Source organism: Halobacillus sp. KGW1, assembly GCF_001592845.1.
In the GTDB taxonomy this organism is placed as follows: domain Bacteria; phylum Bacillota; class Bacilli; order Bacillales; family Halobacillaceae; genus Halobacillus.
Genome location: NZ_LSOC01000003.1, coordinates 509,203 through 566,873, shown reverse-complemented (window position 1 = coordinate 566,873; position 57,671 = coordinate 509,203). Strand labels below are relative to the sequence as shown.

At 44.6% G+C, this 57,671-nt stretch carries 63 protein-coding genes, 1 pseudogene and 1 riboswitch (2 of these 65 only partly in view); of the genes and pseudogenes, 43 read left to right on the top strand and 21 right to left on the bottom strand.

Annotation, left to right across the window (positions count from 1 at the left end):
• Positions 1-1,325 carry the 5' portion of a tetratricopeptide repeat protein gene (locus AXG56_RS19600; protein ID WP_062514771.1) on the bottom strand. Its footprint begins 496 nt before the window's first position, so the window shows 1,325 of its 1,821 coding nt (coding positions 1-1,325); its start codon is at positions 1,323-1,325; the stop codon falls past the left edge of the window.
• A 298-nt stretch (positions 1,326-1,623) separates the two neighbouring features.
• Between AXG56_RS19600 and AXG56_RS11860 the strand changes: the two genes are divergently transcribed.
• From AXG56_RS11860 to AXG56_RS11790, 15 genes are all read left to right on the top strand, one after another.
• The gene (locus AXG56_RS11860) at positions 1,624-2,382 is read left to right on the top strand and encodes a YveK family protein (protein WP_062514769.1); all 759 of its coding nucleotides are present in this window, start codon (positions 1,624-1,626) and stop codon (positions 2,380-2,382) included.
• Entirely contained in the window at positions 2,372-3,067 is a 696-nt protein-coding gene (locus tag AXG56_RS11855; protein WP_062514767.1) for a CpsD/CapB family tyrosine-protein kinase, read from the top strand. Before AXG56_RS11860 ends, AXG56_RS11855 begins: the two co-directional genes overlap by 11 nt.
• 149 nt (positions 3,068-3,216) lie before the next feature.
• A complete protein-coding gene (locus AXG56_RS11850) occupies positions 3,217-3,984 on the top strand; it encodes a tyrosine-protein phosphatase (RefSeq protein ID WP_062514765.1) in 768 nt (255 codons plus the stop codon).
• 263 nt (positions 3,985-4,247) lie between these two features.
• The gene (locus tag AXG56_RS11845) at positions 4,248-6,077 is read left to right on the top strand and encodes a nucleoside-diphosphate sugar epimerase/dehydratase (protein WP_062515256.1); all 1,830 of its coding nucleotides are present in this window, start codon (positions 4,248-4,250) and stop codon (positions 6,075-6,077) included.
• 12 nt (positions 6,078-6,089) lie between these two features.
• Positions 6,090-6,968: a UTP--glucose-1-phosphate uridylyltransferase GalU gene (gene galU / locus AXG56_RS11840; protein WP_062514763.1), complete on the top strand. Its 879-nt coding sequence runs from the start codon at positions 6,090-6,092 to the stop codon at positions 6,966-6,968.
• 55 nt (positions 6,969-7,023) lie between these two features.
• The gene (locus tag AXG56_RS11835; protein WP_062514761.1) at positions 7,024-8,250 is read left to right on the top strand and encodes a DegT/DnrJ/EryC1/StrS aminotransferase family protein; all 1,227 of its coding nucleotides are present in this window, start codon (positions 7,024-7,026) and stop codon (positions 8,248-8,250) included.
• A gap of 18 nt (positions 8,251-8,268) precedes the next feature.
• The gene (locus AXG56_RS11830) at positions 8,269-8,880 is read left to right on the top strand and encodes a sugar transferase (RefSeq protein WP_062514759.1); all 612 of its coding nucleotides are present in this window, start codon (positions 8,269-8,271) and stop codon (positions 8,878-8,880) included.
• Positions 8,877-10,091 carry an ATP-grasp domain-containing protein gene (locus tag AXG56_RS11825; protein WP_062514758.1) on the top strand — a complete coding sequence of 405 codons (1,215 nt, stop codon included), beginning with the start codon at positions 8,877-8,879 and terminating at the stop codon, positions 10,089-10,091. The genes AXG56_RS11830 and AXG56_RS11825 overlap by 4 nt, the downstream gene beginning before the upstream one ends.
• A complete protein-coding gene (locus AXG56_RS11820) occupies positions 10,084-11,283 on the top strand; it encodes an ATP-grasp domain-containing protein (RefSeq protein ID WP_062514757.1) in 1,200 nt (399 codons plus the stop codon). Before AXG56_RS11825 ends, AXG56_RS11820 begins: the two co-directional genes overlap by 8 nt.
• 23 nt (positions 11,284-11,306) lie before the next feature.
• A complete protein-coding gene (locus tag AXG56_RS11815; RefSeq protein WP_062514756.1) occupies positions 11,307-12,452 on the top strand; it encodes a glycosyltransferase family 4 protein in 1,146 nt (381 codons plus the stop codon).
• A 5-nt stretch (positions 12,453-12,457) separates the two neighbouring features.
• Positions 12,458-13,627: a glycosyltransferase gene (locus AXG56_RS11810; RefSeq protein WP_062514755.1), complete on the top strand. Its 1,170-nt coding sequence runs from the start codon at positions 12,458-12,460 to the stop codon at positions 13,625-13,627.
• 58 nt (positions 13,628-13,685) lie between these two features.
• Entirely contained in the window at positions 13,686-15,005 is a 1,320-nt protein-coding gene (locus AXG56_RS11805; protein ID WP_062514754.1) for an O-antigen polymerase, read from the top strand.
• The gene (locus AXG56_RS11800; protein WP_201029313.1) at positions 15,005-15,928 is read left to right on the top strand and encodes an ATP-grasp fold amidoligase family protein; all 924 of its coding nucleotides are present in this window, start codon (positions 15,005-15,007) and stop codon (positions 15,926-15,928) included. Before AXG56_RS11805 ends, AXG56_RS11800 begins: the two co-directional genes overlap by 1 nt.
• 54 nt (positions 15,929-15,982) lie before the next feature.
• Entirely contained in the window at positions 15,983-17,281 is a 1,299-nt protein-coding gene (locus AXG56_RS11795; protein WP_062514753.1) for a lipopolysaccharide biosynthesis protein, read from the top strand.
• Positions 17,282-17,325: 44 nt separating this feature from the next.
• Positions 17,326-18,492, top strand: coding sequence for a nucleotide sugar dehydrogenase (locus tag AXG56_RS11790; RefSeq protein WP_062514752.1), 1,167 nt, complete (start codon positions 17,326-17,328; stop codon positions 18,490-18,492).
• Between the two features lie 130 nt (positions 18,493-18,622).
• On the opposite strand, the gene AXG56_RS11785 is transcribed toward AXG56_RS11790, so the two are convergent.
• From AXG56_RS11785 to AXG56_RS11775, 3 genes are all read right to left on the bottom strand, one after another.
• Positions 18,623-18,823: a hypothetical protein gene (locus AXG56_RS11785; protein WP_062514750.1), complete on the bottom strand. Its 201-nt coding sequence runs from the start codon at positions 18,821-18,823 to the stop codon at positions 18,623-18,625.
• A gap of 81 nt (positions 18,824-18,904) precedes the next feature.
• The gene (locus AXG56_RS11780) at positions 18,905-19,156 is read right to left on the bottom strand and encodes a helix-turn-helix domain-containing protein (protein WP_062514748.1); all 252 of its coding nucleotides are present in this window, start codon (positions 19,154-19,156) and stop codon (positions 18,905-18,907) included.
• A gap of 108 nt (positions 19,157-19,264) precedes the next feature.
• Positions 19,265-19,882 (bottom strand): TetR/AcrR family transcriptional regulator, encoded by a 618-nt coding sequence (locus AXG56_RS11775; protein WP_062514745.1) that lies wholly within the window; start codon positions 19,880-19,882, stop codon positions 19,265-19,267.
• 174 nt (positions 19,883-20,056) lie between these two features.
• Here AXG56_RS11775 and AXG56_RS11770 point away from each other — a divergent pair, with 174 nt between their 5' ends.
• The 3 genes from AXG56_RS11770 to AXG56_RS11760 all read left to right on the top strand — a co-directional run bounded on the left by AXG56_RS11770 (position 20,057) and on the right by AXG56_RS11760 (position 22,586).
• On the top strand, positions 20,057-20,791 hold the full coding sequence (locus tag AXG56_RS11770) for an SDR family NAD(P)-dependent oxidoreductase (RefSeq protein ID WP_062514744.1): 735 nt from the start codon (positions 20,057-20,059) through the stop codon (positions 20,789-20,791).
• 140 nt (positions 20,792-20,931) lie between these two features.
• On the top strand, positions 20,932-21,978 hold the full coding sequence (locus AXG56_RS11765) for a lactonase family protein (RefSeq protein WP_062514742.1): 1,047 nt from the start codon (positions 20,932-20,934) through the stop codon (positions 21,976-21,978).
• 137 nt (positions 21,979-22,115) lie between these two features.
• Positions 22,116-22,586 (top strand): hypothetical protein, encoded by a 471-nt coding sequence (locus AXG56_RS11760; protein WP_062514739.1) that lies wholly within the window; start codon positions 22,116-22,118, stop codon positions 22,584-22,586.
• 40 nt (positions 22,587-22,626) lie between these two features.
• Here the strand turns inward: AXG56_RS11760 and AXG56_RS11755 are convergent, their stop codons facing one another.
• Positions 22,627-23,316: a hypothetical protein gene (locus tag AXG56_RS11755; protein WP_062514737.1), complete on the bottom strand. Its 690-nt coding sequence runs from the start codon at positions 23,314-23,316 to the stop codon at positions 22,627-22,629.
• Between the two features lie 38 nt (positions 23,317-23,354).
• Positions 23,355-23,951: a hypothetical protein gene (locus AXG56_RS11750; RefSeq protein WP_062514735.1), complete on the bottom strand. Its 597-nt coding sequence runs from the start codon at positions 23,949-23,951 to the stop codon at positions 23,355-23,357.
• A 459-nt stretch (positions 23,952-24,410) separates the two neighbouring features.
• On the opposite strand from AXG56_RS11750, the gene AXG56_RS11745 reads away from it, so the two are divergent.
• Positions 24,411-25,433 carry a hypothetical protein gene (locus tag AXG56_RS11745; protein ID WP_062514733.1) on the top strand — a complete coding sequence of 341 codons (1,023 nt, stop codon included), beginning with the start codon at positions 24,411-24,413 and terminating at the stop codon, positions 25,431-25,433.
• 373 nt (positions 25,434-25,806) lie between these two features.
• Here AXG56_RS11745 and AXG56_RS11740 read toward each other — a convergent pair whose 3' ends face one another.
• Together AXG56_RS11740 and AXG56_RS19520 are read right to left on the bottom strand one after the other, a co-directional pair.
• Entirely contained in the window at positions 25,807-26,688 is an 882-nt protein-coding gene (locus AXG56_RS11740; protein ID WP_062514731.1) for a hypothetical protein, read from the bottom strand.
• A gap of 139 nt (positions 26,689-26,827) precedes the next feature.
• Positions 26,828-27,004, bottom strand: coding sequence for a hypothetical protein (locus AXG56_RS19520; protein ID WP_161484925.1), 177 nt, complete (start codon positions 27,002-27,004; stop codon positions 26,828-26,830).
• A gap of 396 nt (positions 27,005-27,400) precedes the next feature.
• Here AXG56_RS19520 and AXG56_RS11735 point away from each other — a divergent pair, with 396 nt between their 5' ends.
• From AXG56_RS11735 to sda, 6 genes are all read left to right on the top strand, one after another.
• Positions 27,401-27,946: a DnaD domain-containing protein gene (locus AXG56_RS11735; RefSeq protein ID WP_161484924.1), complete on the top strand. Its 546-nt coding sequence runs from the start codon at positions 27,401-27,403 to the stop codon at positions 27,944-27,946.
• Positions 27,943-28,269, top strand: coding sequence for a hypothetical protein (locus AXG56_RS11730; protein WP_008636877.1), 327 nt, complete (start codon positions 27,943-27,945; stop codon positions 28,267-28,269). The genes AXG56_RS11735 and AXG56_RS11730 overlap by 4 nt, the downstream gene beginning before the upstream one ends.
• The gene (dnaB, locus tag AXG56_RS11725; protein WP_235601499.1) at positions 28,179-29,540 is read left to right on the top strand and encodes a replicative DNA helicase; all 1,362 of its coding nucleotides are present in this window, start codon (positions 28,179-28,181) and stop codon (positions 29,538-29,540) included. Before AXG56_RS11730 ends, dnaB begins: the two co-directional genes overlap by 91 nt.
• Positions 29,541-29,785: 245 nt before the next feature.
• Positions 29,786-31,012 carry a flagellin gene (locus tag AXG56_RS11720; RefSeq protein ID WP_062514727.1) on the top strand — a complete coding sequence of 409 codons (1,227 nt, stop codon included), beginning with the start codon at positions 29,786-29,788 and terminating at the stop codon, positions 31,010-31,012.
• Positions 31,013-31,682: 670 nt separating this feature from the next.
• The gene (locus tag AXG56_RS19515) at positions 31,683-31,853 is read left to right on the top strand and encodes a hypothetical protein (protein ID WP_161484923.1); all 171 of its coding nucleotides are present in this window, start codon (positions 31,683-31,685) and stop codon (positions 31,851-31,853) included.
• A gap of 183 nt (positions 31,854-32,036) precedes the next feature.
• Positions 32,037-32,246: a sporulation histidine kinase inhibitor Sda gene (gene sda, locus AXG56_RS11715; RefSeq protein ID WP_062514725.1), complete on the top strand. Its 210-nt coding sequence runs from the start codon at positions 32,037-32,039 to the stop codon at positions 32,244-32,246.
• Between the two features lie 47 nt (positions 32,247-32,293).
• On the opposite strand, the gene AXG56_RS19510 is transcribed toward sda, so the two are convergent.
• The gene (locus AXG56_RS19510; protein ID WP_161484922.1) at positions 32,294-32,440 is read right to left on the bottom strand and encodes a hypothetical protein; all 147 of its coding nucleotides are present in this window, start codon (positions 32,438-32,440) and stop codon (positions 32,294-32,296) included.
• A 62-nt stretch (positions 32,441-32,502) separates the two neighbouring features.
• Here AXG56_RS19510 and AXG56_RS11705 point away from each other — a divergent pair, with 62 nt between their 5' ends.
• The 4 genes and pseudogenes from AXG56_RS11705 to AXG56_RS11690 form a co-directional block, all read left to right on the top strand.
• Positions 32,503-33,159 carry a hypothetical protein gene (locus tag AXG56_RS11705; protein ID WP_153017422.1) on the top strand — a complete coding sequence of 219 codons (657 nt, stop codon included), beginning with the start codon at positions 32,503-32,505 and terminating at the stop codon, positions 33,157-33,159.
• 522 nt (positions 33,160-33,681) lie between these two features.
• Complete coding sequence (locus tag AXG56_RS11700; protein ID WP_062514719.1) at positions 33,682-34,455, top strand: zinc ribbon domain-containing protein; 774 nt, start codon at positions 33,682-33,684, stop codon at positions 34,453-34,455.
• Between the two features lie 82 nt (positions 34,456-34,537).
• A complete protein-coding gene (locus tag AXG56_RS11695) occupies positions 34,538-35,515 on the top strand; it encodes a zinc ribbon domain-containing protein (protein ID WP_062514717.1) in 978 nt (325 codons plus the stop codon).
• 15 nt (positions 35,516-35,530) lie between these two features.
• Positions 35,531-35,881: pseudogene (locus tag AXG56_RS11690) on the top strand (sugar phosphate nucleotidyltransferase); the annotation flags it as partial.
• Between the two features lie 112 nt (positions 35,882-35,993).
• Here AXG56_RS11690 and AXG56_RS11685 read toward each other — a convergent pair.
• Both AXG56_RS11685 and AXG56_RS19505 read right to left on the bottom strand, forming a co-directional pair.
• The gene (locus tag AXG56_RS11685; RefSeq protein WP_062514715.1) at positions 35,994-36,527 is read right to left on the bottom strand and encodes a hypothetical protein; all 534 of its coding nucleotides are present in this window, start codon (positions 36,525-36,527) and stop codon (positions 35,994-35,996) included.
• 316 nt (positions 36,528-36,843) lie between these two features.
• Entirely contained in the window at positions 36,844-37,017 is a 174-nt protein-coding gene (locus tag AXG56_RS19505; protein WP_161484921.1) for a hypothetical protein, read from the bottom strand.
• 270 nt (positions 37,018-37,287) lie between these two features.
• Between AXG56_RS19505 and AXG56_RS19500 the strand changes: the two genes are divergently transcribed.
• The 3 genes from AXG56_RS19500 to AXG56_RS11675 all read left to right on the top strand — a co-directional run bounded on the left by AXG56_RS19500 (position 37,288) and on the right by AXG56_RS11675 (position 39,068).
• Positions 37,288-37,461: a hypothetical protein gene (locus tag AXG56_RS19500; protein ID WP_161484920.1), complete on the top strand. Its 174-nt coding sequence runs from the start codon at positions 37,288-37,290 to the stop codon at positions 37,459-37,461.
• A 246-nt stretch (positions 37,462-37,707) separates the two neighbouring features.
• Positions 37,708-38,049 (top strand): PadR family transcriptional regulator, encoded by a 342-nt coding sequence (locus AXG56_RS11680; protein ID WP_062514713.1) that lies wholly within the window; start codon positions 37,708-37,710, stop codon positions 38,047-38,049.
• 14 nt (positions 38,050-38,063) lie between these two features.
• Positions 38,064-39,068, top strand: coding sequence for a hypothetical protein (locus AXG56_RS11675; protein WP_062514711.1), 1,005 nt, complete (start codon positions 38,064-38,066; stop codon positions 39,066-39,068).
• 80 nt (positions 39,069-39,148) lie between these two features.
• Here AXG56_RS11675 and AXG56_RS11670 read toward each other — a convergent pair whose 3' ends face one another.
• Positions 39,149-40,342: a NupC/NupG family nucleoside CNT transporter gene (locus AXG56_RS11670; RefSeq protein WP_062514709.1), complete on the bottom strand. Its 1,194-nt coding sequence runs from the start codon at positions 40,340-40,342 to the stop codon at positions 39,149-39,151.
• Positions 40,343-40,480: 138 nt separating this feature from the next.
• A riboswitch (purine riboswitch) is annotated at positions 40,481-40,582 on the bottom strand.
• Between the two features lie 265 nt (positions 40,583-40,847).
• Between AXG56_RS11670 and AXG56_RS11665 the strand changes: the two genes are divergently transcribed.
• From AXG56_RS11665 to AXG56_RS11645, 5 genes are all read left to right on the top strand, one after another.
• Entirely contained in the window at positions 40,848-41,804 is a 957-nt protein-coding gene (locus tag AXG56_RS11665; RefSeq protein ID WP_082794476.1) for a sugar ABC transporter permease, read from the top strand.
• A gap of 27 nt (positions 41,805-41,831) precedes the next feature.
• On the top strand, positions 41,832-42,728 hold the full coding sequence (locus AXG56_RS11660; RefSeq protein ID WP_026577999.1) for a carbohydrate ABC transporter permease: 897 nt from the start codon (positions 41,832-41,834) through the stop codon (positions 42,726-42,728).
• A gap of 44 nt (positions 42,729-42,772) precedes the next feature.
• A complete protein-coding gene (locus tag AXG56_RS11655) occupies positions 42,773-44,362 on the top strand; it encodes an ABC transporter substrate-binding protein (RefSeq protein ID WP_369815268.1) in 1,590 nt (529 codons plus the stop codon).
• A 79-nt stretch (positions 44,363-44,441) separates the two neighbouring features.
• Positions 44,442-45,926 (top strand): glycoside hydrolase family 32 protein, encoded by a 1,485-nt coding sequence (locus AXG56_RS11650; protein WP_062514705.1) that lies wholly within the window; start codon positions 44,442-44,444, stop codon positions 45,924-45,926.
• Positions 45,927-45,952: 26 nt separating this feature from the next.
• Positions 45,953-46,555: a YesL family protein gene (locus tag AXG56_RS11645; RefSeq protein ID WP_026578001.1), complete on the top strand. Its 603-nt coding sequence runs from the start codon at positions 45,953-45,955 to the stop codon at positions 46,553-46,555.
• Between the two features lie 99 nt (positions 46,556-46,654).
• Here the strand turns inward: AXG56_RS11645 and speE are convergent, their stop codons facing one another.
• Genes speE through AXG56_RS11625 form a run of 4 tightly spaced genes read right to left on the bottom strand, consistent with a single transcriptional unit; the run spans position 46,655 to position 48,747 of the window.
• Entirely contained in the window at positions 46,655-47,482 is an 828-nt protein-coding gene (gene speE / locus AXG56_RS11640) for a polyamine aminopropyltransferase (protein WP_062514703.1), read from the bottom strand.
• Between the two features lie 16 nt (positions 47,483-47,498).
• Positions 47,499-47,813 carry a multidrug efflux SMR transporter gene (locus tag AXG56_RS11635; protein WP_062514701.1) on the bottom strand — a complete coding sequence of 105 codons (315 nt, stop codon included), beginning with the start codon at positions 47,811-47,813 and terminating at the stop codon, positions 47,499-47,501.
• On the bottom strand, positions 47,813-48,166 hold the full coding sequence (locus AXG56_RS11630) for a multidrug efflux SMR transporter (protein WP_062514699.1): 354 nt from the start codon (positions 48,164-48,166) through the stop codon (positions 47,813-47,815). The genes AXG56_RS11635 and AXG56_RS11630 overlap by 1 nt, the downstream gene beginning before the upstream one ends.
• Positions 48,163-48,747 (bottom strand): TetR/AcrR family transcriptional regulator, encoded by a 585-nt coding sequence (locus AXG56_RS11625; protein WP_062514697.1) that lies wholly within the window; start codon positions 48,745-48,747, stop codon positions 48,163-48,165. Before AXG56_RS11625 ends, AXG56_RS11630 begins: the two co-directional genes overlap by 4 nt.
• A 398-nt stretch (positions 48,748-49,145) precedes the next feature.
• Between AXG56_RS11625 and AXG56_RS11620 the strand changes: the two genes are divergently transcribed.
• Positions 49,146-50,402 carry an MFS transporter gene (locus tag AXG56_RS11620; protein WP_062514695.1) on the top strand — a complete coding sequence of 419 codons (1,257 nt, stop codon included), beginning with the start codon at positions 49,146-49,148 and terminating at the stop codon, positions 50,400-50,402.
• 59 nt (positions 50,403-50,461) lie between these two features.
• Here AXG56_RS11620 and AXG56_RS11615 read toward each other — a convergent pair whose 3' ends face one another.
• Positions 50,462-51,445 (bottom strand): LacI family DNA-binding transcriptional regulator, encoded by a 984-nt coding sequence (locus AXG56_RS11615; RefSeq protein ID WP_035388275.1) that lies wholly within the window; start codon positions 51,443-51,445, stop codon positions 50,462-50,464.
• Positions 51,446-51,630: 185 nt separating this feature from the next.
• On the opposite strand from AXG56_RS11615, the gene AXG56_RS11610 reads away from it, so the two are divergent.
• The 5 genes from AXG56_RS11610 (at position 51,631) to AXG56_RS11595 (ending at position 53,468) form a co-directional block, all read left to right on the top strand.
• Positions 51,631-51,933, top strand: coding sequence for a DUF3139 domain-containing protein (locus AXG56_RS11610; protein WP_062514693.1), 303 nt, complete (start codon positions 51,631-51,633; stop codon positions 51,931-51,933).
• 16 nt (positions 51,934-51,949) lie between these two features.
• Complete coding sequence (locus tag AXG56_RS11605) at positions 51,950-52,183, top strand: hypothetical protein (protein WP_062514691.1); 234 nt, start codon at positions 51,950-51,952, stop codon at positions 52,181-52,183.
• 35 nt (positions 52,184-52,218) lie between these two features.
• Complete coding sequence (locus tag AXG56_RS19495; protein ID WP_161484919.1) at positions 52,219-52,365, top strand: hypothetical protein; 147 nt, start codon at positions 52,219-52,221, stop codon at positions 52,363-52,365.
• Positions 52,366-52,437: 72 nt separating this feature from the next.
• Complete coding sequence (locus tag AXG56_RS11600) at positions 52,438-53,013, top strand: GNAT family N-acetyltransferase (protein ID WP_062514689.1); 576 nt, start codon at positions 52,438-52,440, stop codon at positions 53,011-53,013.
• 11 nt (positions 53,014-53,024) lie between these two features.
• Positions 53,025-53,468 carry a hypothetical protein gene (locus AXG56_RS11595; protein ID WP_062514687.1) on the top strand — a complete coding sequence of 148 codons (444 nt, stop codon included), beginning with the start codon at positions 53,025-53,027 and terminating at the stop codon, positions 53,466-53,468.
• A 147-nt stretch (positions 53,469-53,615) separates the two neighbouring features.
• Here the strand turns inward: AXG56_RS11595 and AXG56_RS11590 are convergent, their stop codons facing one another.
• The 4 genes from AXG56_RS11590 to AXG56_RS11575 all read right to left on the bottom strand — a co-directional run.
• Positions 53,616-55,235 (bottom strand): L-lactate permease, encoded by a 1,620-nt coding sequence (locus tag AXG56_RS11590; RefSeq protein WP_062514685.1) that lies wholly within the window; start codon positions 55,233-55,235, stop codon positions 53,616-53,618.
• Positions 55,236-55,253: 18 nt separating this feature from the next.
• Entirely contained in the window at positions 55,254-56,219 is a 966-nt protein-coding gene (locus tag AXG56_RS11585; RefSeq protein WP_062514684.1) for an L-lactate dehydrogenase, read from the bottom strand.
• A 238-nt stretch (positions 56,220-56,457) separates the two neighbouring features.
• Entirely contained in the window at positions 56,458-57,396 is a 939-nt protein-coding gene (locus AXG56_RS11580; RefSeq protein ID WP_062514682.1) for a proline dehydrogenase family protein, read from the bottom strand.
• 36 nt (positions 57,397-57,432) lie between these two features.
• Positions 57,433-57,671 carry the end of an AraC family transcriptional regulator gene (locus AXG56_RS11575; RefSeq protein WP_062514681.1) on the bottom strand. The gene runs 580 nt beyond the window's last position, so the window shows 239 of its 819 coding nt (coding positions 581-819); the start codon falls outside the window, past its right edge — the gene reads right to left on this strand; the stop codon is at positions 57,433-57,435.

The following is a 57,671-nucleotide window of genomic DNA, read 5'->3' as shown; positions in this document are numbered from 1 at the left end:
GTTCCAGTGAAGGAGCCTTCCCAATGATCGAATTCCCATCCATCTTTGGCCCGGGCGCGCAAACTGACTTCCGCCATATCGGGATACGTACTCTCCAGGGAATCACGAACGATATTCCCTTCTCCCTCAATCGCTAAAGAAAGCTCATGCTGGCCCTTTTCGAACACGGCAGTCAGCTGCATGTGATCCTCTACTGTCAGATTGAGCGGGTTCACGGCATCATTCCGGTCTCCACGCCATCCGGCGAATTCCCATCCTTCGGCAGGAATCGCTTCGATCGTGACATCTTCTCCCACCGCATAGCTGTCCTCGGCAGGGTACACAGAGACAGATCCTTGGCCTTCCGCAGAGGTTTGAATAAATTTCTCCCCTTCGTCTCCCTCTACAAAAAGATCGACTGTTTCTTTCAATCCATCATAGCTCACCGTCAGCGTGTCTTTCCCTTCCGCAACGGCTGTCAAGGTCGCGCTTTGGTCGTCACGGTCTTCAATTTCAAAAAGGCCCCCGTCCACGGACCATTCCGGTTCAAACGTCATCTCTTCTCCAGCTGCATCCGTTCCGGTGACGGAAAGGTCTAAGGTCTCATCAACCGCGACCGGCTCCAGTTCCTCTGGTTCCACTGTCATCTTCTCGAGCAGCTGTTCAACGACTTCGACATCTAATTGCTCGGTGTAATCTTCCCACTCGACGGAGACCTTCGCTTTCCCGAGCTGATCACCAGCTAGTGTCACAAATTTCTTCCCGTCCTTCTCCTCAAGCGTCACTGTCTTCTTATCGACGCTCCACTCAGCAGCGAGGGGAGTAAGCTTTTCGCCTTCGCCTTCATACACGAGCTCAAGCTTCCGGTTATAGCCCTTCTGAATGAGCGGACGTTCCGTATGTATGTATATCTTTGAAGTCAAATCATCCTTCGCCTGCTTGAGCGTATCCGACTCCACATATGTCAAACCACGGTCCAGCGTCTGGTATCCCTTCTCTATATCACCCGTCGAAAGGTAAAGGCTTGATAACTTCCCATATAAGTCCGGTTCCTTCGGTGTTTCATAGATCCCTTCCTGAATGACAGCGACCGCCTCATCCGTATCCTTCACCGCCACATACGCATCGGCAAGCTCCAATCGCGCATCCACATGCCCGGCGTCCTTCGACAAGACTTCCTTATACAGCTGAATGCTTTCTTCATAATTCTCCGCTGTATAAGCATCCTTCGCCTGTTTATATAATTTATCCAACGTATTCGCTTCGACCGCATTCATCGTGAAGAATGCACCGACTCCGACAACGATCAGTCCAATGACTACGATCAACAGGGACTTCCAGTTCACTGAAGCCTCACACCTTTCCTTATTTAATAGATTAGTTCCCCTCCATTATACATAGATTTAAGAAAAATATGGATTAATTAGTGGGAATTTTGTAGAATAGTAGGTATTGGAAAATGAAAAGCTAATACATTTGTACTAAATAGTGGTATCTACTGCAGCCTAAACCTTGATAGGACGATACTCTTAGGTAGCAGGGATATGAAGTGTTTGAAAAATTTGCAATTGTCACCGCAAATTTGAAAATATGTATGCTATAATGTCCTCATGTGTAAATTCGACAAAAATTGGAGGTTCATCAATGGAAGAGACTATTTCCTTGAAAGAAATTTTCGAGGTGTTGAAGAAAAGAATGTGGCTTATCCTCGGTCTTGCCGCAGGTGCCGCCGTTATCAGTGCCCTTATCACGATCTTCTTGATCACACCTACGTATGAAGCATCTTCACAATTCATCGTAAACCAGTCCCAGAGTCAGAACCAGAATACAGCGGTTGATATCAACGAAATAAGATCCAACGTAGAACTTATTAATACATATAATGTTGTTATCAAAAGTCCGGCTATATTAGATGAAGTAGCGGACGAATTAGGCCTATCGATGACAGCCAGCCAACTGGCAGAGAAACTGCAAGTATCCAGTGCAGAACAATCCCAGGTCGTAAACGTGACGGTGACCGATGAAAGTGCCCAGCGCGCGGCTGATATTGCCAACACGACTGTCAGCGTGTTTAAAGAGCAAATTCCTCAATTAATGAGTGCAGATAACGTCAAAGTATTGTCGACAGCGGATGTGGGAACGGATCCATCTCCTGTAAGCCCGAATACTACCTTAAATATAGCCATCGCCTTAGTAGTCGGATTGATGATCGGTGTCGGTCTAGCCTTCCTGTTGGAATATCTGGATAACACGGTCAAGACAGAAGAAGATATTGAAGATTTCTTAGGCATGCCGGTGCTTGGTGTCGTCTCTACTATTTCCGATAACGATATGGCCGCACGAGGCCGTACTCAAAAAAAAGCACAAGTAAGTTCCGTAAGGGGTGAATCTGTTGGCACGTAAACCGAAGAAGCACGCATACAACAAGTCCGTACGTACCCTTATTGCGAACGACAACCCTAAATCCCCAATTTCCGAACAGTTCCGGACCATCCGTACGAACCTTCAGTTCGCGCAAGTTGATGGTGAACTAAAGTCTATGATCATTACTTCGGCAAGTCCATCGGAAGGAAAGTCGATTACTGCCGCAAACGTAGCAGTCGTGTACGCTCAGCAAGGGAAGAAAGTCCTTCTTGTTGATGCAGATCTAAGAAAACCGACGGTTCACTATACGTTCCGTACGGGGAACACCCACGGCTTAAGCAATTACTTGGTCGGAAGCCAGCCGCTTCGTGAGCTTGCACACATGAGCAGTGTGGACAAGCTGGACATCATGTCCAGTGGGCCGATTCCACCAAACCCATCTGAACTGCTCGGTTCCAAAAAGATGATGGAGTTCATTGATGAAGCGAAGAAATTATATGATTTGGTCATTTTCGATACACCCCCAGTTCTAGCCGTAGCTGATTCGCAGGTATTAGCAAACCATGTCGATGGCGTCCTGCTTGTCATCCGCAGTAAGCAGACAGAAAAAGAAGCAGCTATGAAAGCAAAAGAACAGCTTGTACAGACGAAAGCAAATGTCTTAGGAGTTGTCTTGAACGATCAAGAAGTGAAGAACAGTAACTACTATTATTATGGCCAATAAAGAGAATGAGAGAAGCATTTACTGCTTTTCTCATTTTTTGTGATTGTCTATATTTGTCGAATAAAGTTCCTTCCTGTCTTTTCATATCCTTGTTATAATAAATAATAAATATTGAAAATTCTGAAATTATTTCATATGGAGGTTTCCACATGATTGATATACACAGTCATATCCTTCCCGGTCTTGATGACGGAGCTCAGACAATAGAAGAAAGTCTAGCTATGGGAAGAGCAGCTGTAGAAGATGGCATACATAAGATCGTAGCGACTCCTCACCATAAAAATGGTGTATATAAGAACTTTAAAAACGATATCGTCATCCAAGTGGCAGAGTTGAACAGACAATTCCAAGTCCATGGAATCGATGTCGAAGTCCTTCCAGGACAGGAAAATCGAATTCATGGAGAGTTGATTGAAGGTTTAAAGAACGATGAGATATTGCCAGTAAATAGCAAGAGTTCTTATGTGTTCATTGAATTTCCATCCGGCCATGTGCCGAGGTATTCATCTCAAATACTGTTTGATACTCAAGTCGCGGGATTCACACCTATTATCGTTCATCCAGAGAGAAATAAGCAGATCATGGAGCATCCGAATATATTACATGAATTCATTAGTAAGGGATGTCATGCCCAGCTGACGGCAGGTAGCATCTGTGGGAAGTTCGGTAAGAAAATCAAGAAATTCTCTGAGCAGTTAATTGAGGCAGATTTAATCCATTTAGTAGCTTCCGATGCTCATAATACTTCTTCCAGAGGCTTCAGTATGACAGAAGCGTTTCAAGAGATTGAAAAGACATTTGGAGGCAGTAAGGCTTATCAACTTGCGGAAAATGCTGAATATGTAGTTATGAACGAAGCATTATATAGCTCTCCTCCTACTAAAATTGCTAAGAGGAAGTTTTTCAACCTTTTTTAGGTATTTAGAATTAGTATGTGTGTAATGAGAACTTTATTTTATGTATTTGATACTGTTAAAAAATATAACGTTTATTTTATATATGTAGTAAATTACTCCTTCATTATCCAGGTCTTACCTGTTATAATTGATGTGTTTGCTAAAATATAACATTTATGGAACATAATGATTTTAATTACTTTTTTTACTTATTATTTCATAAAACAATATTGGAAGGGGAGATACAATTGACTGCTGCCTATCGAAAGAGGCTTTTATTATTAATGGGAATCGATTCAATTATTGTATCGTTTTCTATTTACATGTCTCATTTTTTCTTAAACCCTTACGTAGCGGTGTTTGACCAGATGATGCTTGTTTCCTCTTTGGCACTACTATTAACTCATCACTTATTTTCAAGCATGTTTGGTATGTATAAGAAGAAGTGGAGATATGCAAGCACGGAAGAGTTGATAGGAATCATCGCGGTAGTAACTCTATCAATTTTAACTACTGCTGTTATTCAAGGATTAGTCTTCGGGTTAATTTATCAGAGAGCACTAACAATCACTTGGATGTTACACATTCTAATGATTGGCGGCATTCGTTTTGTTTGGCAATACTATAAAGCTTATGGATTCACTATAAATCCTAAGCTTAAACGTGCGAAAATAATCAAAAAGGATCCCAATCACCAAACAACTTTGATAGTTGGGGCAGGATCAGCGGGACGTATGCTCGCTAAACAGATGATGAATTCAAATGATTTTAATAACGAGATTGTAGGTTTTGTCGACGATGATTTTACAATGCATCACTTAACCATTAATAATTTACCCGTTCTTGGAAGTACAGAAACAATTGAAGAGAACGCAAAGAAATTACAAATCAATCATATAGTTATTGCTATGCCATCTGTAGACAGGGATAGAATAAGTGAAATCATTCAAGCTTCTAAAAAAGTGGTAAAGAATGTTCAGACTCTACCGATGATTGAGGACATAGCACTTGGGAATGTGTCCGTTAGTCAAATTCGTGACGTTCAAATAGAAGACCTATTAGGAAGAGAACCGGTAGAACTTGATATTGGTACTATTGAGTCAGAAGTCAAGGGTAAGACCGTTTTAGTAACTGGTGCAGGTGGAAGTATTGGTTCAGAAATATGCAGGCAGCTAGTAAAGTTCAGTCCTGAGCGCCTCGTTTTGCTGGGACACGGGGAAAACAGCATTTATACGATACATATGGAATTACAACAACTCGACATCCCGACAGAGCTTATTACCGTCATTGCTGATGTGCAGGATAGAGAACGAATCTTCCAAGTGGTATCCGACTATCACCCGTCTTATATTTATCATGCTGCAGCCCATAAACACGTCCCGTTAATGGAAGCGAATCCGAAAGAAGCGGTGAAGAACAACGTTATCGGTACGAAGAACGTTGCGGAAGCAGCCGATCATGCAGGCGTAAAAGCATTCGTGCTCGTCTCCACAGATAAAGCAGTCAATCCGCCGAACATCATGGGATCGACGAAACGAATCGCAGAAATGGTTGTCCAGAACTTAAGTAAGAAGAGTGAGACGAAATTCGTTGCCGTCCGTTTCGGTAACGTATTGGGAAGCCGCGGAAGTGTCATTCCATTATTCAAAAAGCAGATTGCAGCAGGTGGACCAGTTACCGTAACCCACCCGGATATGACGCGCTACTTCATGACGATTCCGGAAGCATCAAGGTTGGTGCTGCAGGCAGGAGCACTTGCCCGCGGCGGGGAAGTGTTTGTGCTCGATATGGGAGAACCAGTAAAAATTGTCGATCTTGCGAAGAACTTGATCCATCTTTCTGGTTTTACGGAAGAGCAAATACCTATTATATTCCAAGGTATCCGTCCCGGTGAGAAAATGTATGAAGAACTGTTGAGTGATAAAGAAGTTAACAAAGAGCCTGTATTCCCTAAAATCTTTATTGGGAAGACTGTGGATTTCGATTTTCAATTGGTTCAATATTTGATAGACCAGCATGTGGAAAGTAACGCAAAGGATTTAAAAGGTTATGCCATTGCTTTAGCTAACAATAGACTAACAAATGACAAGCCGATCTTGGAAAAGGTTCATTAGGAGGGGTAAGTTTTGAAAAAAGTGAGGAAAGCTATTATACCTGCTGCGGGTCTCGGAACACGCTTCCTTCCTGCGACAAAAGCTATGCCAAAAGAGATGTTACCAATTGTGGACAAACCCACGATTCAATACATTGTAGAAGAAGCAATTGAATCTGGAATTGAAGATATAATCATAGTTACTGGTAAAGGGAAACGCGCGATTGAGGATCATTTTGATAAAAACTTTGAATTAGAAAGTAATCTAAAGGAAAAGGAAAAGTTCGATCTTCTAGAAAAAGTTAATGCTACTTCTAATGTGGAAATTCACTTTATTCGTCAAAAAGAACCAAAGGGGCTCGGTCATGCAGTTTGGTGCGCGCGGAAATTCATTGGTGATGAACCGTTCGCTGTGTTACTTGGTGATGATATCGTTCGCGCGGAAAAACCATGCTTGCGACAGCTGATGGATCAATTTGAAGATACCAATTCTTCCATCATTGGTGTTCAAACTGTTCCCGATGAAGAAACACACCGATATGGAATAATAGAACCGCTTAGTCAAGAGGGGCGTCGATATCAAGTTAAGACTTTTGTCGAAAAGCCTGAAAAAGGTTTGGCACCATCAAATCTAGCTATTATGGGGCGTTATATATTAAAATCGGAAATTTTCAACTACTTGGATAAGCAAGAAAAGGGAGCCGGTGGAGAAGTTCAATTGACAGATGCTATACAATTTATGAATGAAAAACAAACTGTATATGCCTACGACTTTGAGGGCAAAAGATACGATGTAGGAGAAAAGTTGGGTTTTATAAAAACCACAATAGAATTATCTTTAGAGGATAAAGAATTGAGTGATGATGTATTAGATTACTTAAATAGTTTAATGGAAATATATGTTAAGTTGTAATTGGAATTAGTACATATAATTCAATTAATTCAATTCTAAGAGAGAGGTGCGCACTTTGTTAAACATTAAAAAGAGAAATATTCCATTCTCCCCACCCGATATTACAGAAGAAGAAATAGATGAGGTTAAAAATGTAATGAAGTCTGGTTGGATTACTACTGGGCCATTAACGAAGAAGTTTGAAAGAGAGATTTCAAAATACAATGGCGTTAATAATTCCGTTTGTTTAAATTCCGCAACAGCAGCAATGGAATTAACACTTAGAATATTGGGCGTGGGGCCTGGTGACGAAGTAATCACCTCTGCCTACACTTATACTGCTACAGCTTCTGTAGTTAATCACATAGGAGCCAAACTAGTTTTGGTTGACACAGCTCCCGATTCTTATGAAATGGATTACTTAAAATTATCAGATCTAATCACTGAGAAAACGAAAGTTATAATTCCAGTAGATTTAGCAGGTAAAATATGTGATTATGAAACAATTTACAGTATTGTTGAGTCAAAAAAACATTTGTTTAAAGCAAGCTCAAAATTACAAAGAGTATTTAATCGAATAATCGTAATGAGCGATGCTGCACACGCTTTTGGGGCAACTAAAAATGGCAAAGTTTGCGGTAATATTAGTGATTTCACGTGTTTCTCATTTCATGCAGTAAAAAACCTAACGACCGCAGAAGGAGGGGCCGTTTCTTGGAAAAACAGATCTGGTTTGGATGATAAGTGGTTATATAAGCAATATATGCTCTATAGTCTTCATGGGCAATCAAAGGATGCGTTTTCTAAGAACGCTTTAGGTGCGTGGGAATATGACATTATATACCCTGGCTATAAGTGTAATATGACTGATATATCTTCTAGTATTGGTTTAAAGCAACTAGAAAGGTACAATGATACACTTAAGCGCCGAATGGAAATAACTCAAATATACGATAGTGCATTAAATCCTTTAGGGGTTAAGACTATCGAGCATAAAAATAATAATGAAAATTCTTCTTGTCATCTATATATCACAAGAGTACCTGGTATAAATGAAAGTGAAAGAAATGATATTATTAAAGAAATGGCTGAATTTGGAATAACTTGTAATGTCCATTATAAACCACTACCTATGATGACGGCATATAAGAACATGGGATTTAATATTGAAAACTACCCTAATAGTTACAATCAATATTCCAACAGCATTACCTTGCCTTTACACACTTTGTTAACCAACGATGATATTAATTACGTAATACAACATTTTTTAAAGATAATAGAAAAATACAAGAAAGCATAAATTATGGAGGGTGGAAATATGTATAGTCTTTTTGTAAAAAGATTTCTAGACATCTTCATTAGTATAATAATAATGCCTTTTATAGTTATATCGGTTATAGTAATTGCCCCTTTCATCTTCATAGAGGATCGGGGACCGATTTTTTTCAATGCTGAAAGAAGAGGTATTAAAGGTAAGAATTTTAGAATGATCAAATTCAGATCAATGTTTGTAAACGCACCCGATATTAGGAATAGTGATAATTCGACATATAATAGTAATAACGATTTTAGGGTGACCAAAACAGGTAAAATTTTGCGGAAAACATCTTTAGATGAAATCCCCCAGTTCATCAATGTGTTAAAGGGTGATATGAGTTTAATTGGGCCAAGACCTAATATGACATCTAAACCCTTAAATAAATTAAGTGATATTGAAAAGAAACGTATTACCATACGTCCTGGGATAACTGGATATAATCAGGCATATTATAGAAACTCAATTAGTCAAGACGAAAAATATAAGAATGATTGCTATTATGTAGATAATATTTCTTTTACTTTGGATGTGAAAATAATTTTTAATACAATACTGTCTGTGGTTAAAGCAAAAAATATCAATAATCCTTCAGAAAAGAAGGTCACGAAATGAAAACGAAAAAATTGTTAGTTATCGGTGGGTCTTATTTGCAATTGCCTGCAATTATAAAAGCTAAAGAATTAGGGTTGGAGGTTGCAGTAGCTGATTATGATCCAAATGCTATCGGTATTTCTTATGCAGATAAATATTTTAATGTAAGTACTATAGATGAAGATGGTGTGTGTTTAGCAGTAGAAGAATTCAGACCGAATGGAATTATTACACTAGCTACTGATATGCCTATAAGAGCTATTGCAAAAGCATGTGAAAAGTTTAATTTAAAAGGTATATCATATGATGCAGCTAATAAATCAACAAATAAGGAAGCAATGATTAAAGCACTTAAAAAAAATAATGTATCTCACCCATGGTTTTATACAATAAATAAGTTGCAAGATATTTATAACATAAAAAATCAATTGAAATTTCCCTGTGTAAGTAAACCTATAGACAACTCTGGCAGCAGAGGTGTAACTATAGTTAAAAATGAAGATAATTTAGAATCTGCCCTAAATTATAGTTTATCCCATAGTCGTGGCTCAGGTGTAATAATTGAAGAATTTATGGAGGGAGATGAGGTAAGTGTAGAAGTACTAGTCGAAGATGGCAATCCATACATATTAGCTGTAACTGATAAAACCACTACCGGAGAGCCACACTTTGTTGAAATTCAACATAGTCAACCTAGCATGCTAAGTGATAAGGATCTAAGTGATATAAAACATTTAGCAATTGACGCAATTCTAGCTCTAGGAATAGACAATGGGCCTGCACATGTAGAGATTATGCTAACTAATGAAGGGCCGAAGATTATTGAAGTGGGAGCGCGTTTAGGAGGAGATTTTATTACTTCTCATTTGGTACCACTGTCTACTGGAATTGACATGACAAGTGAATATATAAAGATGGCTTGTGGGGAAGAAGTTAATTTAGCACCGCGTTTCAATAAAGCTAGTGCAATTAAATATATTACAGCAGAAGAAGGAATGATAAGAAAAATTAGCAACTTGGATACACTAAAAAAATTTAATGGTGTAAAAGAAATCGCAATGTTAAAAAAAACCGGAGAAAAATCTACAAAAATTAAGAATAGTCATGACCGTTTAGGTTATGTAATTTCTCAATCTAATGATGTGGTTGAAGCAATAAAAACGTGCGAACAGATTATAAATAAAATTAATATAGATATATCTAACGTAGAGGAGTACGAAAATCATGTCTAATAAAAGATTATTAATTTTGGGTGCTGGAAGAGGTCAAGTTGAGCTTATAAGGACGGCAAAAGATAAAGGAATCGAAACAATAGTAGGAACTTTACCGACTAAGTATAAGAAAGGTTTAGAAATAGCTGACCATATATGCTACATGGACATTTCAAAGCCCGAAGAAGTACTAGATAAAGCAAAGGAATTAAATTTAGATGGAATTGCCACTTCATGCTTGGATACAGGTGTAACTTCTATAGGTAAAGTTTGTGATGATTTAGGCTTGGTTGGCTTAACTGAACATGCAGCTGAACTATGTCAAGATAAATTTAAAATGAAAGATGCTTTAATGAAGCATGATGTAAGTACGGCTAAGTTTTTTAAAGTATCAACAGATAATGACGTCGAGGCAGCCTTAGTTCAATTACATTTTCCTGTAATCATTAAAGCTACTGACCTTCAAGGTAGTAAAGGTATATATATAGCAAATAATAAAAAGGAAGCAGAAGACGGATTTAAAAAAGCCCTGGCGGATACTATGAAAGAATATGTAATAATTGAAGAATTTATTGAAGGTTGGGAATTTGGAGCTCAGGCATTTGTATATAATGGAGAGGTTCTATTCGTCATGCCTCACGGGGATGATACATTTATGAGTCATACCGCAATCCCTGTAGGTCATCATGTCCCACTCAAGTGTTCTAATAATGTACTGCATAAAACCGAAGAGTGTGTAAAAAAAGCAATAAAAGCGCTTGATTTAGATAACTGTGCAGTCAATGTAGATTTGATTGTGAGAAATGATGAAGTATATATTATTGAGTTAACAGGCAGAGTAGGTGCAAACTGTTTGCCAGAACTAGTATCAATAAATTATGGAATCAATTATTACGAAATGATTATTGATTTAGCTTTGGGTAATGATCCACGAGATCTTTGGGGAAATAAAGCAAATGAAAAAAATGCAGGATTTGCTGAAATGCTATTTTCTAAAGAAGAAAGCGGTGTTCTAGAGTCTATATCTTATGAGGGAGAGGCTCAAGATAATCTAGTGGATTTAACTTTCTTTAATAGTGTAGGAGATGCAATTAATAGGTTTGAAAGTTCAGGTGATTGTATCGGCCAAGTCATAGTCAAAGGAAATGATATTGAAGAGTGCAAAAAAACTATAAGGGAAATAAAAAATAATATTAATATAAAAATTAAATAGTTAATATTAAGGTGTTGATGTGTGTGAGAGTATTAGTAATAGGAAGAGGATATCCCGAAGTTAAGACTGGTATGGTCGGCATATTTGAATTAGAACAAGCTAAAGCAGTTTATAATTTTGGTAATAAACCTATTGACGTTCATTATATGTTTTGTGATAATAGATCGATTTTTAGATTAAAACAGATTAAAAAAATTAATAAAATGGAAGATGACGTATATGTTTTTGGGAGGAACCTGCCTATAGGTGGGCTTCCAAATTCTATATTTGACAAAGTAAAATCTAACATAAGTGTTAGTATTTTGAAAAAATATATTCAGAGCTATGGAGTACCTGATATAATCCATCTACACTTTCCAATCATAACACTTACAGATCATTTTTTTGATTACATTAAAACTACGAAAGCAAAAATTGTTGTAACAGAACACTACTCTCGAGTTCAAAATAAAGAATTAACCCCGAATCAAGTTAACTTGTTGAGAGAATTGGCTTGCCATACTGATAAGTTTTTATGTGTGAACAATGAGCTCCCTAAAAGTATTAGAGAGATAACTGGAGTGGAAAGAAGATTTGAGGTAGTACCAAATGTTGTTACTTCAAAATTTGTTAATAGAACAGTCCCTCCATTAGATGGTTATTATCGGTTTATATCTATTGGTAGATTGGTTAAAGGAAAAAAGTTTGATGTACTAATTAAGTCCTTTTACGAAGCATTTAAGGATAATAAAAATGTAAAGTTGTTGATTGTAGGTGATGGTGAAGAATATTCGTCTATAAAAAGTATAATAGAAAAATATAAACTGAGTGACAGAGTAACAATGACTGGTTTCCTAAGTAGAGAAAGAACTGCTGAGATTTTAACTAAAACAGATTCTTACGTTTCAACTAGTGCATTTGAAACTTTTGGTGTACCCATAGTAGAAGCAATGACTTGTGGAAAGCCAGTACTTATACCAGATAGTTCCCCTTTGAAATCGTATATCACTGAAAGACATGGACTAATATTTAATCAAAATGATTTAGTGAGCAAATTGAGAGATATGTACAATAATAGGAACAAATTTGAAAATGATAAAATTAGAGATTTTGCAATAACTAACTTTAGTGAAAGTGCTGTAGGGACTAAATTATATAATATATATGAGGATCTATTGGAAAAGGAGTAATTTTTGTGAGAATTTTAGTTATTTCCCCTTTTTTCCCACCAAGTGCAAATGTTGCTATAATGAGAATTTCTAGCCTTACTAACCATTTGATTAGTAACGGTCACGATGTAACTGTTGTTAGAAATGAATATGATAATGACAAACGAATTAGTACCTTGTCCGACAGTGATGAAAGATTATTAAATTTAAGAACTTATACTGTACCTATGGATGAAAAAGTAAGGTATTTTGAAGCAAGTAACCGCTATAAAAAAGTATTTAGAGAGTTAATGAATAAGGAAGAGTTCGATTTAGTACTAATTACTGCTGGTCCATTTTATACAATTCCCTTATGTGACATTGCTAAAAATGAGTATGATACGAAATGTATAATCGACTACAGAGATCTATGGATTTTTGATTTAAGAAACAAAATTGATTTTTTAAAACCGGTTAATTTAACAAAAAAAGCATTATATTATCCTATTGAAAGAAAGAATATTTCATGTGCTGATGCAGTAGTAACTGTCACTCAAAGTTGGAGTAATATATTAAAGAAGGTTTACAGGACAGATAATATACATATAATTACTAATGGATATGATGATCATCAGCTGAAAAGTAAGAATGAAGTTATAAATTATGAATTTGATAACAAGTTTGTTATTGCTGCTTTTGGAAAGCTAGCTTATTATTCTGAGGAGTACGCAACTAGATTTTTCGAGGCAATGAAAATATTATCTAAGAATATTCCCAATTTATTAGTGCTACATATTGGTTTGCCTGAAGAAGAAACCTATAGTGCAATTAGGAACTCTGGTTTTGATAATAATCGTTATATTAATACAGGCTTTATAAATTATAAAGACGGTATTCAACTATTAAGCAATGTTGATTTATCAATCATAATAGATGTAAGGAAAGGTGCTATGGGCACCAAATTATATGATTACATCTATGTCAATAAACCATTAATATATTTTGGTAAAAGGAAAACATATTTAGATTATTTTATTAATGAATTTATTGGTGGCTTTTCATGTTATAGAAAAAGTGATGTAATTAATGCTGTTACTAAAATTAATGAAAATAAGATAAGTAATCTAACTAACCATAATGAGTTAGAGAACTATTCAAGGAGTAGACAAAATAAAAAGTACATAAATCTAATCGAAAGTTTAGTGAATTTAAAATAACTTGCTAAATTAAGATTTTTTAATATATGGATGCTTTTGAAAAATAAGGGGAATTAATGTGGTATATTTTTTAATACTATTGTTGTTTGCTTTTATTATCATCGGGTTTGTAATCTATAAAAATATCTATAACCCAATTACTCTAATGAACGCCTCCTGGTTTTTATATGTTACATTGTCCTTATTAAGCCTATATGGGGTCGATAGACCTAATAGTGAAACATATAGCCTCATCTTTTGGGGAATAATTTCTTACAATATTTCATTTCTATTTTTAGGAAAACGATATTTTAAATTAAATTCACGAAAAAATCGAGATTGTAGCGTTGATTTGAAAAAAGAAGCGGTTTTTAATTACAAATTACTTTATGTAGTCTACATAATTGTTATTTTTTTCCTTCTGATTCAGTCAGCAAGTGTCTTAAATTTAATAATAAGCGGTTATAAACTAGACTATATTCGTCAAATATATGTTGATCAAGAAAATACTTCTAGTTGGGTGCTTAATTTTAGAGGTTATATAGCTACTCCTGTTGTTTATCTTTCATTACCAGTTATGGCAATAGACTTTTTTAACGGTAAACGAGACAAGCTTTTGATTGTAGCGACTTTTATACTAATGGGGCTCTGGGTCTTCTCCTCCGGTGGGGGAAGATCAATACTTATATGGCTTATCCTTTATTTCATTCTATCAAAACTGATATTTAAACGTGAAATAGACTTAAAGCTTAACCTACCAAGCAAAATCGTAGCTCTATTGGGAAGTTTCCTTATTCTATCATATCTCCTCTATATGAGTTTACAGCGTAGGGTGGATTTTGATTTTTTTAGAGAATTTTATATATATTTTGGTGTTCCTATAATACACATGGAGAGAAGAATTGAATATATAAATATGTATTTTAATGATTTTTATAGCTTTGGGTTATCATCTTTAAATGGTATTTTCCAATCGTTTTTTTTCCTTCTAAATAATTTGAAGATAATACCTACGTATCCAGAAATACTATTGGAGACTAAATTCTTATCTTTTGACATTTTAGAAGAAGGTATAAGCGTTGGTGGTAGTGTGCCGGATATGAATGCATTCGCTACGATATTTTATCAATTTTATCTAGACGGAAGAGTAATTGGAATCATAGTTGGAATGTCGATTTTCGGCATATTTGTAGGTCATTTTTACAATAAAATGGTAATAGATTTTTCAAATAAATATGTATTATTGTATTTATTGTTAGCCCAAAAGATAGTATTCTCTATGGTAAGATTTTATTTTAATCAAGTAAATCAAACGATTTGCTTTATAATGGCCTTCTTTATTTTCTCATACGTGTACACCAAATTTGATAAGAGAACTTTGATCAAAAGGAGTAAATAATGAAATTAATTAAAACAAAACTAAAAGAAAACAAAATGTTATATAAAATATATTTAAGAAATAAATTGAAGAAGGCTAAAAAAATAGGGGATAAAAGAAAAAAAATGAATATTGAGGAAATGAAAAAAGTAATTGACAATGAATATAAGGAAAGAATTAATGAAAATATAAATTGGAATCACCCTAAGAAGTACACAGAATTAATCCAATGGAACAAACTGAATAATATTGATCCCCGGAAAACTAATTATTCAGATAAGATTCTCGTGAGAAGTTATGTTGAAGAAACTATTGGAGATGAGTACTTAATTCCTATGATAGGAGCATGGAATGATTTTAATGAAATCAACTTTAATCAATTACCTTCTTCATTCGTTTTAAAAACCAATCATGGGTCTGGAACAAATATAATAGTAAAAAATAAAAGAGATTTGGACTTAGATATTGCGCGAATAAAGTTAGAAGGATGGATGGACATTGATTATGGTTACATACATGGGTTTGAATTACATTATTCAGACATAAAAAGGAAAATTTTTGCTGAAGAATTTATAGATACACAAGGAAAAGAGTTGGAGGACTATAAATTTCTTTGTTTTAATGGTGTTCCCTATTACTGTTGGGTTGATGTAGATAGATTTGGAGATCATAGAAGGAATATATATGATCTGAATTGGAATTTGCAACCCTGGATACAAACATATCCAAATACTGATAATGCCCTTCCGAAACCACAAAACTGGACCTTGATGGTTGAATTGGCAGAGAAGCTAGCAAGTGATTTTCCTCATGTAAGAGTAGATCTTTATAATGTTGAAGGTGAAATTTATTTTGGAGAAATGACTTTTACAAATGGGTGCGGATATGAAATTATACATCCACGTAAGTATGATACTCATTTAGGTGATTTATGGATTGATTAACCTGATTCATTTAATGTTTTTGTGATAGTACTTCTTAGAATGTAAGGTGAATACATGAATGGAACTATGACGCTCTTAAAAGGTCTCAAAAGTAACAAATTTTTTCGAAACGTATTGATAATGATAAGTGGTACGGCTGCGGCTCAAATTATCTCTTTCATCTTATCACCTATTATTACACGCCTCTATGGACCCGAAGCCTATGGCATCATGGGAACATTTATGGCTCTAATTATTATAATAACTCCAATAGCTTCGTTGACCTTCCCATCTGCTATCGTCTTACCAAGAGACGATGGAGAAGCAAAGGGTTTAATTAGAATATCCATATATGTAAGCTTAGTGCTTGCTTCAATAACTTTTTTCATTATTCTTATTTTCCAAAATAATATTGTAGAATTATTGAAGCTAGATTCCATCCAAGCCTTTCTTTATCTAATACCACTTGTAATAATACTTGCCGGTATATTTCAAGTAACAGAACAATGGCTGATTAGAAAAAAATATTTTAGTGTATCCGCTAAGTCTACTTTTTGGCAATCTATTATTACTCAAGGAAGTATAGTCTTAATAGGTTTGTCTTACCCAGCAGCAGTGGTTCTTGTTCTTGCGCAAGCATTAAAGGAAGGATTAAAAACTACTCTAATGATGCTTTTTATGAGGAAGAGTAACCATATCGGAAGTTTAGATATATCACGTTTAGGTAATGATTCTTTAAAATATTTACTTAAAAAATATAAAGATTTTCCTATATTCAGAGCACCAGAAGTTTTTCTAAATAGTCTTTCACAAAGTTTGCCTATTTTAATGCTTACGATATTTTTTGGTCCTGCCTCAGCTGGGTACTATTCAATATGTAAAAATGTTCTTAATTTGCCGATATCTCTAATTGCAAAATCCGTAGGTGATGTGTTCTACCCAAAGGTTTCTGAATCCTTTAATGATGATAAAGATATTACTAAATTAATCATGAGGGCTACTTTGTACTTGTCTTTAGTTGGCGTTATACCTTTTGGCCTAATTATTTGGTTAGGCCCATGGTTGTTTTCTATAGTCTTTGGTGCAGATTGGTCATATGCAGGAGAATATGCTAGGTGGGTTGCGTTATGGACTTTTTTTGCGTTTATTAATATACCAAGCGTGAAATCCTTACCGGTCCTTTCAGCTCAATCATTTCAATTGAAATATACTATATTCATGTTAATATCGAGGTTGTTCATGTTAATAATAGGATATTATTTCTTCTCAAGTGATATTATTGCTATTTCATTGTTTAGTATAAGTGGTGCTTTATTAAATGTTGGTTTAATAATATCAACTATACAAATAAGTAAGAAAAAATATAATGTCTGATAAGAATTCACTTTAGAAAATTATATATAATTGGAGTTGTTTACGTGAAAGTTACAGTCGCAGGTACAGGGTATGTAGGCTTATCTAATGCAATACTGTTGGCACAACATAATGAAGTTATAGCTTTAGATATAATTCAAGAAAAAATAGATATGATAAATAATAAAAAATCCCCTATTATTGATAATGAAATTGAGGAGTACTTAGCGACTAAAAATTTGAATTTATTCGCTACGACAGATAACTATAAAGCATATAAAGACGCTGAATATGTTATTATATCCACTCCTACCAATTATGATCCTGAAAAGAATTACTTTAATACTAGAACAGTTGAAGCAGTAATTGCGAATGTCCTTTCTATTAATCCGGATGCAATAATGGTAATTAAATCTACAGTTCCAGTAGGATATACTGAATCTGTTCGTGAGAAGTTTGAAACTGAGAACGTTATTTTTTCTCCGGAATTTTTAAGAGAAGGCAAGGCACTTTATGATAATCTTTTTCCTTCAAGAGTGATAGTGGGAGAACAATCTGAAAGAGCGAGGGTTTTTGCTGATTTGTTAGTAGATGGTGCGGAAAAAGAGGACATCGAGGTGTTACATACCAACTCTACAGAGGCAGAAGCCATTAAATTATTTGCCAATACATATTTAGCTATGAGAGTTGCATACTTTAATGAACTAGATTCTTATGCTGAAATTAGAGGTTTAGATACCAAGCAAATTATTGAAGGTGTTGGTTTGGATCCTCGAATAGGAAATCATTACAATAACCCTTCATTCGGTTATGGAGGCTATTGCTTACCTAAAGATACTAAGCAGTTATTGGCTAATTATGAAGATGTTCCTAATAACATTATGGCAGCAATTGTGGATGCCAACAGGACCAGGAAAGATCATGTAGCTGAAATGATTATTAAAAGAAAGCCTAAGGTAGTGGGTATTCACAGACTCACTATGAAAACTAATTCAGATAACTTTAGGCAATCAGCGATTCAAGGTGTAATGAAAAGAATTAAGGCAAAAGGTATTGATGTTGTGGTTTATGAACCTGCGCTTTCTGAGGACACGTTTTTTAATTCAGCAGTAGTAAACAACTTTGAGAACTTTAAGAAACAGTCAGATGTTATTATTGCAAATAGACTTTCCGAAGATTTAAACGACGTAAAAGACAAGGTTTACACAAGAGACTTGTTTAGTAGAGATTGATAGTTTTTAAAAAAGGCATGATCTTCGGTATCTACATATATTCATTTTCTATTTAGAAGAAAGCAGCTATTTGTTAAGAGTTGCTTTCTTCTTTCTGAATGAGGGGAGAAAGTATAACAGGAAAATCAGGTTAGCTCCTTCTCTCAATCTCCTGCCTCAACTGCTCCACAACATAACCGACCGCCTCCTCCTTATCACGGCCTTCACGAAGACTCCCAAACTCGAAAGTTCCAAGCACGTTGCCAATGACGAAGTAAGACATGAGACCGCACCAGATTTCAATGCAGATACGTTCCTGCTCGATGGTAAAGTAGAGATATTCTTTTTTCAATGGGGTTCACCTCGTTCGGGGAATGGTTGGAATGTTACCGGGGATAGCGCTTGAGGAGCGGGAAGAGATAAAGGAACAGGTTTAATTATACTCCTTTATCTCTTCCGGCGTGGGATAGATTTCGTTGTATTCGATTTCTAATGCTTCCGCCACTGCTTTCATGGTGATAATGGTGGGATTTCTCTTTCCGTTTTCTAAGTCACTGATGTAGGTCACGTCCATACCGGCACGGAATGCCAGCTCCTCTTGCGTCCACTTTCTTTCAATGCGGAGTTTGCGAATTTTGATTCCTACAACCACGTTGTACAACTTACTTTCAATATAATTAGCCATGTGAAAATCATCCAATGGTTTCGGTGATCTGCCCATGGACTATGAGTCAAGTTTTGGGTTTTATTTACAATTTTATTGAACTTTTTTAAGTAAGTAAGAAAAAATGATTTAATCTGTTTCCTCTTCGGGACCGATATATTTCAGCGAGTAAATATGTGTCCGGGTCAGGGCAATCACTTCCTCGATGAACGACTCCTTGCTTGTGGCGAAACCTCCTGCGATCCAATGCTGTAGTAACCCGTAAAATCCGTAGGCGGTATAGCGCTTGAAGTAGTCCATATGAACGGGAAGGTCGTTGATCGTCTGGAAGAGGAAGCGCTCTTCATAGATGGACAGAATCGTCTGCGGAAAGCCTTGGAGCAGCCCGGGAAGGGTGTCGTTATAGTTGATCAATTCAAACATATCGCGGTTGTCATAGACGTAAGCGACGATGTTGAAGGAAGGGGCGTTCAGCTTGGATGTGTAGACGGTCTGTCCGGGACGGTAGGGAGAACCGACCGCTTCCTCAAGGCCGTGAAGCAGTGTATGAAGCATTTCCTCGGCCATTTCTTCTTTATCCTTATAGTGCGTGTAAAAGGTGCTTCGATTATAAGCGGACGTCTCGACGATGTCTTTGACGGTGACAGCATGGTAGCCTTTTTTCTTGATGAGTGACGTCAAGGCTTCCTTCAAGTGTGTACGTGTCCGCTGCTTCTGCTTGGATAGGTTTTCGTTGTCTTGGTTCATAGAAAAATCCTCCTGAAATAGACAGATTCCTTTCATGTGTCGATAGCTTCGACATACCTCTCTGGATTAATGATTGTGTGTGATGGTCAAGGGCGTACAATGAAAGTATAAACAATTTGGACCAGGGATAGTATCCTATGGCTCTGGATTGGTTATTTCAAGGAGGTATGGATCATGGGAAAACTTCAGGATCGAGTAGCTCTCATTACCGGCGGTGCTTCCGGAATCGGAGCGGCTACAGCGAAACTTTTTGTAGAAGAAGGGGCGAAGGTCGTCCTTGTCGATGTGAACGAAGAAAAAGGGAAAGCGTTTGAGGAGGAGCTGAAGGCGGAGAAGGCAGAAGCTCTTTTCGTGAAAGCGGATATAACGGATGAAAAAGAAGTGGAAGAACTTTTCCAAAAGGCGAAGGATGCTTACGGCAAAGTAGATATTGTCTTCAATAATGCTGGTATCGGGCGGGTGCATCCATCGCATGATTTGGACTATTCGGAGTGGCGCAAGACAGTCAATGTGGATCTTGATGGTGTCTTTCTTGTCGCTCGTGAAGCGATCCGCGGCATGATGGAGAAAGGCGGAACGATCGTCAACACGGCATCCATGTATGGCTGGGTCGGCTCCCCGGGGTCTGCCGCTTACAACGCAGCGAAGGGCGGCGTCATCAACTTGACACGCTCGCTCGCATTGGAATATGCGGAGCAGAACATCCGCATCAACGCTCTCTGCCCGGGATTCATCGACACGCCGATCATTCCGGAAGAGGACAAAGAGACGCTTGCGGGAATGACGCCGATGAAGCGGCTCGGCAAGGCGGAAGAAATGGCGAAGGCGGTCTTGTACCTCGCTTCCGACGACTCTTCCTACATGACCGGGAACAGCTTGATTTTGGACGGTGGCTATACGGCGCAATAAAGAGGATGGAGAAGAACGCAGACGGTATGGTCTGCGTTCTTTTTTTCGTTATCTGGAAAGGTGTTTCATTTTGCAATCGACTAGTTTATGAGATAATTAGATAAGAAACGCAGCACACTAATCGTTAAAGGAGTTTTGGAATGGCTAAGTATAATGGATATGTCGGTACGTATACGAAACAGGAAAGTAAAGGCGTGTACCAGTTCACGCTCGATACAGAGAAGAAAGAGCTTGGCGATGTGAAGCTCGCTGCTGAGTTGAACAACCCTACGTATGTGACGGTCAGTGACGATGACCAGCATTTATATGCGGTCGCTAAAGACGGCGAGGAAGGCGGCGTGACGGCGTTCTCGATCGAAAGCGACGGGGGGCTGACACCGCTGAATGGGCAGTTCGCAGCCGGATCACCTCCGTGTCATGTGAGCGTCGACCGCGATACGAATACGGTCGTGACAGCGAATTACCATACGACGAAAATTGCTTCCTATTTAACGAATGAAGACGGATCGCTGAATCCGGCTGCTTCCGTCGTGGAGCACGAAGGGACAGGCCCGCACGAACGCCAGGAGAAACCGCACATGCACTATGCAGGCTTCACGCCGGATGAGAAGTATGTCATTGCCATCGACCTCGGGAGCGACCGGGTGATTTCTTATGCGGTGAACGACGGGAAGCTCGATCAAGTCCAAGTGTTTAAGACAGCACCTGGTGCCGGACCGCGCCACATCACCTTCCACCCGAACGGCAAATTCGCCTACGTCATGACTGAGCTGAGCTCGGACGTACTCGTGCTTCACTATGACGAGAAGGACGGAAGCTTTACCCAGAAGCAGGCGATCACGACGATTCCGGAAACGTTCGAAGAGACGAACGACGGAAGTGCGATCCACATCTCGTCCGACGGACAGTTCGTCTACGCCGGCAACCGCGGCCACAACTCAATTGCGGCATACAAAGTGGACCAGGATTCCGGAGAATTGACGTTCATCGAATGGACGTCGACGGAAGGAAACTGGCCGCGCGATTTCGTCCTTGATCCGACGGAGGAATTCTTGATTGCGACGAACCAGAAATCGAACACGATGACGTTGTTTGAGCGGGATAAAGATACAGGGAAGCTGACGCTTGTTCAGGCGGATGTGTATGTTCCGGAGCCGGTTTGTGTGAAGTTCACTTCCGGCAGATAATTGATTTTTATAATGATGCTATGCACCCATGGAGGAGCCTCCATGGGTGTTTTTTTATGACAGAAAGGTGTGGTTGATGAAGGAATACTGGAGGAAATAGGGAATACATAGGACTATGTGAGGAAGGGGGAAAGGGTATGAAGAAAAATCCGATTGCTACGGCGCTGTTTATTCTCGGCGTGTTATCCATTGTTGGAGGGATCATTTTAGGCTTGGTTTACGGAACGGAGGAGCCTTCCTATGGCTACGATCAAGGAACACTTGGTTGGTCCTTCGTCATCTATGGGGTCGTCTGGGGAGTCGTGTTACTAGGATTCTCCGAAATCATCAAACTGCTGCAGGGAATCTATAACCAAGGAGCGCCGGAGAAGGAGCGGGCCGAGGAGCACATTTCCACGCCTCCCCCGGATACAGGCAAAGGGTTTGCGGGAAATGTATCTACCGCCGCGAGAAGTGAAATCGTAAATTTTTATAAGAAGAAGGGGGTAACGGTTGAGGGAATCGAGGCTATGGAAAAGGAATACTTTTACCTCGTTACGGCCGGTGGGAAACAGGAAATCGTGGAACTGGGCGGGTTTAAACCGATTGTCCATCCTAATCGTACATGAAAGAAGAGGCACAAGCTGTATGCAGCTCGTGCCTCTTCTTTTAATACTCTTCAACGGTTACGCGTTTATTCTTCGTATCGGCATCATCAAGGATGAAGATGGTAGGCTTGTCGACTTTCGTGAGGAGATAGCCGCTTGCCGGCCAGCCTCCTTTGACCAGCCGGCTCGTTCCGATGGCAACGAAATCTGTATCGAAGAAATTCGTCGGCATGATCGTGCTCGAGAATGTCGGGTATTTCTCATCCTCCGGGCGCTGATCGGTAATCAGACGTTCAAATTCTGTCATGTTGCCGGAATCGTCGAGAGCGATATCGAGAGAGTAGTCACCTAGATCGACCTCTTCCCCGTTTTGTTTGGCGTGCTTCTTGATTTCCTTATCGGACATGTCGACGACGTCCTCGATCGTCAAGTGCTCCTCGACGAGAGTGGAATCGTCTGGATCCCTGTAATCATAGTACTTCACGGCGCCTTTATGAAAGACGAACACCCGGCCGATCGACGTGTCCCTCGTCAGGCTTCCCGGTTCCGTCGCGGACGTGCCGAACCAGATGGCGTTCTCTTCCAGCGCTTCACTTAAAGGGACGAAGTCGTCCGGGTTTCCGTCCTGGGGTCGATCTTGACTTTCTTGAGCGGGCGTATCAGCGCTTGTCTCTTCACTTCCGCACGCCCCCAGCACAGCTGCCAATAAACCAATGAAAACTACTAAAAGCCATTTTCTTTTTCTACGCATTTCATTGCCTCCTATTATTCTCATGTATCTTATCTCGGTCATTGCTCCATAAACCGCAGAATGCCTTTTCTTGAAAGGAGCGGAACGGCGATTATATAAAGGAACGGGCTGATGATGAAGACCCCGCCGTGTGTGAAATATCGGAGCACGATATCTTTGAAGATGAAGAAGGCGACGGTATAGATATGTAAGCTTCTTGCTCTGTGTCTTCTTCCTTTCGGGTGGCTTGCAATATAGTTACCCGCATACAACCTGCCATCCGCACCTCGGATCGTTTGCGTCCTCACGACATAATCATCAGGAGTGTTACGCTCGATGTCCAATAACCGTAATAACGTCGATCCGGATTGCTTGAAGAAGGAGGATTCCCGGAAAATGAACCGGTACAGCCAGGTGGATTGTACCCATGTAATAGCGTGAGGGTAGCAGACGAAACAGAGGAGTACGAGCCAATGATGTATCGGGAACATCAAAGTGTAGGTAACGCCGCTGATATCGTAATATTCTCCGCTGCGCTGCCAGTCGTTCCAATGACTATAGATCGTGACCGACAGAATAAAGATGGGAATCGGCGTGAGGTAGCGCTTTTTGTTGATATTCTTCAGGGCAAGGAGATAACCTTTGAGAAAATTCATCTTCCACTTCCTTTACACTTTTTTTGAGTTCCCGTATGGGAGTATATAGAGTCTGAGTCTGGATGTTTGTTTGGCAGGATCATGTAATATTTTGTAGATAATTGCATTATAATCCAGTAGGTCTAAAGTGTCACTGTGAATCTCGTTTTCTGTCGTATTCATAAGTAAATAGTTTGAGTACAAAAAACCCAACTTCCGGTGTGGAAGTTGGGTTTAGATTATTATATAGACTTGTAAATGTAAATACTTGTGAGGTTTAAGAATTAATTTCCTTATAAAAAAATTTTTTGTTAAATTAATTTTAACATAGGTGTCAAGTTGTGGGAATCGGCAGGTGTAGGAAGTAATTGGATATTAAGTTTATACAAGGTTTAAACAGACCGATATAAAGATTAAGCATTGGAAGGAAGATACATGTATTGCTGAACTTATACGAAGAAAACGGGGAGCGGAGTATCTATGAAAATGACGGTGAAGGACTTCATTCTACGAAATATGACAGACAAAAATTTTGAAAAGCTTGTCCATGCACGTATCACAGAAAACGTAAGGATGTACGAGTACGATGATGTCACGAGTCCCCTCACGGAATACCTTCGAACGAAGGAAGGAAAGAATTTCGACGATGCTTCTTTCCACACGTTACATGAGATTGAAAAAGTTTCTGAAGCTTATCGCTGCAATTACAAAGAAGAATTGCTGGTTAAGGATTTGGGCGACTTAAATGCGGATACCTCCGTATGGATGCCGACAGAAAATATAGATCAACCATTCAAGAGAGAAGAACAAAGAGTCCGGAATGAGCCTTTAACCGCTGTGGCCACGGAGCATGAAGTAGAATTGGAACTGGACTCCCACGGGGAGCCGTTGGAGGATTCGGGATATCAATCGTTCGATGAGATCTCCTTTCCTTTCCTGAATGAAAAAGCTGTGTATGTGGAGGGGATCGAAGCTCATGAAGTGAATGAATCGAATTACCAAAAGTATGCTCAGCAGGAGAGAAGCAATCTGGCATTAGGGTTAGCCAATTTCATCTATGAATTGCTGCATTACTCTAACGATGGAACAGGCAGTATGGAGAGATCAGCGGGAGGAGAATCCGCTGTCGAGGTAAAAGAGGAAGGGGAGTATGCCGACGGCTATTGTGTCCGTTTCTTTTTGGATAATAGAACCCGTTACCTTTCCAATGAGACACATCTGTCCTTTTTAAGAAGGTATGAGACAAGCATTCCAGTAGCAACGCCGGCGTTTGTGGAATACACCGCTATATGGGAAGACTTCCTGACGGAGAACAATTATGTCTTAGCCCCATTTACAGACTACCTATATGAACAAATAAAAGTCCCGGAGGATTCAGAGGAGAGTGTATGGCAGGTTCTTGAGCAATTCGTGCACATCCTTACACTGAATGGTTTCACAAAGGAAGAACAAGTAGAGAATATCGTGTTTACCAATAACGATTATGGTCATGTGTATAAATAGTAGGAGGATCTTTCTTTGACAGAAAAGCCCCGGCAGGACGAATTGCTCGTCGTGCCGGGGCTTTTTATCTTAGTAGAGATTTTCCTTGAAAGGGACTTACTCCACTTCAACATCCCAAAGAAGTTCGAAAACGGTCACCTTTATTCATTGGGAACTCGATAGTGTTTTATCCAGTCGTAAAAACAGTAAAGGATGCCTGGCTACCTTTGTCGAACGGAAAAGACGTTGATATCATGCCATCAAGATGGGAAAGAATTTTCGTATCATAAGATCATCGAAAAAGACCTTGGAATGGATGTGTATTTCGTTGATGGAGATATTGGCCATCAAGTGAAATTTCTATGTCTTAGTGTTCTTTTCATATTGTGAAAATTCATTTACGTACTGGAAGATGGCCGGCGTGAAGGATCATATTGTCTAAGTCGTCCAACTGGATGCTGCCATAGTCGTGCCATTTCGATACGGCCCGGTCTTTCGCCAAATCGGCTTCAAACCAGCAGAGACTTTCACTGATTGTCGGAATATAGAGGCTCTGCATCCTCGTCTTGTTATCAAGGACGATGAATTGGGCTTTTTCCTCTGTTTCGCCATTCCATTTAAGCAGAGTGTACCGTTGCTTTCTGGGTGCGGGGAGCGTGATGTTCGTCTGGTATGACTCCACCAGATCTTCAACCATCGCCGGTCTTCTGTTTGCGATCAGCGGACACGGATGGTAATACTCGTTCGTCTTAGGGTGCTGTTTCCCGAATGACGGAGTTTCTGCTTCGACTAATCGGTCGAGCCACAGCTGTTTGGCGCGTTTAAGGTTGTGCCACTTCTTCTCCTGCTTCAGTCCCCAGCCGAGCAGAATCCAAGGGTGCCGGGACAGTTCTTCTTTCGAAGGAAGAGTTTCTTGGATGTCATAAAGGCCGGAGGAGGCAAGTGCTTCGAATTGGTGGATGGCGTCTTCGGATTTCGTGTTCTGCAGGGTGAACAAGTTGTAGATGTGGAACCGGCCGGACAGCGGCTTTGGGTTTGTTTTCTCCATGAAGCTTATGAGCTGGTGCATGGTAGGGTCGGTATTCACGGGACCGCTTGCATGTCCGGATGCGTGAAGGGAGCGGACGGCTTCATTCGTAAGAGTAGCGGAACCTGGATTGAGTAAGAGGCAGGAGCCGATGGAACGTTCCGATGTTCCCCACTGGATGTAGGTGGATGTCCGGAAGATGTGGTCGCCTGTTTTCGTGTACGTGGCCTGTGCTTGCGGGTTTGTCATAGAATTCCCCTTTCTTCTTGCAGAATGGCTGCGGTTATAAGGTTATTTTCTAGCTTTGTCGTTGATAACCTCTTTTCGTAAAAAAAGAACCGGAAGACCGATTACTTGGTCTTCCGGTTGTGCTTTATCGTATGGGAACTCAAGCTTCCCACTTCAGCTTCATGATCATCTCCATAATCGCCTCTCGCTTATCGTTTCCTTCCACTGTAAACGTCGACGCCTTGAAATCGGCGAGGACGATGAAGCGGTCGGCTCTCAAAATTTCCATCAACACAGGGGTCTTCTCGATATGGGTAAAGAAAAATTCTTTCTGCACGTACGTCCACCTCGTCACTTTCCAACCGCGGCTGCCTTTTCCTGACGGTTTTCTTCTACCTACTAATTCCTCCTCGTCAAACGGTTAAACCTGAATAGAGGATTTTCGGCGTGTTGCGCGTTGGAAATTCTCTCTTTTTTATAGTTCGAAAAAAAATTTGAAGAAATTTTGATTTTTTTGACACCAAAATGCCTCTCTTTCTCGATTATAGATACGAAGGAGTTTTTCCTTCTAAATTAATTAAAAAAAATAGGAGATGAGGCTGTGAATTATTTGAAGGAGATCAATGCGTTCCACGATGAGGTGGAGCTGAATGAGGTGTCGGCGTCTGCGTCGCTGCTCTGGTATGTGCTGATGCAGTTCAACAACAAGACGGGATGGAAGGAGGAGTTTACGGTGCCGACGGCTGCGGTGCTGGTGAAGTCGGCGATGAGTGAGAAGATGTTCCTCCGGGCGCGGAAGGAGCTTGCGGAGAAGGGCTACCTGTCGTTCCGATCCGGATCCCGTCATTCGTCGCCTTCGTACACGATGATTTCCTGTGTGAAGGAGGCCGGCGGGGCGGACAAGCGGGAGGACAGCAGGGAGGGTGTTGAGGGGGACTTTATTAAAAGAAAAGAGAGGAGAGGAAAAGAAGAGCCGGGGCGTCCGCACCTTTTCTACGAGCAGAACGTCGGAACGCTGTCGCCGCATGTGGCGGAGCGGATCACGGCTTGGGCGGAGGAGCTTCCGGATGACGTCGTGACGTCGGCGATGGGGGTGGCGGTCGAGAACAACAAGCGGTCGTTCCGGTATATCGAGTCGATCCTGAAGAACTGGCAGGCGCGCGGAGTCCGGTCGCTTGCGGATGTGGAGCGGGAGGAAAGGCGGCCGCGGGAAGAGGCGGACAGGGCGTCGGTATGGATGGCGATGTATGAAGAGAAACGGGAGGAGACGGTCGGATGAAATATGAAAAGGCGTTTGAAATTGTCGATATGCTGGAGGAGCTGTATGCACCGAAGTTCAAGGTGACGAAAAGGAAGCTGGATGTGTGGATCCCGGCGCTTGAGCGGATGGATTACGAGAAGGTGAAAGCGAACGTGACGGAGCACGCGCTGCGTTATCCTTATTCGCCGGTCATCTCGGACATCGCCGCTTATGAGGAGGAAGAGGACGATTTCATGGAGAAGGTCGAGCAGTGGAAGCGCGAAGCGGCGGCCGTCCCGCCAGAAGTGAAGCGGGAATTTTTTCAGAAATTCGAAGAACTATTAAGGAGATGGGAACGATGATGTATAACAAAGAAGCGGAAGTGTCGGTAATCGGAAGTTTGCTTGTGGACGGGATGCTTGCCGGGGAAACGATCCTGTTGCCGGAGTATTTCTATGACGGGCGGCACCGGATGATTTTTCAGGCAATCAGGAAGGTCGATGAATCAGGAGCGCCTGTCGATATGGTGACGGTGACGACGGAGCTTGGTGAGAAAGTGCGTGAAGTCGGGGGCGTCAGCTATATGACGGAAATGGCGACCTCGATTCCGACGACCGTCGACTTCAAGCATCATCAGCTTCTCGTCATTGACGCCTACCGCAACCGGAAAACGAGGGAAGCGGCCCAGCGCTACATGCAGAAACCGTCGGAAGAAGCCCTCGATCTCCTCCTTGAAGAATTGGAAAAATACCGCCAAGTGAAACGAGTCATCGAAGACCCCTCTCTCTATGACACCCTCATTGAAGTATCCAAAGAACTGGAGCCGTTGGAGGACGACGCGATGACCGGCTATTCGACCGGGTACGACGAGGTCGATCAGATCACCGGAGGCGTGCAGCCCGGCGACCTTGTCATCCTCGCCGGCCGTCCTTCGATGGGCAAGACAGCCTTCGCCTTGAACCTCGCCGCCCGCCACTGCGAAAGCGGCGGCGAAACGATTTTCCTGACGCTTGAGATGACGCAGAAGGCGCTCGTGAGGCGGATGCTGTCAGCGAAAGCAGGAGTGGACGGCCACAAGTGGAAGCTGCGCACCTTTTCCGAAAGCGACCTGCGCAACTGTCTGGATGCCATCGGCGAGATGTCACAATGGAAGCTCTATCTCTGCGAGCAGGCCTACACCGTCCCTGAAATCCGTGCCCATCTCAGGCAGATGATCCGCAAACACCAGCTGACCCGTCCCCTCATCGTCATCGACTACCTCCAGCTCCTCGAAGCCCCCGGTTACCACGAACGGCGCGACCTCGAAATCGGCGCCATGACCCGCGCCATCAAGCTGCTCGCTAAAGAACTCGATGTCCCGATCATTCTCCTTTCCCAGCTCTCCCGAAGCGTCGAACAGCGCAAAGACAAACGCCCGATGCTCTCGGATTTAAGGGAGTCCGGCAACATTGAACAGGACGCCGACGTCGTCGGATTCCTCTACCGCGAAGACTACTACAGCAGAAGCACCGGAAACGAAATCGAACTGATCATCAGCAAGCAGCGCAACGGTCCGGTCGGGGATGTGAAGCTCTACTTCGATAAGGAAATCGGGCGCTTTAGGGACAGGAGGGAGCGGCTGCAGGTGCTGTAATTATTTTTGTGAAGAAATGAGAAAATCTGCTAAACATAGCTGAGAGGGTGACCGATATTACTAATGATCGTCGAAGTCGATGATCCGAATGGCACGAATGCCTGGGCGCGTCCGGGGGAGAAGGTCATGGTTGGAAGAAGAAAGATTGATAGCAGGTAATGACTCTAGTTACATAGAGTGGTTATACATCATGGGGGCACAAGGATGTGTCTTCATAAATACAAAAACATGGAGGTAACAAAATTATGAGAATTAATCACAACATCGCAGCGCTTAACACTTATCGTCAGTTGGGTAGTGCGAACAATGCGCAGTCTAAATCAATGGAGAAGCTTTCTTCTGGTCTACGTATCAATAACGCAGCTGATGATGCGGCTGGTCTTGCGATTTCTGAGAAGATGCGTGGGCAGATTCGTGGCTTGGATCAAGCAGGGAAAAATGCTCAAGATTCAATCTCAATGATTCAAACTGCAGAAGGTGCATTAAACGAAACTCACGACATTCTTCAACGTATGCGTGAACTAGCTGTTCAAGCAGGTAACGACACAAACACAGGTACAGACCGTGGTGAAATCCAAAAAGAGATTAACCAATTAACATCGGAAATTAACCGTATTGGAAACACTACAGAGTTTAATAATCAAAAACTTTCAAATGCTAGTGCTGGAACAGTAACAGCAGCTGCAGGTGGAAGTCCTGGAACTCCTGGTACTGCAATAGCGACAGCAACAGATATGACAGCAGGTGGAAGTAATAGTGCAACTGGGGATGCTCAAATTTCAGGAACTTTCACAGGTGCCTCAGATGAAACTCTAACTATTCAAAAAACAGCAACGGGATGGTCTACTGACGGTGGTACTACAGATGTAACATTGTCTGGCGGTACTTTCACGTACCAAGGGATGACTATTGATACATCAACAGCAACAAGTGTAGCAACAGGTGATTCTTGGACTCAATCCTTAACAGCAGGGGTGGCAGCAACACCAGGAACACCAGCAACATCATCATTCTCAACTCAAATTGGTGCTAATGAAAACCAAACTATGACTCTAGAATTCAGTGACATGAGAGCTTCTGCACTTGGTATTACTGGTACAGCAGCTACAACTGGATTTACTTCAGCAAATACAGTAACCGATGGTACAAATAATACTACCAATGAAGCAGCATTAGATGTTTCGACAGCTGCAAATGCAGGGAATGCGGTTACAGCAATCCAAAATGCAATTGACACAGTATCTGCAGAACGTTCTAAGCTTGGTGCTTACCAAAACCGTTTAGATCATACAATCAATAACCTAAGCACTTCTTCTGAAAACCTGACTGCAGCGGAATCTCGTATCCGTGACGTAGACATGGCGAAAGAAATGATGAATCAAACGAAGAACTCTATCCTTGCTCAAGCTTCTCAAGCGATGCTTGCTCAAGCGAACCAACAGCCACAAGGAGTTCTACAACTTCTTCGTTAATTATAAATGTAAAAAAGGGGTGCGCTACCATGGCACCCTTTTTTACATTTGTTTAAAAGTTTTTAGAACAATAGCATTTATAGTTTTCTCCTTAAGTGGTAGTCTGTTTTTTTATATTTAATGAAAAATGGTTTAGCTACCCGGCCTTTTTCAGCTACTTTTGGCTTATGACTGTTAAATAGATAATTAATAAGCTGTTTTATTAATCTTTTCATCAATTACACCTCCACCTCCTTTAGTTATATAGCTAAATTATACATATTAAAAATTAAAGAAGCACCTTTCCTGTAGTATTAAGAGCGTTGATGTGCTAAGTTCTAAGGTGATAATTAACTTTTTTCATAATCTAACCTTAGAATAACGCTAGATCTAATACGAAACCTTTATTTAGCTGAATAATGGAAAATCAAAAACAAATTGAGATACCTTTATTCTTATATTAATAGTAAAAATAGAGTTTATAAGGAAAAAATTGGAAATAGCCCCCTTTACATATGCCCAAACGTCCAGATTCTGTCGAGTTCCTTCTGATATGATAAAAGTTATTAAACATAGACATGTCCAAGGAACAGGAGTGTATCATAAAGATGAAGTTTCAATCCTTTTGGATGGAAGATTATAAAGTGGATGCTTCAGGCGCTTACGTGAAGAGGGTGGATGGGACGTAGTAGTGCAGCTGAAGAATTCAGATTCCTATAAAGCTGTACAGGCAGAACGTGGACAACGGTGGCAGGTGGAGTATATCAGCTTTGAGATGGAAGGGGAAGAGCTCGGGTTTATCGGGCCGTTTTCTCATAAGGAACAGCATGGTATCGTAACATTCGATTTGTATGATGGATAAAAGAATAAATCGGGAAGGAGGCGGTCTTGTCGAGGGGTCGTCTTTTTAGCTGTTTCTAGGATGTATAGTTTTTGTCCAGGGCATTGGTATATGGTGGAATATAATGTAGAAACTTAACGAAGTTCGGAATGTTTTGCTGAATAATAGTTATACGAAATAGTATCAGCGAGAGGAGGGGGCGGAATGAACAAGCTGTCTGATGAGTTATTGCTCGATACGTTTCGGGCAGCAAGGAGGCATGGCCTTTCGGAAGACTTCCAGATGCTGCTCCGTACGGAAATGAAAAAAAGAGGACTTTTGGATTCTGGCAGTACTTTCGGAACGGGACCGGTACGGATAAGCTTGGCTGGCAAGCATTCTCTCGATGGGTTAGGCAGAATTTCCGGATATTAAAAGCGCGTGACGGATATCGGTCACGCGCTTTTTTATGTTTACCAGGATTATCTTGTTTTTCTCCAATGTTCATACCAGTCGGACGCTTCGTCACTCACTTCCACGCACAATTCTTCGAGTGCGGCGTTCAACTGGTCATACTGCTTGATAACGAGGACATCTTGTCCGGAATCGGCGAACACTTTCATAAGCATGAGGTTCGCACTTTTATCCTCGATACGGAGCGAATCATACATAGGAAAGAGGAATAGGATCGATGACAAATAAGAGAAACACAACGAGGTTCCTTATGGGACTCCTTCTTTTATGCGGGTTCCTGTTAGCTGCGTGCACTCCGCTTGAAGGGGACGCTGTAGAAAAGGAAGGGCAGAAAGAATCGAAAGAACAGAAAGAAAAGAAATCCATGCATCAGTTGAAGAACGGAGATACGTACTCGAATGATCTATCGGATGAGGTGAAGGTGGAATACAGCCATGTGCTGGATGAGCCCTTCTCTTTGGGCCCGATAAACCTTGAAATCGGATATGTCGGGATGCGTTCCATAGAACGCGTGAACCCGGATGAGTTGGAGGAATTGAGTCATTACGGGTACTATGGAGACGGACCTTTCCGGTTCCTGCTGTTCAGCTATAGTGTGGAGAACCCTTCGGATCTTCCGGTAAATTCGCCTTGGTTGATTTCCAAAGTCATCTTAAGTACAGGAGAGCAGTTGGACGTCACGACGATGAACATGATGCCGTGGGGGCAGGATCAATTCTACGGCGACTCATACGTAAATAATATTGAAATCGTAGTTCCGTTCACTTCGGATCCGGAAGACATCGACTCATTACGGATCATTACCGGTGAGGTGTATGATATGGATGATGACGTCGTTCATCCACCAGACGAGAAGGAATTCCGATTGGACTGACCTTTGATGGATAATGGTCACACGTGGACTCTTGAACACCCAAACTTCGGCTGGGTGTTTTTTTATGTCCGGCATATTCCGGTTTACAATCAAACAGCTGTATAGGTGGTACTTTTAACCTGAGTATTGTTCATATGGGATATTTAGGGTATTATCTGATTCTTAAGATTTAAATGGTTGCGCTGCCTGGACCAGGTGGGAGACCCGGTATATTCTGTGGTTTCCTTCAATGGTTTTCACAAGTTCTCCTTTCCTTTTCTATTAGGATAAATCCTTTATTTATCAATGCATATTGCGTTTTTTTCTTTATGAACTTCCACCTTTTGTGAAAAAAGAGTGGCAGTAATATTACAAATATGTTACGATTTAAACCGTATTTTTATGGATTATTATTTATTTTAAGGGGTTTATTGGAATTTGGTGGGGTGTTTTTATAGGTTAATAGAATCATAGTCATCCGGGTTATAAGTTTCATGGACAGGTGTCATCATTTATTACGTTAGAGAGAGGATTTGTTTAGGGATGTATTGTGCAAAATGTGGTACGAAGAATGAGGAAGGGATCAAGTTCTGTGCAGGCTGCGGTACGCCGGTGGCGGCGAAACTGGAGCCGGAACAGAAGGTCCACCGTGGAGAGGAAGCAGCAACCCGGGAGGTGTCTCCGGGGAAAGACAGTGAATACATAAACAAAGCCAAGGAGCAGGGGAAACAGTTCTACGGTTTCGCTAAACAGGTTCTTGGCGGCCCATTCAGAGAAAGTCGTGTTGTAGGGAAGGAACAGAAAGTAAATGCCATGATCACGATCGGGCTCGTGCTTTTTCTTATTCCTCTGTTCGCCTATTTCATGCTGAACAAGATGGCAGACGGCTTCGGTCCGTTCTTCGGGTATTATTACGACGTTCCATTCGGTGAGATGGTGCTGAAACCATTCATCCTGCTTGCTGTATTTACGGCCGTCTATATCGGTGTCCAGTATTGGGTGGCGAAGATGATGAAGGTGTCGGTCGATTTCATGACCGTCCTTGCGAAGTATGGCGTACTGTCGGTGCTGCCGCTTGTCGGTTTGGTCATCGCTTCGCTTCTTATGGTCGTGAACGTGTTCACGCTGGCATTATTCCTGTTCCTCGTCAGTGTGGGGATCTTCTCGCTGGCAGGAAGTGCGTTGTTGTTCTCCCTTCACTCCATTAAGAAGGAAGAGAGAGGGTTGGATGTGTTCTATGGTTTGATCATCACGAATGCAGTCATGTACGGTTTCTACTATATCGTAGGCAGCATGATGATGGATCAAATGTTCTGATAATCGTCTGTTTTGGAAGAGTTGTAGAAGTACCTGCTCTCGAGGCGGGTACTTTTTTTGTTGAATAAGAGGAGGAATCGTAATGGAAACCATGATATGTCATCAATGCCGTGCGTCGATCGACGGCAGTGCTTCGTTCTGTACGGAGTGTGGGACGAAACAAGAGCAGGAGGAGAGAGGGAAGGCGTGCATCCAGTGCAGCGGCTGGCTGGAGAAGGATGATGCGTTTTGCACGCATTGTGGAACGAAACAGGACGGTCAAGCAAGCGATCCGGTTCCAAGCACACAGGAAGTTCCTCTGGCACCGGTCACTAAAACCGTCGCTCCGACTCCTGGAATAGAGGAAGCGGCAGCGACGGCCACGATATCGGAAGAACCTGTTTATGAGCACCCTGTTCAGGCGGAAGGTCCGTCTAAGGATACAGGAAGGAAAGAAAATATGAAAACAGCGGATGTGCCGATCCAGGTCTTCCCTGCCATCTTGTCTGTCGTCACTCTTCTCTTGTATGCAGCGTTGATCCCTCTGGTTTTCTACTTGAGCTATCGGATCGAAATGTCCGGTCTCGGACCGTTCGCGTCGTTTGCTACAGATCTCGGGAGTTATATCATGGATATAGAATCGAAGATCCTTTATACCCCGAGCGGAATCGGAGTATTGATTATGGGAACGGTCATGATTATCGTCCTGGCGCGTCTTGCGAAGGTGGACCGCTCCCGCTTCCATAGAGCGATGAATCATACGTGGGTGTATCTGGTGGTCGGTATCCTGCCATTAGTCCTCGGTTATTTCTTCAGTGAGGAGACGGGAATCTTGGATTCCATCGCGGATCTCGGATCGTTCGGTTTATTCATCCTCCTGTTCCCCTTCCTCATGATGGGGCTGTTGTTCGCTGTAAGGCTGCGGGTGCAAAGAAGGACGGGGACAGCTTTGTTGTGGTTCCTGTTCGGGGTGTTGGTGTTCGCTGCGGTCGCAGGTGCAGAAGTGCTTTACTACTACAATTTAATGGAGAACGATCCGTATTTCCTCGGGATGCCCGCTTCCGACATCCGGGTACTTTAATCCGTTCTTTAGAGTGGATGTCGCTATCAAGTGGACCGTTTCGTGGAAAAACCGGAACAAGGGACCGCACCATCGGACCTTGCCATTATGGGAAGGTATATACTGACGCCGGAAATCTTCACTTTCTTAGATAAACAGGAAGAAGGGGCCGGAGGGGAAGTCCAGCTGACAGACGCCATTCAGAAATTGAGCGAGATGCAGCAGGTCTTCGCCTACAATTTCGAAGGGAAGCGTTACGATGTCGGTGAGAAGCTCGGCTTTGTCAAAACGACGCTTGAGCTTGCCCTGGAACGTCCCGAATTGCAAGAGGAGGTCCTTGATTATATGAAGGTGCTTCTGGAAAAGAGTTATGCACCGGAAAGCTGATCATTGATCCAGCAAGGGGATGGAACGGCTTTATATAGCTGGGAAGAGAATGAAAGTAATGGAAAAGAGGCGTGCGGGACGATTCGATCGTCCTGCACGCCTCTTTTTTTGCTCACCAAAACCATCGTTTCCTTTTATGGGAATCCTTCTTTTCTGCGGGCCGATAGTGAGGGCCATCCTTGGTGCCGTAGCGTCGCATGAAGTGATTGGCAAGCATTTCCTGGATCATTTCGGAGTGGGGGGCGAATTGGGACGGCAGGCCGGGTGACGGGTGGTAGTCTTTCATCTGTTCGGAGAGCGATCGGAAATGTTCCCCTTCCTGGACGCGGCGGTGTATGTCGTAGGTCCAGTGTTGCTTTATGTCAAAGGTCTCGGGATTTCCGGAATTTTCTTTTTCTACGTTTCGGTGACTTGGGCGGCTCTTGATTACATCCGGGGCTGCCGGTGGATAATGAGGACCGTCCTTGGTGCCGTAGCGTCGCATGAAGTGATTGGCAAGCATTTCCTGGATCATTTCGGAGTGGGGGGCGAATTGGGACGGCAGGCCGGGTGACGGTCGGAAGGTTCTCATCTGTTCGGAGAGCGGTCGGAAATGTTCCCCTTCCTTGACGCGGCGGTGTATGTCATGAATCCAGTGCTCTTTCATGTCAAGCCTCCTTCGTTTTATAGTATATGGACGGAAAGCGGTGGGATCCGTTGTTGGAGTATGCAGTGGGAGGAGTTGGGCGGGTTCTTCGATGGTGGTGCGATAAGGAGCTGCTGCGGACCGCTCTGTCTATTCCATTATATGATGCGCATTTCTTCCGTGGCAATTATTTGGTATGAGGGTGGCCATTCAAATCTTCCTATCGCTTTGCGTAAGGTTCTCGAATAGATGACGTGTACTTTCCATCAGATCCAGAAGTCCTCTTGCTGCATGGTACCTGATACGTTGAAGTCACTTAAGGACAGATATCAGGGGATCACTTTAACAAGGAGTAACCGATGGCAAGGGCAACGATAAAAGTAACCGCAAAGCGAGGAAAAGAAGCCTCAGGGACATGCCTGTCCGTTACGAAGTTTTTGAAAAGGACCAGTAAATCCCTTGTAACGACCAAGTTAGTCAGAAATAGACCGGGTCCCAAAAGCCCATCCATCCTAGAGGCACCTCCAATAAATGCCACATCGGAATTCTACTAACCTTTAAGGGAAATGCCAACGGGATCGCTCCATAATTAATTGTTATTTTATAACTAAACTAACTTGATTTGTCAGATACTTTGAGTCAAAATAGTATAAAAGACTTAATACGTTGATACAGGAGCACAGAAATCGACAGAAACTCTCCGGAAACGGGATCAGTCGCGGGCTTTTGCGGTAGATATCCCGAGGATGCATGGGAACGATTCGAGGAACGAGGTGGTCGTGTGAAAGAAGATTTGGGTTCTTCGTGGGAAGAACTCGTCGAGCTGGCGATGGAGTCGTCCTGCTCGAAAGCGGAGTTCAGGCGGTTTTTGGAAGAGAGAAGAGCGGAGGATGCGGCGAAGCGGCGCAGGGAGTTTCACGTCGTTCCGGATAAAGAAATAAACGCGTCGAAATAGACGTATCGACCCGGGGATCAGAGGATTCCCGGCTTTTTTGTGTTGGTTTCTTGTTCTCTATGCATAATTGTGCCGAAGGGCAGGTATCACGGGAAGGAAGAAGAGCGGAGGCTTGTGCATACAGGAAGGTAAGAGCCTGGATCTTGATGGTCCAGGCTCTTTTTTTATGAAGATGTGTAAAATAAAATAAGATGCAATTTACAATAGTGTGCGTCATACAGTATAATAAAAGCAGGAGTTGATGAGATGAGCAATGCGAAGGCGAAAGAACACCTGGATAAGCTGCTGCAGGAGTTGCGGCGGGGGACGATTACGATCGGTGTGATGAGTCAGCTTTCTGAACCGCAGTACGGCTATTCGCTCGTTACGATGCTCGGGGTAAGAGGCATCCACGTCGAGCCGGGGACGCTGTATCCGCTCCTGCGCCGGCTGGAGAAGCAGGGGCTGCTTGAGAGCCGCTGGGACACGGGCGAGGCACGACCGCGGAAGTATTACCTGCTGAGTCCGCTCGGCAGTGAGGTGTATGAGCTGCTCAAGGCGGAATGGCGCTCGATTGCCGCCAGCATGAAGGACGTCATGGGAGAATGAAGGAGGAGAAAAGGATGGAGATGGTCGACCGGTACATTTATGCCGTCACCCAGAAGCTGCCCGAGTCGCAGCGGGAGGATATCGCCCTTGAGCTTCGGACCTTGATTGAGGATATGCTCGACGACCGCGCCGGAGGAAGGAATGTCACGGAAGAGGATATCGAAGCGGTGCTGATCGAGATGGGGAGCCCGAGGGAGTTGGCGCAGAAATACAGAGGTACGAAGAATTATGTGATTGGTCCGGAGCTCTATGATTCTTATATTCTTGTATTGAAAATTTCCCTGATCGCAACGGCGGCGACTATTATTATCTCTTTCCTCGGCCAGGTAGTCGTCGATCCGACCCGCGTCATCGACCACTTCGTCGGGTGTATCGTCTCGCTCGTCACCGGACTGCCGACGGCCCTTGGCTGGACGACGATCGGCTTTGCGATCGTCGGCTATGCGGGAGCGTCGGATTCGATCGATCTTTACGGCGGGAAGGATTGGAAGCCTTCCAAGCTGCCGCCGATCCCGGAGAAGAAAAGGCAGATCAAGCGCGGGGAGACGATTTTCAGCATCGCCTTCTACATGTTCCTGCTGGCCCTCTTCGCCTTCTCCAATGAATACTTCGGCATTTGGATTTTTAAAGGCGACGGCTTCAACGGCGTCGTGCCGTTTCTGAATACGGGGAATTGGAACGCGTATCTGTTTCTCTTCCTGATCTTCGGATTCGGCATCATCAAAGAATGCCTGAAGCTCATCTACGGCAGGTGGACGGTCCAGTTGGTCATCTACACCGCCGTCGTCAATGTATTATCGTTGGGGGTGCTTCTGCTTTTGATCAACGGTCCGACCTTCTGGAATCCGGACTTCATGCAGCAGCTCGCGCAGACGGAATATTTTGTCGCCGGCAGTGAAGCCTATGACACGGTGGAAATCATTTGGGAGCAGCTGACGATGTGGATCGTCGTCTTCATGGCTGTCGGATTGGTTTGGGACGTCGTGTCGGGCTGGTATAAGGTCAGGCAGGGGAAGTGAATGAATAAAGGAAAAGAGCGCGCAAAATGTTTGAAACATTTTGCGCGCTCTTTCTATACATGTATCCTCTTACATACTTTTTAAATAAACATATTCACAAAGATAGCTGTGATAAAGCTTGCCATCGTACCGGCAATAATCGCTTTGAAACTAAGCGATGCGATTTGTTTTTTCTTGGACGGAGCCAAGGATCCCAGGCCGACGATCAATTGTCCGATCGTAGAGAGGTTTGCGAAGTTGCACAGCGCAACGGACAGGATTGCGACGGTCTGCGGCTGCAGCTGCTCCTGGATTTTCAGGACGTCCTGGAAGGCGATCAATTCATTTGCCGTAAGCTTTGTTCCGATAATGGATGCAGCGCGGAACGCATCCTCCACCGGGATGCCGACAAGGATCGCGAAAGGGTAGAAGGCATAGCCGAATATGGTAGCGAGATCGAGTCCGATGATGCCGAGCATGCCGTTGGTGAGAGCCAGGATACTGATGAAGGCAATCAGCAGACCGCCGATATTCGCAGCAAGCTTCACGCCGCTTACCGCTCCCTCGGAAATGGCTTCGAAAATATTGGTGTGGCCCGCCTCTTCCATCGAGACATCCTCTTTGGTTATCGATTCTTCCGTTTCCGGTTCCATCAATTTAGCTATGACAATCGTAACAAAAGGTACGGAGAAAACGGATATGAGCAAATATTTGATATCGATCCCCATCTGGGCATACGACAACAGGATGGCACCACTGGCGGAAGCCGTTCCTCCCACCATCACCGTAAACATTTCCGAACGGGTAAGCTTGGCCAGATAAGGCTTGATGAGTATGGGAGATTCGGCGACCCCAAGCATGGTATTGCCGACGGTGTTAAAGGATTCGACCCTCGTCGTACCGAAGATTTTGCCGACGACCCAACCGAGCCCGCGGACGACGAAAGGGATGATCCGTAAATAGTACAGAGCGGATACCAGGGCAGAGATGAAAATGATGACCGATAATACCTGAATCGCAAAAACAAATCCGACAGAGGTTCCTTCTGCAAAGAAACCGCCGAATAGGAAATCGATTCCCTCCTGGCTGTAGTTCAGTACGTGCTGTACGCCCTGAGCGGCTTTCTCCAAAATCCAGCTGCCGAGGGGGACGTTGAGCATGAAGTAGACGAAGAGTCCTTCCAGCGCAACACCTGTAACGATCGTGCGCCATTTGATGGCTTTTTTATTTGTGCTCAGAAGCCAAGCCAGAAACAGTAATCCAATGAGTGATAAAATGCCATAGAAAATATGCATGAGAGCCTCCTTAAAGTGGCTTCATAGACCCTTGCTATCGTTAGACGTCTGACCTTTTCAAACAACAAAAAAAGGCGCATCCTCTCCATCTATAAAGAAAGAAGAGAATGCACCTCCATTATTGTAAAAAATCACATGGGGCGTTCTAACCTTCCTTATAGTCCGGCATTTTACGGCTGCCGGGTAGAAACTTATGGACCATATTTCCATAGATATATAAGGATCGTATGAAGTTGATTTCTGAATTCTAGCAAAGGTTTTCGGAATAAACAATAGGGCTGTGAAAAGTAATAAAATAGCGAATATTAAAAATTCCATCTATTTAATAAGTACGTGTTGCAAAAGGAAAATTTTTCACTATAAAGGGTAATGCTTTACGCTTCTGTAATTTTCAGAATATTTTATGTCAACCCGTTGACATATGAAACCGGATGACATATGATTTGTGTAGGCGCTTACAAAAATAGTTAACCGGTTGAATTCTTGAATAAAGGAGAGTGAATGGATGGATAACATCGTCAGGACTTCCGCCATGAAACGGGCGGAAAAGAAGACGAGGGCCAAGCGGCGATGGAGAGGGATTCTACAAAACTACGAGCTTTATCTTTTTCTGCTGCCTGCCATCATCTACTTTTTGTTGTTTCATTATGTTCCGATGTACGGAGTATTGATCGCTTTCAAGGAGTACATACCTTCGGAAGGGATTCTTGGAAGTCCATGGGTCGGTATGGAGCACTTCACCCGCTTCTTCCAGTCCTATAATTTCTGGGATTTAATCGGTAATACGATCTGGCTCAGTGTGTTTCAACTGGTGATCGGGTTTCCACTGCCGATCATCGTTGCCTTGTTATTGAACCAGATGATCAACGAACGGTACAAACGGTTCGTTCAAACGGTCATTTACGCTCCGCATTTCATCTCTGTCGTGGTGCTTGCCGGAATGGTGTTCGTATTCTTCTCTCAAGATGGGCTGGTAAACAGTATCCTCGGCGTATTCGGGGTCGAACCGATTGCGTTCATGTCACAGCCGGAGTGGTTCAAGCCGTTATATATCGGGTCCGGTGTCTGGCAGGAAACCGGCTGGTCGGCCATTATCTACCTTGCTGCTTTATCTGCAGTCAGTCCGGAGACGCACGAAGCGGCCACGATGGATGGGGCGAATAAGTTCCAACGGATCCTCCATGTGGATATACCGGCAATTATGCCGGTCGCAACCATCCTGCTTATTCTTTCGGTCGGGAACATCATGAACATCGGGTTTGAGAAAGCCTTCTTGCTGCAGACACCTCTCAACCAACCGTCGGCTGAGATTATTCCGACCTATGTGTATAAAGTCGGTCTACAGCAGGCGGAGTACAGCTTCGCTGCGGCGGTCGGTTTATTCAACGCGGTGTTGAATTTAATCCTGCTCTGGTCCGTCAACCGGGCGGCGAAGAAATTATCAGGTACAGGTCTATGGTAGGAAGGGGGAAAGAAGATGATTCAAAGCATGAAAGCGAAGTTCGGCCGCAGGTCCCGGGAAGATAAAATCTTCGATGTACTGAATCTGCTCTTGATTACAGGTGTCTGTTTATCGGTTATTTACCCGCTGTACTTCATCGTCATCGCTTCCATAAGTGACCCCGATGCCATCTATGCCGGAGAGGTATGGTTCTGGCCGCAGGATGTCACGTTGGACGGATATAAACGGATTTTCGAAGACAGTACGATTTGGAACGGCTATAAGAATACGGTGGTGTACACCGTTGTCGGAACCGTGATTCAGGTGACGTGCACGCTGCTTGCCGGGTACGCCTTATCCCGGAGAGACTTGAGTGGTCGGACGCTCATCACCGTCGTGTTCGTCTTCACGATGTTCTTCTCCGGAGGGTTGATTCCAACGTACCTGCTCGTGAAGGACTTGGGACTGCTCAATACGATGTGGGCAATGATCCTTCCGAAAGCGGTTGCGGTCTGGAACGTCATTGTGGCGCGGGCGTTCTTCCAGTCGACGATTCCAGGAGAGCTGCTTGAAGCCGCTAAGATGGACGGCTGTTCCAACACAAAATTCTTCACAAGGATTGTCCTGCCGCTATCGAAACCAATTATTGCCGTCATGGTGCTGTTCTATGCGGTGGGGCAATGGAATTCCTATTTCGACGCTCTCATCTATTTGAACGATGAGAATCTCTATCCGCTTCAACTCGTTCTCCGCAACATCCTGACCCAGAACGAGATGAGTGTCCAAATGATGGGAGGCATCGACAACTTTGCTGCTCAACAACGTGTCGGGGAAATGATCAAGTACGGAGTGATCATCGTCGCCGCCCTGCCCCTGCTCATCATTTATCCGTTTGTTCAGAAGTACTTCGTCAAAGGTGTGATGATCGGGGGAATCAAGGGTTGATCCCCCTCCTGTAAGAGGATTCTTATTATGAAAGGATGAAGAGAATGAAGCGATCAATGCTGCTGATGGTTGTCCTGTTCCTCGGTTTGACGGCGTTTCTTACGGGCTGTTCCAATGCCTCTTCCACAGAGAAGAGAGAAGTGAAGGATATCGACCTGAATGAGGAAGGACTGCCGATCGTCGATGAGAAAGTGACCCTTTATTTCACTGCTCCGAAGTCCCCGCTTGCTCCGGGATTCGAAGAGATGACCATTTTTAAAGAATTGGAGAAGGAGACAAATGTCGAGATCAGCTGGGATAACTACCCGGATGAAGGATATCAGGAGAAGAAGAATTTGCTGCTTGCGAGTGGAGACTTGCCGGATGCTTTCTATAATTCCGGATTCAGTGATCTTGATTTGATGAAATACGGAAAGCGGGGGACGATTGTACCGCTTGAGGACTTGATTGAAGAGCATATGCCGAACCTCTCCAAACGTCTGGAGGAAAGACCGGCTCTGAAGAAAACGATTACGGCCCCGGACGGACATATCTATTCGCTTCCAAGAGCGGAGGAGATGGGCCTGGTCGAGATGCCGAACATCCAGTACATCAACAAAACGTGGTTGGATAAGTTCGGACTTGATGTTCCGACGACGTTGGAAGAATACCATGATGCGCTGAAGACGTTCGTCGAAGAGGATGCGAATGGAAACGGCAAGAAGGATGAAATCGGTCTGACGTTCATGTACCACGGCTGGTCGGGAAATCTGGGGGATTTGATTGCCCTGTTCGGCGTGCCGGATAACAATGAACACCGTATTGTGAAAGACGGAGAAGTGCTCTTCTCCGCCGCGCAGCCGGAATTCAAGGAAGCGATCGAGTATTACCACGGCTGGGTAAAGGAAGGCTTGATTGATAAAGAAGCGACGACTCATGATATGGCGAAGCTGTTCTCGAAAGGGAAGACAGATGATATGACGATCGGTTCCTTCCTCTGGTGGGAAGATACGGAGCTCGTGGGCACGGACCGCGTCGATAATTACGTCGTCATGCCTCCGCTTGAAGGGCCGGCAGGCAAAATTGTCGGTAAGTCGAACTATTCCGAGTATCACCGGGATGCGTTTGTCATGACAGAAGTGAACCCGTATCCGGAGCTGACGGCACGCTATATGGATCAATTCTATGCGCCGAAGATGTCTGCACAGGTGAACTGGGGACCGCTTGGTGAAGTGTATGAAGAAGACAGCAATGGCATGCTCGTGAACAAGGAGCTTCCAGAAGGAGTACCGATGGGTGAATTCCGTCCAAAAGTAGCTCCGGGCGGGCCGTTCGTCGTCTTGGAAGAGGATTTCGGGACGGTTGTCGATATGGAACCGCGTGCAAAAGAACGTCTCGCGATCTTGGAAGAACATTACAAACCACATATGGTGGAAGAGAGTTATCCGAAAGTATTCTTCGAGGAAGAAGAGTTGGAACGGATCAATCAGCTGGAAGTCAATATCATGGAATTCGTGAATCAGAAGAAAGCCCAGTGGCTCATGGAGGGCGGCATCGAAGAGGAATGGGATGCCTATATCAAGCAGCTTGAGGAAATGGGGCTGCCGGAGCTGATGGACATTTACCAGAAAGGATACGATGATTTCAAAGAGTGAAGACAATGGATAAGGGGAGGTTTGCCGCCGATGAGGCAGCAGACCTTCTCTATGTAGAAAAGGACCAGGAGGAGATTAGATGACTGTATTAAAAGAGACGCCGAAAGATTTCGCACGGGAGAAGTACCGACCGCAGTACCATTTCTCACCGAAAGAGAACTGGATGAACGACCCGAATGGCATGGTGTACTTCCACGGAGAATACCACTTGTTCTATCAATATCATCCGTTCGGTACGACCTGGGGACCGATGCACTGGGGCCATGCCGTCAGTAAGGATATGGTGGAGTGGGAGCATTTGCCGGTGGCACTCGAACCGGATGAGCACGGCATGATCTTCTCTGGAAGCTGTGTCGTCGATTGGGAAGACACATCTGGATTGTTTGATGGAAACGCAGGGCTGGTCGCCATTTTCACCCATGCGAAGGAAGTTGCGGACGGGAATCATATCCAGAAGCAAAGTCTTGCTTACAGTAAGGATGACGGGCGCACGTGGGTGAAGTATGCAGGGAATCCGGTGCTGGAAGATGCATCCCTTAAAGACTTCCGGGACCCGAAAGTATTTTGGCATGCCCCGGATCGTCGCTGGGTGATGGTCCTTGCCGCCGGAGATTGGGTCAATATTTACACGTCTCCGAACTTGATCGAGTGGTCATATGCGTCGAGCTTCGGGAAAGAGGAAGGAGCGCATCTCGGGGTATGGGAGTGCCCGGATCTTTTTCCTTTACAAGTGGACACTTCTAATGAGAAAAAATGGGTGATGATCGTCAGCATCGGGGACGATCCGCAGTATGAGGAAGGATCACGGACGCAGTATTTCATCGGAGAGTTCGATGGGGAGTACTTCGTTGCCGATGAACCGGAGGCGGTGCGATGGCTCGATTACGGCCGCGATAATTATGCCGGAGTGACCTGGTCGGACATTCCGGAAGAAGACGGCCGCCGGATTCTGCTCGGCTGGATGAGTAATTGGAGATATGCCAATCAGCTGCCGACTGAATCATTCCGCAGTGCCATGACGCTTCCAAGAGAGCTGACGCTTCGGACGACGCAATCAGGCATCCGCTTGTTCCAATCTCCAGTCAAGGAGCTCGGTACTTTGGAAGAAACGATTTCAGAAAAAGTGGATGTGTCTGTCGCCGGGAACTACCGTCTGGCGGACGATTTAAAGACGGGGACGCTCAAAGTCGAGCTCACAGTCGATCCGACAGACAGCCGGCATTTCCAGCTTGTCCTTCCGACGACGAACGGGGAGAAAACCGTGATTGGATACGAATCGGATACAAGCCGGGTGTATATCGACCGCTCCTTATCCGGAGAGAATCGCTTTCATGAAGACTTCAGCGGCTGCCATGCAGCTTACGTTCCTCCGACGGGACGGCCGATGACGTGGCAGGTCTATGTCGATCATTCTTCCGTCGAGTTATTCGTAAACGATGGGGAAGTGGTGCTGACAGATTTGATTTTCTCGGAAGGTGTCGTGCAAGGTGTGGAATTGACTGCTGAGGAAGGTCATGCTGCTGTTTCGAAACTGAAGGTCGCCAGGATACGTTCGGCCATGTAGGTAAGGGATGAAGGAGGGGGAAGGAATTGAAGATCTTGGACAGTTGGGCTTACAAAACGCTGGAGAGAATTGTTGACTTCGTGCTTTTGAATCTCTTGTGGATCGTGCTGTGTATTCCAGTCGTGACCGTGTTTCCGGCGACGACGGCCATGTTCAGTGTGCAGCGGCGCCTGATCATGGAGAAGGAATACCAAGGGGTGTTCCGCCCGTTCTTCCGGAGTTTCCGGGAGAACTTCAAGCGGAGCTTTCTCTTGTCTGTCTTATGGGCCGGACTCGCCATTTTTCTCTACTGGGATTTCCAACTGTTGAGTCTGCATCCTTCCTTTTTGAGCACGCTGCTTTATGTCCCGTTCGGCCTGCTGCTGTGCGTCTTTCTGGCGACGACGATCTACTTGTTTCCGGTCATCGTCCATATCGACTCGGGAATGAAACACACCATCCGAAATGCGCTCATGCTGATGGTTTCGAATTTCGGGCCGACGATGCTCCTAATTGGTCTGACCGTTGTCGCCGGCTTTATTGTCTATCAGGTGCCGGCAACGATCTTCGTCCTCGTCAGTCCCTACACTTATCTTGTATATAAATTGGCACACCATATGTTTGCAGACATCGAAGTGGTGGAGGCGTGACGGTCGTGTTATCTTTAACGTTCTTACCACATAAGACCTGATCGATGGATAAGATTATAAAGAGGCTGCCGGGTGAAATTACCGGCAGCCTCTTTGGTGTTACTCGGTTAATTGTTGCACGAATTTCGGCAGTACGAAGCTTGCGAAGTGGATGTCCGGAGTGTAGTAGCGTCCGTCCACGTCTTTGATAGCTTCAGGCGAGACTGCGAGTGGATCATGTACTTTAGATCCAAGCGTGAACGTCCACATTCCGCTCGGGTACGTCGGGATGTTGCATGTGTAAAGACGAGCGATCGGGAAGATTTCCTTCGTGTCCCGCATCGCATTCTGAATTAAATCGGCTTTGAACCATGGGTTATCCGTCTGCGCTACGAAGATTCCGTCGTCCTTCAGCGCCTTTGAAATCCCTGCGTAGAACCCTTTGGTAAATAAGCCTGCGGCCGGTCCGACAGGTTCTGTAGAATCGACCAGAATGACGTCGTATTCCGCTTCGCTTTTAATAATGTGCTCGAATCCATCGCCAATGATAAGATTCACTCTTGGATTGTTGTATCCGGAAGAGATGGAAGGCAAATGCTTCTTCGAATATTCAACGACTTTGCCGTCGATTTCTACTTGGGTCACCTGCTCCACCTTGTCATGCTTGAGGACTTCCCTTATCGTCCCCCCGTCTCCGCCGCCGACAATCAGCACCTTCTTCGGGGATGGGTGGGTGAAGAGCGGAACGTGGGCAATCATTTCATGATAGACAAACTCATCCTGCTCCGACGTCATCACCATTCCGTCCAATACCAGCATATTTCCGAACTGCTCGGTTTCCAACATATCGACCTGTTGAAAATCGGTCTTTTCGGTTTCTAACGTACTCTTTACTTTCGCTGTGATTCCGAAAGTGGGTGTTTGCTTCTCTGTAAACCATACATTCATATCCTTTGATCCTCCATTAACTTATTAATTTCAGTCCGACCGCGGCGCTCAATACCATCGCCATAAATACGATCCGCGCCGGACGCTTCGATTCCCCATAAAAGATGATGCCGACAATTCCAGACCCGACGGTGCCGATCCCGGTCCAAATAGCATAAGCTGTTCCCATCGCTATGTCCTGCATGGCGAAGCTCAATAAAGTGAAACTGGTGGCCAGGCCGAGAATGAGTACAAGAAAGGACGTCACATTTTTCTTGCGGAGAATCAAGTTCAAACCGTTTACGGCGATAATCTCTGCAATACCGGAAAAGATAAGAAATATCCATGCCATCAGGAAGTCCCCCCTACTTGTGCGGTATCCTCTGTCTTATTACTTGTTACCATTTTAAGACCGATGACTCCTGTCAACAGGACGGCAATCAAGACGATCTTCATGAACTGGAACGGCTCTCCGAAGACGAACATTTCAAGCAGGACCGTTCCCGTTGTACCAAGACCAGTAAAGACGGCATAGGCCGTTCCGACAGGGAGCTTCTGTGTCGATACGATCAATAGACTGAACGAAATGATGATCGCAATTACCGTCCCTGTCCATGTCCAGAAGTCGTACGCATGCTTAAGCCCCATTACCCAGAATATCTCCAATACAGCTCCGCTAATCAATAAACCCCAAGCGCGATTCATTGTTTATCCTCCTCTTTCAGATGTTTGGAGAACGTGTGCCATGTGAGGTCCATACGTCTCTCCAATCTTGTTGGAAATCCATACAGCAGTTCTACAAAAAGTCCATCCAGGATGGTCAAATAAGTGACCATCGCAGATTCTGGAGAAATGCCCGGCTGCAGCTCTTCGCTTCTCTGCTCGATCAGCTCAAGCAGGACCTGTTCCAGTTGTTCGACGAAAGCATTCGTTCCCCGTTTGATGTCTTCTTCGAAGGTTGCAGGTGGGAAGAATGATGTTCGTAAGAAAAATCCCATACTATTATCCTTCTCATACCGCTCAAGGTAGTCCTGAGAAAAGGTACGCAGCACTTCCCGAAGCGGTTTCGATTCTTTGTCTGCCATGAACGATTGGATAAACTGAATTTCTCCTGCCAATGCTTCTTCAAATGTGCGTAGAAACAGGTCTTCTTTGTTTTTGAAATGGGCATAGATGGACTGCTTTTTAATGCCGACTTCCTCGGCGATTGAAGCGAGGGACGCTCCTTGGTATCCATGTCTTGCGAATTGGTTCCATGCGATTTCTTTAATATGTTCAGCTTTCATATCTACCCTCCTACCTGACGAACGTTCGTTAGATATCGTATCAACACTATGATCGTTTGTCAAAAGGAAATGGGTTACCGATACCTTAATTGTTATAATTACAAATAATGGGGTGTGTCTGCTCTTAACCTTAGGATTTCCTTAAGGGATGTAGATTATTTAGGCTGTCCAAGTGTAGTGGGAAGGATGAATGGACGTAGATCCTGTAAACGGGTTTCGACAATTATTTGTAAGTGGAGGAGAGATCTCGCATGAACTTCCTTTGAAAGTCGCTATCCAAGCTATGCTTAGCGTTCCGGCGTCTGATAAACTTTATGTCAACCGGTTGACATAAAGTTGGAAACGTTTTACTATTAAACTATCATGAAAGGGTTTTCTTAAAAGGGGAGTGTAATGTCATGAATGTGTTCCGCAACGTGAAATATTGGTATTCTTCCGGGTTTTTGTTCTTGTTCTTCATCACTTGGTCGGTTTGGTGGTCGTTCTATTCCATATGGTTGAATCAGAATCTGGGACTCACTGGTTCACAAACGGGAACGATTTTCTCCATTAATTCATTCGCATCACTCACCTTCATGTTCCTATATGGGATCATCCAGGATAAAATCGGTACGAAGAAGTATATCCTCTGGTTTCAGAGTGTCTTGTTAATGGGGACGGGACCGTTTTTGATTTATGTGTACGAACCGTTACTGCAGACGAATTTCCTGATGGGGGCGGTTCTCGGAGGCATTTTCTTCGGAGCTGGATTCATCGGTGGTGTCGCATTTCTTGAATCGTATACGGAGAAGATCAGCCGGAAGTACCATTTCGAATTCGGAAAGACGCGTATGTGGGGTTCCATTGGTTACGCAGCGGCGACACTCAGTGCTGGAATCCTTCTCAGTATCAACCCTCATCTGAATTTCTGGGCAGCTTCGGTCGCAGGTGTCGGATTCTTCCTACTTACATGGACGTTCAAAGTAGATGAGCCGGAGGAGGATAAAGAAAAGGCATCTTCGCTTTCTGTAAAGGATATTTTGTCTGTACTGAAGTTGAAGAAATTCTGGCTGCTGCTCGTCTATTTGTTCGGAACCGCCTGCATCTATACGGTGTATGACGTGCAGCTGTTTCCGGTCTATTTCACGGAACAGTTCACCGATGTCGCGACCGGTCAGCAGGTCTACGGATATTTGAATTCCTTCCAAGTGTTCATCGAATCGGCGATGTTGTTCGCTGCTCCCTTCATCGTCAATAAGATTGGAGCGAAACAGGCGCTGATTTTAGCAGGATTCGTCATGGGATCACGCATCATCGGATCAGGACTGGCCGACGGACCGGTTTCCATTTCACTCGTCAAGCTTCTGCATGCCTTCGAACTTCCGATCATGCTCATCGCTGTTTTCAAATACATTGCCTTGAATTTCGATGCACGGATGTCTGCGACCATCTATTTGATCGGGTTCAAAGTCTCTGGAGAGGTCGGCGTCATCGTCTTTTCCAACCTCATCGGGCGTCTACTGGATGCGACATCCTTTGAAACGACTTATTTCGTTTTGGGAACCATCGTTTATGGGTTCACCATTCTATCTATCTTCCTTCTATCGAAACACCGGAAGAAAGAGGAGAATCGCTCTTATCGGACAACGTATCAGGAAGCGGAAGGATCGGCCTGATTTGAAAGCGGTATCAAAAACGAAGAGGGAGGCCGGGTAAATACTCGGCTCCCTCTTCGTTATGTCGTCATACCTTCGTGGAAGGAGATATCTAAATAGGCAGTTTCCCCTGCATGGAAATCGGCATTTTCTATTTGATCTTGGAGCATACGGACGGCCTTTTCGGCCATAGCCGCGACAGGCTGGCAGATGGTGGACAACCCGGGGGCTACCGACCGGATCAGCTTCGTTCCATCATATCCGACAACTTTCAGCTCCTCAGGGACAAGGATACCTCGCTTACGTGCTTCGTTAAGAATGGTAAGAGCCACCAAGTCGTCACTCGCGAAAACCCCATCTGCATCGGGATACTGGTCGAAAACTTCCTCGATTCTCTTCGTCTTCGCCGCTTCATCGAGAATCTCTTTAATTTCAAACGTGTACGAGGACAGGCCATGTGCAGCTATCACATCTTCATACGCCTGTTTCCGTTTGTTGGCAGGTGTCTCCAAAGTGACCGGTCCATGGATGTGGACGATCTTCCTGCATCCTTTCTCGATCAAGGTTTCTGTTGCAAGCTTTCCGCCAGCGTAGTTATCGGAGCCTACGACCGGAATGCCGGGGGACAGGAAATGATCGATCGCGACGATCGGAAGCGGATGTTCCGCTTCCCGGAACAGACCGCGATTGTATGTGCCTACAATGACTCCGTCCACTTGGTGTCTGCGGAGCATTTCCCAATAATTCTTTTCCTTCTCCAGTTCGTTCAAGCTGTTGCAGAGGAGCACTTTGTAACCGTTCTTAGAGCAAGCGCTTTCAATGGCAGCGGCGATTTCACCGAAGAAAGGATTTTCCGTGGTGGGTACAATCAGGCCGATCACGTTCGTCCGATTGGTAAAGAGGGAACGGGCCAGGTCGTTCGGTATGTAGTTGATTTTCTCCATCGCTGCATATACTTTTCCTTTTGTTTCTTCACTTATGTATCCTCGGTTGTTCAGCACTCGTGATACCGTCGTCGGTGATACACCTGCTTCTTTGGCTACATCTTGAATTTTCGGCTTCAAACCAATCGTCTCCTTCTCACTCGGTTGTCGTTTTCTCTTGTCGGGGACTTCTATCCCTATGGTAGAAGATTTAGGGAGAGGAGGCAAGTTTGAGGAATCTCCCCTTGTTTCCTTTGTTTTGTCACTATCATTAGCCTTTTATAATCTGGTAAAATATTCATAGCGAAATTTTCTAGGAGGCTGCCATGAAAAAAATGGGTGCGATTGTGTTCAGTGTACTGCTTATCATCGGAATCGGGTTCGGATACGTCCAATATAAAAAGGTAAGCGTGGAACAGCGGGTGATGGAGTATTTGACGACAGAGAAGCATCTGAAGGAGAGCGACATTGTTTCCAGTGAGCCGTTTATAGCCAATCTTCGGGGCGATAAGAATTGGATGGTCAGTGTCCGCCTGAAGGATGATGAGAGAACCTATTATTATTACAGAAGTAAGGGAAAAGTGGTGTTGGAATCGTACGTAGAAGACGGTGTCGAACACGCGCCGTAACAGGGGAGGGAGTCCATTGAAGAATCCAATGAAGCTGATCTTTGCGGTCTTTCATGTGGGGACTCCACTGCTCTATTTCATCGGGTATTCCGTCATTTCGTACATGCGTGGAAATTCGGTGGGAGCGTCGATCCCGGGTACTTTATCGATCATCGCCATTTACTTGATCGTCGTCAACTGTATGTGGCTTTTCACTGTGGACAAGTTTAAAAGGGCGATCAAAATGGATGAGGAAAATCAGGCGAAATGATGGAGGGGGAGTAGTATGAAAAAATTACTCGGCATTTGTTCGATGATCATTTGAAAGTGACACTTGTGGATGTGCAGGAAAAGGATGATAGGAACATCCGGATCAAGTACGAGGTGGACGGGAAACAGGAAGAACAAATCGTGTCTTCCACCGTGGAAGGTTTGTCTACCGAATCGGAGTGACTCCTTTTCGCACGGAACAAAAAGAGGGATAATGGGTGCTGTAAGAAAGTTCCTGAAAAAGGAGTGGTCGCTGTGCTGTTGGAAACAGAGAAGTTCGAATGCAGGTCGGAAACGGAGCGTTTGGTCATCCGGCCGTTGGAGGAAAAGGATTACGGGAACTGGCTGGATGGGTTTGAGAGCCGGGGCGCATCGAAGCATGTCCATGACCCGGGGAGACTCGACATGCGCGAATGTACGAGGGAGTGGTTCTGCCGATTGGTAGAGAAACATCAGGAGCTGGCACGGACGGATAGGGCGTTTGTTTTCGCTGTGTTCCGAAAAGCCGACGGTGCGCATCTTGGCATGGTCGATTTCTCTACGCTTGCAAGAGACTCCTTCCAGTGGGGGCGGATCGGTTACACGATACATAATCAGTACTGGCGGAACGGCTACGGCAGGGAAGCGGTAAAGGAAGCGCTCCGGATCGCCTTCCGCCGGTTGGATTTCCACCGGATCGAAGCCCACATAAACCTGGACAATGCCGCATCTGTAAAGCTTGCCGAGAGCTGCGGCATGGAGTATGAGTGCATCCGCAAAGGGTTCCTCTTTGAAAACGATGCGTGGACGGATCACCTCGTCTACTATAAAAATGCCGAAAGTCCTGTGTAGGGGCGATCGGCATGAATTATCTATGGAAGCTTAATACCGCAAGCATCCTCGCCGCTCTCCTCGCACTGATCCCTCTTGAATTGATGCTGAACGTCTACCGGATCAGCCGGTTGACGGGATGGGGGTTGGACCGGACGATGCTGGTCCTTGGTGTGGCCATGGGTGTGACGGTGCTTGCCGGAACGGTTCTTCTCTACTGGTTCATGAGGAAGCGGATGGAGAGAAGGAAGGCAAATGTGTGGACGGCTCTCACTTGGATTCCCTATTTCGTGCTGTTCGCCTATCTGTTTTCGGTTTCGTTCCCGATTACGGACCCGGGGGAGGCGCCGAACCCTGGCATGGGCTTCTTCGTCATCGGCGGGCTGCTTGGCTATCCTTTTTACCTGTTGATCCTGAATGTGATCGTGCTGGTGACGGGGGAAGGCGTACAGAAGAAAGAGGGACTCCCAGATTAAGAGGGAATCTTGAGGTATGTGTAAGAATTATAGTTGGAGAGAGGGCGGCCCATGTCCCTCCGCCCTGTGCTGAAATTTCCCTTAGCTAATTACATAGTTTCTGAGTGAAAAGGAAGGACTCCCCGAATAACAGGGAGTCCTTCCTTTTTATAAAAGCGACAGTCCATAGGTCAGGACGCAGACGACGGCTAACAGGGCAAGGCTGTATTTCAGCGTCATTCGGAACAGGTTGGATTCCTGCCCAGTCTCTTTGACGGCAGCGGTCGCGATGGCGATCGACTGTGGAGAAATCAGCTTCGCCATGACGCCGCCAGCGGTATTCGCGGCAAGCAGGAGGCCGGGATCGGTCATGATCTGTCCGGCGGTGACGACCTGGAGGTTGCCGAACAGGGCGTTGTTGCTGACGACGGACCCGGTGATGAAGACGCCGAGCCAGCCGAGGACGGGGCTCACGAACGGGAAGAATCCGCCGGTCTCCGCTAAGGCGAGCCCGATGGAGGAGCTCAGTCCTGCGAAGTTCGAGACGTTGGCGAATCCCATGACGAAGCAGATCGTCAGCACAGGAAGCCACAGTTCACGGATCGTCCGTTTCAATGCCTGCATTCCTTCAGGGAACGTGATTGTCGTACTCGTCCAGCCGGTGACAAGGACGGCGGCCAGTATCGCCGTTCCGGTCGCAGCGAGCAGGTCGAGTTCGAAGACGGCAGCAAGGGCGCTCGTTTCCGGAACGATCGGTGGAGCTTGCAGGATTTCCTCGTGAAGAAAAGGAATCTGGAGGCTCCGCGTCGTTGCAGCAAGCGGTCCGCCTTTTTCAAACAGGCTTTGGAACGCAGGCAGGCTCCAGAGCGTGATCGCCGCGGTCAAAATGTAGAACGGGGACCATGCCCGGATGATGTCGCCGATCCGGTAGGTCGTGCCGGCATCGACGGCGGGAGCGCCTTCTTCGCGGTGGATGGTCTTCGGCTGCCATTTTCTCAAGAACAACGCAAGTCCGGCCATGCTGGCGAGAGCGGCGAGAATGTTCGCAAGCTCCGGTCCAAGGAAGAGGATCGTGAAGAGCTGGACGCCGGTATAAAGGCCGCTCACGACGAACAGGGCGGGCAGCGTTTCCTTGATGCCCTTGAATCCGCTCAAAAGGAAAACGAGCAGGAACGGGATGGCAAAGGAAATCAACGGCAATATGTAAGCGAGCATCCGGGACAGCTCCATCGTCTCGAGGTTCCCCATCTGGGCACCGACGATGACGGGAATTCCGATGGCGCCGAAGGCACCGGATGCGGCGTTGGCGACCAGACAGAGCGCGGCTGCTTTCAGCGGACGGAACCCTAGCTCGACGAGCAGGGCGGCACTGATTGCAATCGGTACGCCGAATCCGGCGGCTCCTTCGAGAAAGGCATTGAAGCTGAAGCCGATCAACAGGAGCTGGAGCCGCTGGTCTTCCGAGATGCTCGCGATGCTTGCGCGGATGATGGTGAACTTCCCGGTATCGACGGCGATTTTATACAGCCAGACGGCCATGATGACGATATAGCCGATCGGCCACAAACCCTTCGCTATCCCGGCAATGGCAGATGCGACCGCGTTGGAAACGGGCATATCGAAGAAAACGACCGACAGAATAATGCTGAGGGCAAGCGTCAGGAACGCCGCAAGCACGCCCTTCATTTTGAAAACCGTCAATGCGAGAAAGAAGAAAAGAATCGGGAGAGCGGCGACGAGCGCGCTCACCCATGTGTTTCCGAACGGATCGTACTGTTGTAACCACATGTCAGAAGCCTTCTTTCCTTATGGTCTCGTTGCCGCCTTGAAATGTTCGCCGAGGATTTCTTTCAGGACGCCGGCGCTGTGGTGAAGCTGATTCTGTTCGGTTTCGTTCAGGTTCAGTTCGACGACGTTGCGGATGCCGGCCCGGTTCACGACAGCAGGTACACCGATGTAGACGTCCTCCAGGCCGTATTCTCCGGCAAGCGGGGCGCTGACGGTAAGGATGCTGTTCTCATTGTTCAGGATCGCTTTCGTAATCCGCGCCAGTCCCATCGCGATGCCGTAGTAGGTCGCACCTTTTTTCTCGATGATCTGGTACGCCGCGTCACGGACGTTGAGGAAAATCTCCTCCAAGTCTTTTTTATGGTAACGGGGATCGCGTTCGACCCACTCCATCACAGGCACGCCGCCGATCGTCGCATGGCTCCAGACCGGAAGCTCGGTGTCGCCGTGTTCGCCGATGATGTTGGCGTGGACGTTCTGCGGGGTGACGTCGAAATATTCGCCCAAGAGATAACGGAACCGGCCGGAATCGAGGATCGTTCCGCTGCCGATCACGCGGTTCTGCGGCAGACCGCTGAACTTCCAGGTCGCATACGTAAGAATGTCGACCGGGTTCGTCGCAACGAGGAAGATGCCGTCAAAGCCGCTTGCCATTACATCATCGACGATTGATTGGAAGATAGCGAGATTCTTCTTCACCAAATCGAGCCGCGTCTCGCCGGGCTTCTGGTTCGCTCCGGCACAGATGCAGACGATATCGGCATCCTTACAATCCGCATACGTGCCGTACCACGTCTTCGTCGGATTCGGCGCGAACACTTTTCCGTGGTTCAAGTCCATCGCATCACCCATCGCCTTGTCTTCGTTCAAATCAATGATCACGAATTCCTCTGCAATCGCCTGGTTCAGCATCGCAAAAGCGTAACTGCTTCCGACGGATCCTGCTCCGATCAAAGCTACCCGGTTCACGTTTTCTCTTGTCATTATGGATTCCTCCCGTATGGTTGTGTTTATTTGTGAATCATTTCACAATTATAGTATGCAATAGTTTCGGAATGATGACAATGGGTATTTGTGAAGTTTTTCACAAGCGAGGGTGAGTTGTCATATTTTGGTCACAAATGAAGTAGAAGGCGGCATACTTTTATCAGCTGCGATTTGCCCATCAAAGGGGAAAGAAGCCGATGATTCCACGTTGAACCATCGGCAGGAGTTTTCTTATTCAGTTTCCACCATCAATAATATCCGACAAGAATGTGTAAATATTCGGCGGGTGCTCCGCTATCCGGTGAACGACATAGAGGTACCACTCCGTACCGTACGTCGTATAGACTTTCGTGCGTATCTTCTCTTCTCGGAGCGCGTTCAACAAGTCATGGCGGACACCATCCAGCATCTCGACCTCCACGTTCGGTTGATGGAGGAGCCTTTTCGATTTCAGCGCAAGGAGAAGGTTCTCATCATGCGTGGCGATCGACAGCGGATGATCGCGTTCGACGCAGGCAGCCGCAAATTCGATATACCGCTCATTCAGCGCTTCGGATCTTGGGATATGGATGTCTTCCGGCTCTTCGTACGCCCCTTTTACCAAGCGGATTCTGCCGGGGTATGGCAAAAGTTCCTGTAAATCGCCCGCGGAACGCTTCAATTGAAGCTGCAGGGTGATGCCCACATTGGAAAAGGATGCCGCAATCTTTTTGTACAGGGAGAGGATGGCGTCTGTCTTCTGCGATTCCTCCATACTGATCATGAGCTGGACATCGTTCTTGTCGGCTTCTTTCGCTAACCTTTCTAAATGAGTGAAGGCCATCTCGTCGGAAATCATCATTCCAATATGCGAAAGATCGAAGGATACGGTTGCTTGCAAGTCATGGCTTCCGAGGTCCTTGATCAGTACGCTGAATTCCTGTACAGCAGATTTACATGCCTCTTCGGAGGTCGTATTCTCCCCGATGAATTCTATCGAAGCTTCATGCCCGGCCTGAAAGGTCTGTTTGACGCGTGCGATGCCTTCGGGGCGGGTTTCTCCGGCTACGAAGCGCTGCGCCCCTTTGACAAGCAGAGGATACAGTTCTTTGGAGTTCTGGATATAGGCTTTTACATGCTGGTCTCTGGCGATGGATTTGAGACTTTTGGAAAAACGGATCGCTTCTGTGTGCATAGAGGAGTCCCTACTTTCTATATAAGTTATCTCTGGTCATTGGTCATGGAGAAAAATATCCCGATACTGGCCGGGCGTCAGTCCGATAAACTCCTTGAAGAAGTTGCTGAAATGACTTTGGTCGATAAAGCCTGTCTCCATGGCGGCATCGATGGGTTTTTCGCCCTGTTCCAGACGTTTCTTCGCTTCGCTGATTCGTACCGTCTGTAAATAACGATACGGCGTGATCCCGAGGGTGCGGGTAAACGAGCGCAGGAGCGAGTATTTATTCATGC

Coding starts and splice junctions, on each gene's coding strand:
- AXG56_RS11860 (WP_062514769.1), top strand. CDS start 1,624: ATGGAAGAGACTATTTCCTTGAAAGAAATTTTCGAGGTGTTGAAGAAA.
- AXG56_RS11850 (WP_062514765.1), top strand. CDS start 3,217: ATGATTGATATACACAGTCATATCCTTCCCGGTCTTGATGACGGAGCT.
- AXG56_RS11845 (WP_062515256.1), top strand. CDS start 4,248: ATGGGAATCGATTCAATTATTGTATCGTTTTCTATTTACATGTCTCAT.
- AXG56_RS11830 (WP_062514759.1), top strand. CDS start 8,269: ATGTATAGTCTTTTTGTAAAAAGATTTCTAGACATCTTCATTAGTATA.
- AXG56_RS11825 (WP_062514758.1), top strand. CDS start 8,877: ATGAAAACGAAAAAATTGTTAGTTATCGGTGGGTCTTATTTGCAATTG.
- AXG56_RS11820 (WP_062514757.1), top strand. CDS start 10,084: ATGTCTAATAAAAGATTATTAATTTTGGGTGCTGGAAGAGGTCAAGTT.
- AXG56_RS11800 (WP_201029313.1), top strand. CDS start 15,005: ATGAAATTAATTAAAACAAAACTAAAAGAAAACAAAATGTTATATAAA.
- AXG56_RS11795 (WP_062514753.1), top strand. CDS start 15,983: ATGAATGGAACTATGACGCTCTTAAAAGGTCTCAAAAGTAACAAATTT.
- AXG56_RS11780 (WP_062514748.1), bottom strand. CDS start 19,156: ATGGCTAATTATATTGAAAGTAAGTTGTACAACGTGGTTGTAGGAATC.
- AXG56_RS11775 (WP_062514745.1), bottom strand. CDS start 19,882: ATGAACCAAGACAACGAAAACCTATCCAAGCAGAAGCAGCGGACACGT.
- AXG56_RS11770 (WP_062514744.1), top strand. CDS start 20,057: ATGGGAAAACTTCAGGATCGAGTAGCTCTCATTACCGGCGGTGCTTCC.
- AXG56_RS11765 (WP_062514742.1), top strand. CDS start 20,932: ATGGCTAAGTATAATGGATATGTCGGTACGTATACGAAACAGGAAAGT.
- AXG56_RS11760 (WP_062514739.1), top strand. CDS start 22,116: ATGAAGAAAAATCCGATTGCTACGGCGCTGTTTATTCTCGGCGTGTTA.
- AXG56_RS11755 (WP_062514737.1), bottom strand. CDS start 23,316: ATGCGTAGAAAAAGAAAATGGCTTTTAGTAGTTTTCATTGGTTTATTG.
- AXG56_RS11750 (WP_062514735.1), bottom strand. CDS start 23,951: ATGAATTTTCTCAAAGGTTATCTCCTTGCCCTGAAGAATATCAACAAA.
- AXG56_RS11745 (WP_062514733.1), top strand. CDS start 24,411: ATGAAAATGACGGTGAAGGACTTCATTCTACGAAATATGACAGACAAA.
- AXG56_RS11740 (WP_062514731.1), bottom strand. CDS start 26,688: ATGACAAACCCGCAAGCACAGGCCACGTACACGAAAACAGGCGACCAC.
- AXG56_RS11730 (WP_008636877.1), top strand. CDS start 27,943: ATGAAATATGAAAAGGCGTTTGAAATTGTCGATATGCTGGAGGAGCTG.
- AXG56_RS11720 (WP_062514727.1), top strand. CDS start 29,786: ATGAGAATTAATCACAACATCGCAGCGCTTAACACTTATCGTCAGTTG.
- sda (WP_062514725.1), top strand. CDS start 32,037: ATGAACAAGCTGTCTGATGAGTTATTGCTCGATACGTTTCGGGCAGCA.
- AXG56_RS19510 (WP_161484922.1), bottom strand. CDS start 32,440: ATGCTTATGAAAGTGTTCGCCGATTCCGGACAAGATGTCCTCGTTATC.
- AXG56_RS11705 (WP_153017422.1), top strand. CDS start 32,503: ATGACAAATAAGAGAAACACAACGAGGTTCCTTATGGGACTCCTTCTT.
- AXG56_RS11700 (WP_062514719.1), top strand. CDS start 33,682: ATGTATTGTGCAAAATGTGGTACGAAGAATGAGGAAGGGATCAAGTTC.
- AXG56_RS11695 (WP_062514717.1), top strand. CDS start 34,538: ATGGAAACCATGATATGTCATCAATGCCGTGCGTCGATCGACGGCAGT.
- AXG56_RS11685 (WP_062514715.1), bottom strand. CDS start 36,527: ATGAAAGAGCACTGGATTCATGACATACACCGCCGCGTCAAGGAAGGG.
- AXG56_RS19505 (WP_161484921.1), bottom strand. CDS start 37,017: ATGGATGGGCTTTTGGGACCCGGTCTATTTCTGACTAACTTGGTCGTT.
- AXG56_RS11680 (WP_062514713.1), top strand. CDS start 37,708: ATGAGCAATGCGAAGGCGAAAGAACACCTGGATAAGCTGCTGCAGGAG.
- AXG56_RS11675 (WP_062514711.1), top strand. CDS start 38,064: ATGGAGATGGTCGACCGGTACATTTATGCCGTCACCCAGAAGCTGCCC.
- AXG56_RS11670 (WP_062514709.1), bottom strand. CDS start 40,342: ATGCATATTTTCTATGGCATTTTATCACTCATTGGATTACTGTTTCTG.
- AXG56_RS11665 (WP_082794476.1), top strand. CDS start 40,848: ATGGATAACATCGTCAGGACTTCCGCCATGAAACGGGCGGAAAAGAAG.
- AXG56_RS11660 (WP_026577999.1), top strand. CDS start 41,832: ATGAAAGCGAAGTTCGGCCGCAGGTCCCGGGAAGATAAAATCTTCGAT.
- AXG56_RS11655 (WP_369815268.1), top strand. CDS start 42,773: ATGAAGCGATCAATGCTGCTGATGGTTGTCCTGTTCCTCGGTTTGACG.
- AXG56_RS11650 (WP_062514705.1), top strand. CDS start 44,442: ATGACTGTATTAAAAGAGACGCCGAAAGATTTCGCACGGGAGAAGTAC.
- speE (WP_062514703.1), bottom strand. CDS start 47,482: ATGAATGTATGGTTTACAGAGAAGCAAACACCCACTTTCGGAATCACA.
- AXG56_RS11635 (WP_062514701.1), bottom strand. CDS start 47,813: ATGGCATGGATATTTCTTATCTTTTCCGGTATTGCAGAGATTATCGCC.
- AXG56_RS11630 (WP_062514699.1), bottom strand. CDS start 48,166: ATGAATCGCGCTTGGGGTTTATTGATTAGCGGAGCTGTATTGGAGATA.
- AXG56_RS11625 (WP_062514697.1), bottom strand. CDS start 48,747: ATGAAAGCTGAACATATTAAAGAAATCGCATGGAACCAATTCGCAAGA.
- AXG56_RS11620 (WP_062514695.1), top strand. CDS start 49,146: ATGAATGTGTTCCGCAACGTGAAATATTGGTATTCTTCCGGGTTTTTG.
- AXG56_RS11610 (WP_062514693.1), top strand. CDS start 51,631: ATGAAAAAAATGGGTGCGATTGTGTTCAGTGTACTGCTTATCATCGGA.
- AXG56_RS11595 (WP_062514687.1), top strand. CDS start 53,025: ATGAATTATCTATGGAAGCTTAATACCGCAAGCATCCTCGCCGCTCTC.
- AXG56_RS11590 (WP_062514685.1), bottom strand. CDS start 55,235: ATGTGGTTACAACAGTACGATCCGTTCGGAAACACATGGGTGAGCGCG.
- AXG56_RS11585 (WP_062514684.1), bottom strand. CDS start 56,219: ATGACAAGAGAAAACGTGAACCGGGTAGCTTTGATCGGAGCAGGATCC.
- AXG56_RS11580 (WP_062514682.1), bottom strand. CDS start 57,396: ATGCACACAGAAGCGATCCGTTTTTCCAAAAGTCTCAAATCCATCGCC.